This is a genomic window from Pseudoalteromonas sp. CuT4-3, from assembly GCF_035666335.1.
In the GTDB taxonomy this organism is placed as follows: Bacteria; Pseudomonadota; Gammaproteobacteria; order Enterobacterales; family Alteromonadaceae; genus Pseudoalteromonas; species Pseudoalteromonas atlantica.
Map to the genome: position 1 here is coordinate 957,843 of NZ_CP142030.1, position 57,671 is coordinate 1,015,513.

48 protein-coding genes and 3 pseudogenes (2 of these 51 cut by a window edge) are annotated in these 57,671 nt (G+C 41.7%); 36 read left to right on the top strand and 15 right to left on the bottom strand.

Annotated elements, in window-relative coordinates:
* The 14 genes from VOI46_RS04280 to cyoE form a co-directional block, all read left to right on the top strand.
* Positions 1-1,043 carry the 3' portion of a Na(+)-translocating NADH-quinone reductase subunit A gene (locus VOI46_RS04280; protein ID WP_004587143.1) on the top strand. The gene continues 301 nt to the left of window position 1, outside the view, so 1,043 of the gene's 1,344 nt are visible here — the last part of the coding sequence; the start codon falls outside the window, past its left edge; its stop codon occupies positions 1,041-1,043.
* Between the two features lie 3 nt (positions 1,044-1,046).
* Positions 1,047-2,249, top strand: coding sequence for an NADH:ubiquinone reductase (Na(+)-transporting) subunit B (locus tag VOI46_RS04285; RefSeq protein ID WP_004587142.1), 1,203 nt, complete (start codon positions 1,047-1,049; stop codon positions 2,247-2,249).
* A complete protein-coding gene (locus tag VOI46_RS04290) occupies positions 2,242-2,994 on the top strand; it encodes a Na(+)-translocating NADH-quinone reductase subunit C (protein WP_004587141.1) in 753 nt (250 codons plus the stop codon). The genes VOI46_RS04285 and VOI46_RS04290 overlap by 8 nt, the downstream gene beginning before the upstream one ends.
* Entirely contained in the window at positions 2,994-3,626 is a 633-nt protein-coding gene (locus VOI46_RS04295; protein WP_004587140.1) for an NADH:ubiquinone reductase (Na(+)-transporting) subunit D, read from the top strand. Before VOI46_RS04290 ends, VOI46_RS04295 begins: the two co-directional genes overlap by 1 nt.
* 10 nt (positions 3,627-3,636) lie before the next feature.
* Positions 3,637-4,245, top strand: coding sequence for an NADH:ubiquinone reductase (Na(+)-transporting) subunit E (nqrE, locus tag VOI46_RS04300; protein ID WP_004587139.1), 609 nt, complete (start codon positions 3,637-3,639; stop codon positions 4,243-4,245).
* A gap of 18 nt (positions 4,246-4,263) precedes the next feature.
* Complete coding sequence (gene nqrF / locus VOI46_RS04305; protein ID WP_004587138.1) at positions 4,264-5,493, top strand: NADH:ubiquinone reductase (Na(+)-transporting) subunit F; 1,230 nt, start codon at positions 4,264-4,266, stop codon at positions 5,491-5,493.
* Positions 5,494-5,591: 98 nt separating this feature from the next.
* Positions 5,592-6,623, top strand: coding sequence for an FAD:protein FMN transferase (locus VOI46_RS04310; protein ID WP_004587137.1), 1,032 nt, complete (start codon positions 5,592-5,594; stop codon positions 6,621-6,623).
* 162 nt (positions 6,624-6,785) lie between these two features.
* Complete coding sequence (gene nqrM, locus VOI46_RS04315) at positions 6,786-6,998, top strand: (Na+)-NQR maturation NqrM (protein WP_004587136.1); 213 nt, start codon at positions 6,786-6,788, stop codon at positions 6,996-6,998.
* A 1,273-nt stretch (positions 6,999-8,271) separates the two neighbouring features.
* A complete protein-coding gene (locus VOI46_RS04320) occupies positions 8,272-8,691 on the top strand; it encodes a hypothetical protein (RefSeq protein WP_004587448.1) in 420 nt (139 codons plus the stop codon).
* A 310-nt stretch (positions 8,692-9,001) separates the two neighbouring features.
* Positions 9,002-9,955, top strand: coding sequence for a ubiquinol oxidase subunit II (gene cyoA / locus VOI46_RS04325; protein ID WP_004587447.1), 954 nt, complete (start codon positions 9,002-9,004; stop codon positions 9,953-9,955).
* Between the two features lie 2 nt (positions 9,956-9,957).
* Positions 9,958-11,946 (top strand): cytochrome o ubiquinol oxidase subunit I, encoded by a 1,989-nt coding sequence (gene cyoB / locus VOI46_RS04330; protein ID WP_004587446.1) that lies wholly within the window; start codon positions 9,958-9,960, stop codon positions 11,944-11,946.
* Entirely contained in the window at positions 11,943-12,578 is a 636-nt protein-coding gene (gene cyoC, locus VOI46_RS04335; RefSeq protein ID WP_004587445.1) for a cytochrome o ubiquinol oxidase subunit III, read from the top strand. Before cyoB ends, cyoC begins: the two co-directional genes overlap by 4 nt.
* The gene (cyoD, locus tag VOI46_RS04340; RefSeq protein ID WP_004587444.1) at positions 12,578-12,934 is read left to right on the top strand and encodes a cytochrome o ubiquinol oxidase subunit IV; all 357 of its coding nucleotides are present in this window, start codon (positions 12,578-12,580) and stop codon (positions 12,932-12,934) included. Before cyoC ends, cyoD begins: the two co-directional genes overlap by 1 nt.
* A 9-nt stretch (positions 12,935-12,943) precedes the next feature.
* Entirely contained in the window at positions 12,944-13,828 is an 885-nt protein-coding gene (gene cyoE / locus VOI46_RS04345; RefSeq protein WP_004587443.1) for a heme o synthase, read from the top strand.
* A gap of 66 nt (positions 13,829-13,894) precedes the next feature.
* On the opposite strand, the gene VOI46_RS04350 is transcribed toward cyoE, so the two are convergent.
* The 4 genes from VOI46_RS04350 to VOI46_RS04365 form a co-directional block, all read right to left on the bottom strand.
* Positions 13,895-14,560, bottom strand: a complete 666-nt coding sequence (locus VOI46_RS04350) for a hypothetical protein (protein WP_004587442.1) — start codon at positions 14,558-14,560, stop codon at positions 13,895-13,897.
* 133 nt (positions 14,561-14,693) lie between these two features.
* The gene (locus VOI46_RS04355; RefSeq protein WP_004587441.1) at positions 14,694-16,661 is read right to left on the bottom strand and encodes a phytase; all 1,968 of its coding nucleotides are present in this window, start codon (positions 16,659-16,661) and stop codon (positions 14,694-14,696) included.
* Positions 16,662-16,672: 11 nt separating this feature from the next.
* Complete coding sequence (locus tag VOI46_RS04360; RefSeq protein WP_004587440.1) at positions 16,673-17,647, bottom strand: metallophosphoesterase; 975 nt, start codon at positions 17,645-17,647, stop codon at positions 16,673-16,675.
* A 64-nt stretch (positions 17,648-17,711) separates the two neighbouring features.
* Positions 17,712-20,006: a TonB-dependent receptor gene (locus VOI46_RS04365; protein ID WP_004587439.1), complete on the bottom strand. Its 2,295-nt coding sequence runs from the start codon at positions 20,004-20,006 to the stop codon at positions 17,712-17,714.
* Between the two features lie 339 nt (positions 20,007-20,345).
* Here VOI46_RS04365 and VOI46_RS04370 point away from each other — a divergent pair, with 339 nt between their 5' ends.
* Complete coding sequence (locus VOI46_RS04370) at positions 20,346-21,209, top strand: GGDEF domain-containing protein (RefSeq protein WP_236695068.1); 864 nt, start codon at positions 20,346-20,348, stop codon at positions 21,207-21,209.
* Complete coding sequence (locus VOI46_RS04375) at positions 21,193-22,191, top strand: AraC family transcriptional regulator (RefSeq protein ID WP_004587437.1); 999 nt, start codon at positions 21,193-21,195, stop codon at positions 22,189-22,191. Before VOI46_RS04370 ends, VOI46_RS04375 begins: the two co-directional genes overlap by 17 nt.
* A gap of 22 nt (positions 22,192-22,213) precedes the next feature.
* On the opposite strand, the gene VOI46_RS04380 is transcribed toward VOI46_RS04375, so the two are convergent.
* From VOI46_RS04380 to ettA, 3 genes are all read right to left on the bottom strand, one after another.
* Entirely contained in the window at positions 22,214-23,122 is a 909-nt protein-coding gene (locus VOI46_RS04380) for a histone deacetylase (RefSeq protein ID WP_004587436.1), read from the bottom strand.
* A gap of 62 nt (positions 23,123-23,184) precedes the next feature.
* Positions 23,185-23,541 carry a PilZ domain-containing protein gene (locus VOI46_RS04385; RefSeq protein ID WP_004587435.1) on the bottom strand — a complete coding sequence of 119 codons (357 nt, stop codon included), beginning with the start codon at positions 23,539-23,541 and terminating at the stop codon, positions 23,185-23,187.
* A 118-nt stretch (positions 23,542-23,659) separates the two neighbouring features.
* A complete protein-coding gene (gene ettA, locus VOI46_RS04390; RefSeq protein ID WP_029773845.1) occupies positions 23,660-25,333 on the bottom strand; it encodes an energy-dependent translational throttle protein EttA in 1,674 nt (557 codons plus the stop codon).
* A 234-nt stretch (positions 25,334-25,567) separates the two neighbouring features.
* On the opposite strand from ettA, the gene metA reads away from it, so the two are divergent.
* The 7 genes and pseudogenes from metA to VOI46_RS04425 all read left to right on the top strand — a co-directional run bounded on the left by metA (position 25,568) and on the right by VOI46_RS04425 (position 35,109).
* Positions 25,568-26,515, top strand: a complete 948-nt coding sequence (gene metA, locus VOI46_RS04395) for a homoserine O-succinyltransferase (RefSeq protein ID WP_004587433.1) — start codon at positions 25,568-25,570, stop codon at positions 26,513-26,515.
* Positions 26,505-27,578 (top strand): homocysteine S-methyltransferase family protein, encoded by a 1,074-nt coding sequence (locus VOI46_RS04400; RefSeq protein ID WP_004587432.1) that lies wholly within the window; start codon positions 26,505-26,507, stop codon positions 27,576-27,578. Before metA ends, VOI46_RS04400 begins: the two co-directional genes overlap by 11 nt.
* A gap of 8 nt (positions 27,579-27,586) precedes the next feature.
* Positions 27,587-30,220, top strand: a complete 2,634-nt coding sequence (gene metH / locus VOI46_RS04405; RefSeq protein ID WP_004587431.1) for a methionine synthase — start codon at positions 27,587-27,589, stop codon at positions 30,218-30,220.
* Between the two features lie 301 nt (positions 30,221-30,521).
* Positions 30,522-31,274: a hypothetical protein gene (locus tag VOI46_RS04410; protein WP_004587430.1), complete on the top strand. Its 753-nt coding sequence runs from the start codon at positions 30,522-30,524 to the stop codon at positions 31,272-31,274.
* Positions 31,275-31,413: 139 nt separating this feature from the next.
* The gene (locus VOI46_RS04415; RefSeq protein WP_004587429.1) at positions 31,414-32,169 is read left to right on the top strand and encodes a hypothetical protein; all 756 of its coding nucleotides are present in this window, start codon (positions 31,414-31,416) and stop codon (positions 32,167-32,169) included.
* 185 nt (positions 32,170-32,354) lie between these two features.
* The gene (locus VOI46_RS04420; protein ID WP_004587428.1) at positions 32,355-32,852 is read left to right on the top strand and encodes a (2Fe-2S)-binding protein; all 498 of its coding nucleotides are present in this window, start codon (positions 32,355-32,357) and stop codon (positions 32,850-32,852) included.
* Positions 32,849-35,109 (top strand): annotated as a pseudogene (locus VOI46_RS04425) (molybdopterin cofactor-binding domain-containing protein). The gene VOI46_RS04420 and the pseudogene VOI46_RS04425 overlap by 4 nt, the downstream one beginning before the upstream one ends.
* 70 nt (positions 35,110-35,179) lie before the next feature.
* Here the strand turns inward: VOI46_RS04425 and VOI46_RS04430 are convergent.
* The gene (locus VOI46_RS04430; protein ID WP_002958133.1) at positions 35,180-35,377 is read right to left on the bottom strand and encodes a CsbD family protein; all 198 of its coding nucleotides are present in this window, start codon (positions 35,375-35,377) and stop codon (positions 35,180-35,182) included.
* 273 nt (positions 35,378-35,650) lie between these two features.
* Between VOI46_RS04430 and hrpB the strand changes: the two genes are divergently transcribed.
* On the top strand, positions 35,651-38,077 hold the full coding sequence (gene hrpB, locus VOI46_RS04435; RefSeq protein WP_324738176.1) for an ATP-dependent helicase HrpB: 2,427 nt from the start codon (positions 35,651-35,653) through the stop codon (positions 38,075-38,077).
* 93 nt (positions 38,078-38,170) lie between these two features.
* Positions 38,171-38,635: a nuclear transport factor 2 family protein gene (locus tag VOI46_RS04440; RefSeq protein WP_004587425.1), complete on the top strand. Its 465-nt coding sequence runs from the start codon at positions 38,171-38,173 to the stop codon at positions 38,633-38,635.
* An 82-nt stretch (positions 38,636-38,717) separates the two neighbouring features.
* Here the strand turns inward: VOI46_RS04440 and VOI46_RS04445 are convergent, their stop codons facing one another.
* A complete protein-coding gene (locus tag VOI46_RS04445) occupies positions 38,718-38,933 on the bottom strand; it encodes a hypothetical protein (RefSeq protein WP_004587424.1) in 216 nt (71 codons plus the stop codon).
* Between the two features lie 491 nt (positions 38,934-39,424).
* Here VOI46_RS04445 and VOI46_RS04450 point away from each other — a divergent pair.
* From VOI46_RS04450 to VOI46_RS04470, 5 genes and pseudogenes are all read left to right on the top strand, one after another.
* Positions 39,425-40,054, top strand: a pseudogene (locus VOI46_RS04450) (sterol desaturase family protein); the annotation flags it as partial.
* Positions 40,055-40,164: 110 nt separating this feature from the next.
* Positions 40,165-42,072, top strand: coding sequence for a DUF1800 domain-containing protein (locus VOI46_RS04455; RefSeq protein WP_004587422.1), 1,908 nt, complete (start codon positions 40,165-40,167; stop codon positions 42,070-42,072).
* A 9-nt stretch (positions 42,073-42,081) separates the two neighbouring features.
* Positions 42,082-43,422 carry a DUF1501 domain-containing protein gene (locus VOI46_RS04460; RefSeq protein ID WP_004587421.1) on the top strand — a complete coding sequence of 447 codons (1,341 nt, stop codon included), beginning with the start codon at positions 42,082-42,084 and terminating at the stop codon, positions 43,420-43,422.
* Between the two features lie 256 nt (positions 43,423-43,678).
* Entirely contained in the window at positions 43,679-44,392 is a 714-nt protein-coding gene (locus VOI46_RS04465; RefSeq protein WP_004587420.1) for a DUF1499 domain-containing protein, read from the top strand.
* A gap of 203 nt (positions 44,393-44,595) precedes the next feature.
* Positions 44,596-45,645 (top strand): NAD(P)-dependent alcohol dehydrogenase, encoded by a 1,050-nt coding sequence (locus tag VOI46_RS04470; protein WP_004587419.1) that lies wholly within the window; start codon positions 44,596-44,598, stop codon positions 45,643-45,645.
* A gap of 69 nt (positions 45,646-45,714) precedes the next feature.
* Here the strand turns inward: VOI46_RS04470 and VOI46_RS04475 are convergent, their stop codons facing one another.
* Entirely contained in the window at positions 45,715-46,917 is a 1,203-nt protein-coding gene (locus VOI46_RS04475) for an MFS transporter (protein WP_004587418.1), read from the bottom strand.
* Between the two features lie 370 nt (positions 46,918-47,287).
* On the opposite strand from VOI46_RS04475, the gene VOI46_RS04480 reads away from it, so the two are divergent.
* Positions 47,288-48,589 carry a PAS domain-containing methyl-accepting chemotaxis protein gene (locus VOI46_RS04480; protein WP_004587417.1) on the top strand — a complete coding sequence of 434 codons (1,302 nt, stop codon included), beginning with the start codon at positions 47,288-47,290 and terminating at the stop codon, positions 48,587-48,589.
* A 98-nt stretch (positions 48,590-48,687) separates the two neighbouring features.
* Positions 48,688-50,817: a TonB-dependent receptor gene (locus tag VOI46_RS04485; RefSeq protein WP_004587416.1), complete on the top strand. Its 2,130-nt coding sequence runs from the start codon at positions 48,688-48,690 to the stop codon at positions 50,815-50,817.
* Between the two features lie 42 nt (positions 50,818-50,859).
* On the opposite strand, the gene VOI46_RS04490 is transcribed toward VOI46_RS04485, so the two are convergent.
* Positions 50,860-51,033: a DUF2986 domain-containing protein gene (locus tag VOI46_RS04490; RefSeq protein WP_004587415.1), complete on the bottom strand. Its 174-nt coding sequence runs from the start codon at positions 51,031-51,033 to the stop codon at positions 50,860-50,862.
* 215 nt (positions 51,034-51,248) lie between these two features.
* On the opposite strand from VOI46_RS04490, the gene VOI46_RS04495 reads away from it, so the two are divergent.
* Positions 51,249-52,736, top strand: a complete 1,488-nt coding sequence (locus tag VOI46_RS04495) for a dipeptidase (RefSeq protein WP_004587414.1) — start codon at positions 51,249-51,251, stop codon at positions 52,734-52,736.
* 109 nt (positions 52,737-52,845) lie between these two features.
* Here the strand turns inward: VOI46_RS04495 and VOI46_RS04500 are convergent, their stop codons facing one another.
* Positions 52,846-53,598 (bottom strand): putative porin, encoded by a 753-nt coding sequence (locus tag VOI46_RS04500; protein ID WP_004587413.1) that lies wholly within the window; start codon positions 53,596-53,598, stop codon positions 52,846-52,848.
* A gap of 238 nt (positions 53,599-53,836) precedes the next feature.
* Here VOI46_RS04500 and VOI46_RS04505 point away from each other — a divergent pair, with 238 nt between their 5' ends.
* Positions 53,837-54,025, top strand: coding sequence for a 2TM domain-containing protein (locus tag VOI46_RS04505; protein WP_004587412.1), 189 nt, complete (start codon positions 53,837-53,839; stop codon positions 54,023-54,025).
* Positions 54,026-54,083: 58 nt separating this feature from the next.
* On the opposite strand, the gene VOI46_RS04510 is transcribed toward VOI46_RS04505, so the two are convergent.
* The 3 genes and pseudogenes from VOI46_RS04510 to VOI46_RS04520 all read right to left on the bottom strand — a co-directional run bounded on the left by VOI46_RS04510 (position 54,084) and on the right by VOI46_RS04520 (position 56,316).
* The gene (locus tag VOI46_RS04510) at positions 54,084-54,521 is read right to left on the bottom strand and encodes an OsmC family protein (protein ID WP_004587411.1); all 438 of its coding nucleotides are present in this window, start codon (positions 54,519-54,521) and stop codon (positions 54,084-54,086) included.
* A 147-nt stretch (positions 54,522-54,668) separates the two neighbouring features.
* Positions 54,669-54,806 carry a DUF2256 domain-containing protein gene (locus VOI46_RS04515; protein ID WP_004587410.1) on the bottom strand — a complete coding sequence of 46 codons (138 nt, stop codon included), beginning with the start codon at positions 54,804-54,806 and terminating at the stop codon, positions 54,669-54,671.
* 1 nt (position 54,807) lies between these two features.
* A pseudogene (locus tag VOI46_RS04520) lies at positions 54,808-56,316 on the bottom strand (deoxyribodipyrimidine photo-lyase).
* Positions 56,317-56,400: 84 nt separating this feature from the next.
* Between VOI46_RS04520 and VOI46_RS04525 the strand changes: the two are divergent.
* Together VOI46_RS04525 and VOI46_RS04530 are read left to right on the top strand one after the other, a co-directional pair.
* Entirely contained in the window at positions 56,401-57,009 is a 609-nt protein-coding gene (locus tag VOI46_RS04525) for a flavin reductase family protein (RefSeq protein WP_004587408.1), read from the top strand.
* 71 nt (positions 57,010-57,080) lie between these two features.
* On the top strand, positions 57,081-57,671 hold the beginning of the coding sequence (locus tag VOI46_RS04530) for a S9 family peptidase (RefSeq protein WP_004587407.1). Its footprint extends 1,338 nt past the window's final position; 591 of the gene's 1,929 nt are visible here — the first part of the coding sequence; it begins with the start codon at positions 57,081-57,083; its stop codon lies off the right edge, out of view.

Below are 57,671 nucleotides of genomic sequence, written 5' to 3' on the forward strand. Positions count from 1 at the left end.
CCTTTGACTCTTTCAATGCAGATGAGCTTGCAAGCTTATCGCGTGAAAAAGCCAAAGAAGTACTTGTTCAGTCAGGTCAATGGACAGCACTTCGTGCTCGCCCATTTAGCAAAATAGCTGCGTTGGATGCAAATCCTAGCTCTATATTTGTAACCGCTATCGACACAAACCCTCTTGCTGCAGATCCTGCAGTAATTATTGCCGAAAATGCAGCTGCATTTGAAGCGGGTCTTGCTGTTGTTTCGCGTTTGACCGATGGCAAAGTATTTGTATGTAAGCAAGCTGGCAGTCAAGTTCCTAGCTCGTCTATCGCTCAAGTAGAAGTACATGAGTTCGGTGGCGTGCATCCAGCAGGCTTAGTTGGTACTCATATTCATCACCTTGATGCAGTATCTGTTAATAAACAAGTTTGGCATATTGGTTACCAAGACGTTATCGCGTATGGTCACTTATTCCTTACTGGTGAAATCAACACAGACCGTGTTATTTCGCTTGCAGGTCCTCGCGTTAAAAACCCTCGTTTAGTGAAAACACAACTAGGTGCTTCATTAGATGATTTAGTGGCAGGCGAATTAGAAGACGGTGATAACCGTGTTATTTCTGGTTCTGTTTTATCTGGCGCTATTTCTTCAGGTCCTCATGCATTCTTAGGCCGCTACCACGTTCAAGTATCTGTTTTACTTGAAGGTCGCGAAAAAGAGCTGTTTGGTTGGATTGCACCAGGTAGTGATAAATTCTCTGTAACGCGTACATTCCTTTCTCACCTTGCACCGAGTCGTTTATTTAAAATGACAACGTCTACAGGTGGTTCAAAACGTGCCATGGTACCAATTGGTAGCTACGAGCGCGTAATGCCGCTAGATATTTTGCCAACCCTATTATTACGTGACTTAATTTCACGTGACTTAGACAGTGCAATTTCATTAGGTGCGCTTGAACTTGATGAAGAAGATTTAGCGTTATGTACCTTCGTTTGTCCGGGCAAATACGAGTATGGTTCTATCCTACGCGATTGCTTAACAACGATCGAGAAGGAAGGCTAAGAGATGGGTTTAAAGAAATTTTTAGAAGACATTGAGCCGCATTTTGAACCAGGTGGTAAACACGAAAAATGGTACGCCCTGTATGAAGCAGCCGCGACTATTTTTTACACGCCAGGTTATGTAAATAAAGGCGCAACTCACGTTCGCGATAATATCGACCTAAAACGCATGATGATTTTAGTGTGGATGGCGACGTTCCCAGCTATGTTTTTTGGTATGTTCAACATCGGTCATCAGGCCGCAGGTGCTTTAGCACAAGGTTTTGAACTAGCAAACTCTTGGCAGGTTGGCTTGTTCCAGTTATTTGGTGGTGAATTAACCGCTGAGTCGGGCTGGGGCGCTAAAATGTTCTACGGGGCATGTTTCTTCTTACCAATATACGCCGTTACTTTTGCAGTAGGTGGTTTTTGGGAAGTACTATTTGCTTCTGTGCGTAAGCATGAAGTTAACGAAGGTTTCTTCGTAACCTCTGTATTATTTGCACTTATTTTGCCTGCGACTATTCCTTTATGGCAAGTGGCGCTAGGTATTACGTTTGGTGTAGTTATTGCTAAAGAAATCTTTGGTGGTACAGGCCGTAACTTCTTAAACCCTGCATTAGCGGGCCGTGCGTTTTTATTCTTCGCATACCCTGCACAAATTTCAGGTGACACAGTATGGACTGCAGTAGACTCGTTCTCTGGTGCAACTATGCTAGGTCAAGCGTTTGTAGGCACTCTTGATTACAGCAACATGGAGCTATGGTGGAATGCGTTTTACGGTTTCATTCAAGGTTCTGTAGGTGAGACATCTACGCTTGCTGTGCTTATTGGTGGCTTATTCTTAATTTACGTTCGCATCGCTTCTTGGCGCATTGTACTAGGTGTATTCCTAGGTATGGTGGCAACTGCATTCTTATTAAATGCGGTTGGCTCTGAGAGCAACCCTGTATTTGCAATGCCTTGGCATTGGCATTTAGTACTGGGTGGTTTTGCGTTTGGTATGTTCTTTATGGCTACTGACCCTGTATCAGCTGCATTTACCGATAAAGGTAAGTTCGCATACGGCGCGCTTATTGGCTTTATGGTAGTTATGATCCGTGTAGTAAACCCTGCTTTCCCAGAAGGCATGATGCTAGCAATCTTATTTGCTAACTTATTTGCTCCACTGTTCGATCACTTTGTAGTGCAAGCTAATATCAAGCGGAGGTTGGCACGTAATGTCTAGTAATAACGAATCAATCGGCAAAACGTTAACGGTTGTTGTGGCACTATGTTTAGTGTGTGCAATTATTGTATCGTTTGCTTCTGTACAGCTTCGTCCTTTACAGCAAGCTAATAAAACTCAAGATATTCAACGTAATATCTTAGCAGCAGCTGATATTGAAATCGCAAACTCTGTATCTGACACATTCGATGGCAAAATCGAAGCACGTGTTGTTGATATGGACACTGGCGAATTTGTTGAAGATGCTGATCCAAACTCATTTGATTTCGAAAAATCGAAATTCGACCAACAAAGAAGTTTTGCACTTAAAGCAGAAGGGATTAAGGACATCGCTGGTATTCAGCGTATGACTAAAAACTCACCTGTTTACATCTCTAAAAAAGAAGATGGTTCTACAGATGCAATCATTTTACCTATCCAAGGTTACGGCCTTTGGGGTGTAATGTATGGTTTCTTAGCGCTTGAAAGCGATGGCGAAACAGTTAAAAACATCAACTTTTACAAGCATAGCGAAACACCAGGCCTGGGTGGCGAAATTCAAAACCCACAATGGACAGCTAAATGGCAAGGTAAAGAGTTACCTATTAACATTATGAAAAGCGGTGCTAGCAACGAACATCAAATTGATGGTTTATCAGGTGCTACATTAACTTCTAATGGTGTTGATCACACAGTTGACTTTTGGACTGGTGAAAACGGCTTTGGTCCTTTCCTTGCGAAGGTACGTGAAGGAGCGTTGAAATAATGGCTGATACTAAAGAAATGAAGTCGGTCCTATTTGGTCCGGTTTTAGCTAACAACCCAATCGCATTACAAGTACTTGGTATTTGTTCTGCTCTGGCGGTAACGTCTAGCTTAAAAAATGCCTTAATCATGTCAATTGCTTTGACATTAGTAACGGCGTTTTCTAGCTTGTTCATTTCAAGCATTCGTAACCACATACCTTCATCAGTACGTATTATCGTACAGATGACGATCATTGCTTCACTAGTAATTGTTGTAGACCAAGTGTTACAAGCATTCTCTTACGCTACGGCGAAAGAGCTTTCTGTATTCGTTGGCCTAATCATTACTAACTGTATTGTAATGGGTCGTGCTGAAGCGTACGCAATGAAGTCGCCACCACTTATGTCATTTTTAGATGGTATCGGTAATGGCTTAGGCTACTCAGTGGTATTACTTACTGTTGGTTTCATTCGTGAGCTATTTGGTAAGGGAACACTATTCGGTGTTGATATTATCCCATTAGTACAAGATGGTGGTTGGTATCAACCTATGGGTCTATTGATTTTACCACCGAGTGCATTCTTCATCATTGGTTTATTCATATGGGTACTTCGTACTTATAAGAAAGACCAAGTAGAAGCTAAAGCGTAAGGGGCAAGCAGTGGAACATTATATTAGTTTATTTGTAAAAGCGGTTTTTATTGAAAACTTAGCTTTAGCTTTCTTCCTAGGTATGTGTACTTTCTTAGCAGTATCTAAAAAAGTAACTACATCAATTGGCCTAGGTGTAGCCGTTATTGTGGTACTGGGTATTTCTGTACCAGTAAATAACTTGGTTTACCATGCCGTACTTGCACCGGGTGCATTAGAGTGGCTTGGTTACCCTGAAGCAGACCTTAGCTTTTTACGTTTCTTAACGTTCATTGGTGTTATTGCAGCACTCGTGCAAATTTTGGAAATGGCATTAGATAAGTTTTTCCCTGCACTTTACAACGCATTAGGTATCTTCTTACCACTAATCACAGTTAACTGTGCGATTTTTGGTGCGGTATCATTCATGGTTGAGCGTAACTATAACTTCGGCGAGTCTGTTGTTTATGGTGTTGGCGCTGGTGTTGGTTGGGCGCTTGCAATTACATTACTTGCAGGTATCCGTGAGAAAATGAAATATTCAGACGTGCCAGATGGCCTACGTGGTTTAGGTATTACCTTCATCACTGTTGGTTTAATGGGTCTTGGCTTTATGTCATTCTCTGGTATTTCACTGTAAAGGTAGCGAGGATAAATCATGAGTTATGAGATTTTCTTAGGCGTTGGTGTTTTCATCGCTATCGTTGTACTACTAGTTTTAGTTATCATTGGTGCTAAATCTAAGTTAGTTGCAAGCGGTGACATCATCATCGGTATTAATGGCGATCCAGACAAAGCCATTAAAACATCAGCAGGTAGCAAGCTTTTAGGCGCGCTATCTGAATCAGGTATTTTCGTATCATCTGCATGTGGTGGCGGTGGCTCTTGTGGTCAGTGTCGTGTACACATTAAAGAAGGTGGTGGCGATATCTTACCAACAGAACTTGATCACATTTCTAAAGGTGAAGCCCGTGAAGGCTGTCGTTTAGCGTGTCAGGTAAATGTTAAAAACGACATGGAAATTGAACTTGAAGAGTCAATTTTCGGTGTTAAAAAATGGGATTGTGAAGTTATCTCTAACGATAACAAAGCAACGTTCATTAAAGAGCTTAAGTTACAAATTCCAGATGGCGAATCAGTGCCTTTCCGTGCGGGTGGTTACATCCAAATCGAAGCGCCTGCTCACCATGTTAAATACGCAGATTTCGATATTCCTGAAGAGTATCGTGGCGACTGGAATCACTTTGGTTTCTTCGACCTGGAGTCAAAAGTAGACGACGAAACAATTCGTGCATACTCAATGGCTAACTACCCAGAAGAAGAAGGCATTATCATGCTTAACGTGCGTATTGCTACGCCGCCGCCAAGAAACCTAAGCCTACCATGTGGTAAAATGTCATCGTACATTTGGTCACTTAAAGCAGGCGACAAGGTAACTATTTCAGGTCCATTTGGTGAGTTCTTCGCTAAAGACACCGACGCTGAAATGGTATTCGTAGGTGGTGGTGCAGGTATGGCACCAATGCGTTCACATATCTTTGACCAACTTAAGCGTTTAAACTCTAAGCGTAAGATTAGTTTCTGGTATGGTGCGCGTTCTGAGCGTGAAATGTTCTATGTTGAAGATTTCGACGGCTTAGCAGCTGAAAACGATAACTTTGTATGGCATACCGCATTGTCTGACCCACAACCAGAAGATAACTGGGAAGGTTACACAGGCTTTATCCATAACGTACTTTATGAAAACTACTTGAAAGATCATGAAGCGCCAGAAGATTGTGAGTTCTACATGTGTGGTCCTCCAATGATGAACGCGGCTGTTATCGGCATGCTTAAAGACCTAGGTGTAGAAGACGAAAACATCTTACTAGATGACTTCGGTGGCTAACACCCATATCAAAACAGCTTAGTTTTGGTTAAAATACGGGCCTCGTCGCACTTTGTGCTACGGGGCTTTTTTTATTTTATTTTACATGGGCTAATTTAATGAACAGAGTAAGCAGTTCTCAAGGCGCTATCAGTATTTTTTTATTAACTATAATGCTATTTATCTCTGGCTGTGGGGCTGGTAAAACACCTCAGGAGGTATTTTTAGAAGGCAAAACGATGGGCACCACCTATCATATTAAATACTTTGCCGACGATAAAAGCGTCGATGCCACTAAATTACAGCAGCAAATAGATACGCAATTGAAAGCGGTTAATCAGTCTATGTCTACGTATATCCGCGATTCTGAAATTAACACATTTAATAAATTACCCGCCAACCAGGTTATGCCAATTAGTGAAGACTTTAGGGCTGTGGTGAGCGAATCGATTCGTTTAGGTAAGTCGACCAAAACGCTCGATGTTACGATGGGCCCGTTAATAGATTTATGGGGCTTTGGACCTGATAAAAAACCAACTAAGCGCCCAAGTGATGAAGCACTTGCTGCAATGATTGAAAAAATTGGTGTAGATAAACTTAATCTTACTGAGCAGGGCCTTGCTAAAACAGTTGATGGTTTAGAGCTGTCGTTTTCGGCCACAGCGAAAGGGTATGGCATTGATAAAGTAGCGCAATTACTTGAAAGCCAAAACATTAGTAACTACATGGTAGAAATAGGCGGGGAGCTGCGCATTGGCGGTGAAAAGCCAAATAACCAAGATTGGAAAATCGCGATAGAGCAGCCAGATGCGCCACCAGGCGAGCGAAAAGTTCACCGTGTATTAGCGCCCGGTACGAATGGCATTGCAACATCAGGTGACTACCGTATTTTTTATAAAATGGATGGCGAAACTTACACTCATTTAATTGACCCAGTAACAGGCATGCCAATCAAACATGACTTAGTGTCGGTAACTGTATTACATCCTAGTGCAATGACCGCAGATGGCTTAGCAACCGCATTAACGGTTATGGGAATGGACGATGCTAAAGCATACGCTGAAAAGCACGATTTACCTGTGTACTTAATGGCTAAATCAGACAAAGGCATTGTGACTTACGCGAGCACTGCATTTAAACCTTATTTGTAATATAATGGCGTTTAGCTAAAGCTTTATTCGTGCTAAACGCATATTACAACCGATTTTTTGAAATAGACTTCTCTCGCATCTATGTGGGTTTTGGGTGTATAATTTAGCGGTCGCTCAACAATGTTTGAGCATAATTTATTGCTGATCAATAGGGGCTAAGCAATGTCACTTTTTCTTCTTACATTTGGTTTATTAATTTTAATCGTGATAGCTATGGCTGTTGGTATGATCGTGCAAAGAAAATCTATGGCAAGTAGTTGCGGTGGATTAGGCTCGGTAGGTATTGATAAAGCCTGTGATTGTGACGATCCATGTGATAAGCGTAAAAAGCGTATGGCTAAAGAGCAAGCCTGGAAAGAAAACCAAATTATTTAAGCAGTAGCTTAATGACAAAAAGCGCCATATGGCGCTTTTTTTGTACCTGTATATTTAGTGCTCATATCTTCTTTTAATTAAACACAACCTTAATGTATTAGACCAAGGTCTATAGTTTAGTTTTTTTCACCTATTAGGTTTATTTTTCTCGTTTGTCAAATTGGAGCTAACACTCTAAAGTTTAACCATAGACACAGAGCAAGGCTCCAGTCATAAGTTTGAGGCATAAAGTTAGCCTCGCTTAAAAGAATCTTTATATTGTGTGTGAAGATGTTGTCAGTGTGAAAGGCAACTCAAGGTCGGTGGTGACCGGTTTTGAGTTGTTTTTATTCTCTACAATTGCCACGCAGTGTAAACCAAGAATCTTTATATTGTGTGTGAAGATGTTGTCAGTGTGAAAGGCAACTCAAGTTCGGTGGTGACTTAGCTTGAGTTGTTTTTATTCCCTACAATTGCCACGCAGTGTAAACCAAGAATCTTTATATTGTGTGTGAAGATGTTGTCAGTGTGAAAGGCAACTCAAGGTCGGTGGTGACTGGTTTTGAGTTGTTTTTATTCTCTACAATTGCCGCGCAGTGTAAACCAAGAATCTTTATATTGTGTGTGAAGATGTTGTCAGTGTGAAAGGCAACTCAAGTTCGGTGGTGACTTAGCTTGAGTTGTTTTTATTCCCTACAATTGCCACGCAGTGTAAACCAAGAATCTTTATATTGTGTGTGAAGATGTTGTCAGTGTGAAAGGCAACTCAAGGTCGGTGGTGACCGGTTTTGAGTTGTTTTTATTCCCTATAATTGCCACGCAGTGTAAACCAAGAATCTTTATATGTGTGTGAAGATGTTGTCAGTGTGAAAGGCGGCTCAAGTTCGGTGGTGACTGAATTTGGGCTGTTTTTGTTTGTGCGGCTTTATTTTTAACTTCATTAATCCCCCTGATCTCTACTCCTCAAGCTTCCTAAATATAAAATATTTATAAACTAAGTCTTTATTTTTATTATGTTATTTTTTATTAACAAAATAGCTGCGAAAGCTTAACGCAAAACTTTATATTTTTTGTTGAACCGAAAACTGTCTTTGTTATACTCAGCATCGAACTTTCAGTAAGTTTTGAAAGTTTGTTTGATACGGATCAATTCTCACTAGGTAAATGTGTGCTAGCCGGTTTGATTGTATTTAGCACCTCGTTTTAGGGCTTACAGCAGCAATGTTTTTTAATTTTTCCATTTCGCGCTTTATTACTCTAATTTTGTTATTAGTCATTTAGTAGGTTAATGTCTTTGAACACACTTTCTTTGCATCATACAAATACGGCTTTTGCTTCTAGCAAACCGCACACGTGTGAGCGCTTGAATAAAGCGGGCAAGGGCGTGTGTGTCGCTATAACATTATTAGTGTTTAATACGGTAATGCTGCTAAGTGGTGCATTAGAGGATGCCTTTCAGCTTGAAGCGTTGTTTAGCAATGGCTCTATTGTTGAGCCTGTTTTGCTGCACATCACGCAATTTTTAGCTCATCCGATCATATCTAGTCAGTTACTCATTGGCCTTTGCTGGTTATTGTTCCATATTTTTCCGGCGCGTCGTGCTGGAATTATCCTTCGTAAAGCCGCTTTCGCTTTTCGCGAGGCAAAAGTACACCAACCTGTGTCCGCTGCACATGGTTGTCGTGCTCCACCTAGCTTTACAGGTTGTCTGTAAGGCTTCACTTGTTGCTGGTTTTAATTATTTTTTCTTGCTGTAAATAATTAAAGTTTGCATTAGCAATGTAGCCGCGTGTTTTAAACACGTCAGCCAACCAACACTCACCCAAGTTAACTTTTATTACGTTATATAAATGCGTTTAGAAGCTGGGTTTGTTGCTAGGTATTTTTTGCATCCACTTGCAGCGGGTTCAGTCCCCTTTATTTTTATAATTTAGTTCTAGTTAACTTGGGTTTTTATTGAAAAATCGTTGCTTAATTTTTATTTAAAGCAGCAAATTAAAACTCTAGGTTTGTAGGATACTCCCTTGTTAATTCGTAACCTTTGTAATATTGCTTTAGCTAGTACGGTGCTGGCGTTGTCAGGCTGTAAAGGCGGGATACTCGATCCAAAAGGCCAAATAGGTATTGATGAGAAGAACTTAATCATCATTGCTACTGTCCTTATGCTGCTCGTAGTAATCCCCGTTATTGTGATGACTTTGTATTTCGCATGGAAATACCGAGACACACAAGATCATGAAATTTATGCACCAAAATGGGCTCATTCAAATAAGATTGAAGCCGTTGTTTGGGCTGTTCCTATTGTTATCGTTATTATTTTAGGTGTTATTACCTGGCAGTCTACCCAAGACTTAGACCCCTATAAACCTATTGAAGGTAAAGGCGAACACCTTACTGTAGAGGTGATTTCATTAAACTGGAAGTGGCTATTTATTTACCCAGAGCAAGGTATTGCAACGGTAAATGAATTGGTATTTCCGGCAAATGTGCCGGTGGAATACAAAATCACTTCAGAAAGCACAATGAACTCGTTTTTTATTCCTCAGCTAGGTAGTCAAATTTATTCTATGGCAGGCATGGAAACCAAGCTTCATTTAATCGCAAACGAGCCGGGCACATTTAAAGGCTTTTCTGCTAATTACAGTGGCGCAGGTTTTACCGGTATGAAGTTCAATGCCATTGCCACCCCAACACAAGCTGATTTTGACAAGTGGGTAACAAGCGTTAAAGCCAATACTAATAACCTCACTCATGCTAATTATGTTGAACTTGCAAAAGCCAGTGAAAACAATCCTGTTGCCTATTATGGCAAGGTCGACGACGGCCTATTTCATACCATTGTTATGAAGTATATGCAGGCACATGGCGATATGAACAAAAAACATCAAGCAATGAGCGAGCATGGGCAAATGAGCAAAAAGCACCATGAAATGAATGAACACGCAATGCCTTCATCTCACAGCCAGGGCGAGGAATAATAATGTCGTTTTTAGGTAAACTTTCACTCGACGCAATTCCGTTTCATGAGCCAATTATAATGGTTACCATGACGGTGATAGCGATTGCCGGGCTTATTATTGCCGGGCTTATTACTAAATATAAAAAGTGGGGCGTGCTTTGGCACGACTGGATCACCTCTGTTGATCATAAACGCTTAGGCGTAATGTACATCTTTTTAGCATTAATAATGCTGTTTCGTGGTTTTTCTGATGCCATTATGATGCGTGCGCAGTTAGCACTTGCTACCAGCGGTGCACCTGGTTATTTGCCTCCTGAGCATTACGACCAAATATTTACCGCTCACGGCGTTATCATGATCATATTTATGGCTATGCCATTTATGATTGGCCTAATGAACATTGTATTGCCACTGCAAATTGGCGCACGCGATGTCGCTTTTCCATTTTTAAATAACCTAAGTTTTTGGTTTACTGCCAGCGGAGCCATTTTAATTAACTTGTCGCTTGTATTTGGTGAGTTTGCAAAAACAGGTTGGGTGGCGTATCCGCCGCTTTCGGAGCTGACCTTTAGCCCTGGGGTGGGGGTCGATTATTATATATGGGCCTTGCAAATTTCCGGGCTCGGTACACTTTTAACTGCAGTAAACTTTTTAGCGACCGTGTTTAAAATGCGTGCCCCAGGTATGACCCTAATGAAAATGCCAATTTTTACATGGGCATGTACATGGGCAAATATCTTAATTGCAGCATCTTTCCCTATTTTAACTGCTGTGCTGGGCATGCTAACGCTTGACCGTTACCTTGATTTTCACTTTTTTACCAATGCAGCGGGCGGCAACGCCATGATGTACATCAACCTGTTTTGGGCGTGGGGTCACCCTGAGGTTTATATTTTAGTACTGCCTGCTTTTGGTATTTTTTCTGAAATTATCTCAACCTTTGCCGGTAAACGTTTATTTGGTTACAAATCGATGGTGTATGCCAGCGGTGCAATCTCTATTTTAGGTTTTATTGTTTGGCTACACCACTTTTTCACCATGGGGTCGAGCGCCAACGTTAATGCGTTCTTTGGGGTAATGACCATGGTTATTGCCGTCCCAACTGGCGTTAAGCTATTCAACTGGTTGTTTACCATTTACCGCGGCCGTTTACGTATCAGCGTTCCTGTACTTTGGACATTAGGTTTTATGGTTACCTTTACAGTAGGCGGTATGACCGGTGTACTACTGGCTATTCCGGGTGCCGATTACGTATTGCATAACAGTTTATTCTTAATTGCGCATTTCCATAACACAATCATTGGTGGCGCTGTATTTGGCTACCTTGCAGGTTTTGTATTTTGGTTCCCTAAAGCAATGGGCTTTAAGCTTAGCGAAAAATGGGGTAAAGCGTCTTTCTGGTGTTGGATAGTTGGTTTCTTCGTGGCGTTTATGCCGTTGTATGTACTTGGTTTCTTAGGTATGACACGTCGCTTAAACCACACTAATAACCCAGATTGGAACATGTGGTTATACATTGCAGCAGGCGGTGCTGTCATTATTATGTTTGGTATTATTTTCCAAGTCGTGCAGCTATTTGTTAGCTTTAGAGACCGCGAAGCACTTGACGATACAACCGGCGATCCGTGGAACGGCCATACACTAGAGTGGGCAACTAGCTCACCTCCACAAGTGTATAACTTTGCCACTATTCCTCACGTTGATGACATTGATGCCTGGACCGAAGCGAAAGAAAAAGGCCAAGCGTATCAAACAAAAGCAAGCTACAGCCCAATTCATATGCCTAAAAACACAGCATCTGGGGTGTTAATTGCAGCAAGCTTAACTGTATTTAGCTTTGCCATGATCTGGCATATCTGGTGGTTAGCTGCCGTTGGTTTTGTTGGCGCAATTGCCTTATTTATCAAGCGTTGTTACACCAGCGATGTTGATTACTATATACAACCTGATGAAATCGCACGTATTGAAGCTGCGTATAATTCTAGTGGAAATAAGGAGCTAAGCGCGTGAGTACACTATCTGCGAATGTAGAAACTGCCCATTTAGACTCAGTTTCGCACGATGCTCATGCACATGAGCATCACGATACCTCTGGCGATACAATCTTTGGCTTTTGGTTATACCTAATGACCGATTGTCTATTGTTTGCCTCGTTTTTTGCCACTTACGCCGTGCTGTTTATGAACACAGCCGGTGGTGTATCAGGTAAAGACATTTTTGAACTCGACTTTGTTGCTGTAGAAACAGCGGCGCTACTCATTAGTAGTATTACTTTTGGCTTTGCCATGATTGCCGCACAAGGGCAAAAAAAGGCACTAACACTCACCTGGTTGTTTATTACCTTTTGTTTAGGTGCTGTGTTTATAGGTATGGAAATTTACGAATTTCACCACCTAATTGTACATGGCAATGGTCCACAACAAAGTGCCTTTTTAACCTCATTCTTCTCGTTAGTAGGCTTACATGGTTTACACGTAACTGCGGGTCTAATTTGGATGAGTATTATGATGATAGAAGTGGCTAAACGTGGCTTAGGTAAACAAACAGTGACACGCTTAAGCTGCCTAAGCCTATTTTGGCACTTCTTAGACATTGTTTGGATTTGTGTATTTACCGTTGTTTATTTAATGGGAGCAATGTAATGAGCCACAGCGAAGCGCACGCGTTAAAGCAAATGCAAAACGAGCACCATGATGAGTCTCATGGCAGTGTTAAAACGTACTTAATAGGCTTTGTGCTATCAATAATTTTAACCGCGATACCGTTTTACATGGTAATGGAAGGCGACTTTTCAAAAGTAACTACGCTTTGGAGCATTGTTACTTTAGCTATTGTACAAATTTGGGTGCACTTAAAATACTTTCTACACCTTAATTTTACGACAGAAGATGGCCGTGCAAGTACTTTCTCATTTTTATTCAGTGCCCTAATTATCGTCATGGTTGTTGGGTTATCGGTTTGGATAATTTACGAATCTAACGCAATGATGATGTACTAGGAGTTGAAGATGTTTCGTCGTTATTTATCAGTGACTAAGCCAGGCATTATTATGGGCAACCTTATCAGCGTTGCAGGCGGTTTTTTACTTGCCTCGCGCGGGGATATAGACCCATGGCTAATGGTTGTTACGCTTATTGGCTTGTCACTTGTGGTTGCATCGGGCTGTGCTATCAACAATGTAATTGATAGGGACATAGATGTAGCCATGGCACGTACTCGTACGCGGGTTACAGTAACAGGCGAAATGTCGGCCTTTGCTGCACTGAGTCACGGGGTTTTATTGGGGGTTGTAGGGTTTGGTTTACTCATTGCTTACACCACACAAGCCGCGGTATTTTTTGCAGCGTTTGGCTATGTCATTTATGTTGGGGTTTATAGCCTTTACATGAAGCGCAACTCAGTTTATGGCACGTTTGTAGGTAGCCTTTCTGGCGCAGTGCCTCCTGTTGTTGGTTACTGCGCTGTAACCGGGCAGTTCGATATAGGTGCACTAATATTATTAGTTATGTTTAGTCTGTGGCAAATGCCGCATTCATATGCCATTGCTATTTTTCGCTTTAAAGATTACCAAGCCGCAGGTATTCCCGTATTACCCGTAGCGCAAGGTATTGATAAAGCGAAGCGCCATATTGTACTTTATATTGCTGTGTACGCTTTAGTTGTAATGCTATTACCAATAAGTGGCTACACTGGCGCAGCCTTTATGGCTGTGGCGTGTATTACCAGTTTTTGGTGGTTACTTATGGCACTGCGTGGCTATCGCCGTAATGTTAATTTAACGAGCTGGGCACGCCAAGTGTTTGCTTTTTCTATTATAAATATTACAGCACTCAGTATTGCCATGGCCGTTGACTACCACAGCGCAGCGCCACAACTGCTTACACTGATATAATTTTTAAAACTTTATATTTCCAAAGTTAATCCAAAGGCTCGAAAGGGCCTTTTTTCATGTTTGAAACTATTTTTTTAAACTTTCTGCTTCGTAAAATAAAGGTTTTAGGGTGCCGCAGTTTATAAATTTATACGTTAACTCATTCTGGCTAGGAAGGAGGGTTGAGGTTCTAAACTTTTGCATACAGGCATTTACCAAATCTACAAAAATTAAGTGGCTGAAACTAGGTGCTTGGCTAATTTTATGTATGTAAATTCGCTCTGTGCTACCTAGGTCTATCATGTCGTATTCTTGCCACTGGCTAGCTTTAGCTAAATCTTTTAATTGGCGAGCATATAGCTGTTTACTCATTTCTATTGTTCTGTTTGTGTAAATTAGGCTACCTGCTTTTTTGTAATTGCCTTTGTACACATCTGCGGTAATGGTTATTTCTTCACCGCGCATTAAGCGTTGAATATTAAATGGTTTGGGCTTTAGCGTTATAAGCTCTGCGTTGCGCACAATATCTAAAAAAGCCACATCGGGGTTTTTAATCCTATACACCACTTGTACATCGTGCGGTAATTTATAGCCGGGTAAGTTAAACGCATAAATTCCTGAACCTTTATTCACCAGTGCTATTGCATGCTCAGCCTTGTATTTGGGGTTGAGTGGTGGCAATTCTGCTGCCTCTTCCTCAGCAAAAGCGTATCCGCTTATAGTAATGAGCAACAATGTAAGAAGTAAACGCATAATAATCTCAATTAATTTATGAGCTTAAAGTGTAGTATATAGCTTTAATAACTCTAAATTTACTAGGTTTATTTTAAATACACATAGTAAAAAGGCTCGTAAGAGCCTTATTACGTTTAAATATGGTAGGTTTTTACTTAATCGCTTTTTTTACTTCACGCCAGTCAATAATTTTAAAATTTTGTGGTTGTAGTGGCATACGGTTGTAGCCGTCTTGCACTATAAGCATGCCTTCAGGATAGCCTGGTAAAGCTTTAGCTGTAACGGTTAAGCCGTCTGTTTCACCTGCGCCGTCAATGCCTTTATCTAGGTTAGCAATCACATTAAATTTACCTGCAAAGCTTAGGCTAGGCTGTGTATTATCTGATATTTTATAAAGCACATAGCTATTATCGCCTTGGCTTGATACCACTAAATAACGAGCATCATCAGCGTGATAAATTTCCATGCCTTCAACATCTGCCACAAGTTGCTCATTTACACCTTGTAGCATGACCGCTTTGTTGCCAGAAGTTGGCTCTGCACCGATATACCAAATGCCTGCATCTTCTTCACCTGCAAATAATTGGCCGCGCTTATCATCAGCACTACAGCCTTCAGGCTGGCTTGGCAGGGTAAACTCTCTAACCAGTTCACCGCTTAAGTTACCTTGCTCACCGGTGAGTTTATATTGCTGGAATAAACCTGATTTATCATTAACAAATACGTATTGACCAGATTCAGACGAATACATACACATACCGTAAATCTCAGTCAGGTTAGTCGCTACTTCTGTTACATGGTTTACTTTGTTCTCGCTATCGACAGTAAACACGCTAATACTGTTAAGCGTGCGGTTGCTGGCTGTGATCCAAGTCTGGGTTTCGTTGTTTATAGCCTGATGCTGGCGTACATCAACATTATTTAAACGCCCTACATTAAGCGATTGTACTTTGTTGCCAGCAAGATCATAAACCATTAAGCCGCGGCGTTTGTCTGTGCCTAAAATTAAGCTGCTTTTAGCGTCGTGTTCATTTATCCAAATTGCCGGGTCATCTGCTGCATCACCAAATGCTGCAACTGGCGTTGTTTGTGCGCTGGCATGAAGGTGAGTCATCGCGACTTGGTTTTGTGAAGTAACTGTTTGCGCAGTGTAGTTAACATTTGCTTGAATGTAGGCACCTGTTTCATCATCAACTAAAACTAGCTGCGCTTGATTGTTATTGATCAAACTCGCTGCAACAGATTCAATGGTGTGATCGCCAGAAAGTGACCACTGACTTAGTTTTTCAGTATTTTCGTGGTAAGCATAGATCATATTGCCATCAGTGGCAGTAAGCCATAAAGTACCATCTTGTGATACTGATAATGCCCCGATTTCAGCTTTTAATTCACCGTAAGGCTCAACTAATGCCACTGGCTGTTTATTGGCATCGGATTCAGCATCAGCATTGATAGCCCAAACGCCGAGTTCAGCTTCGCCCACATACAAGGTTTTTGTTTCGTCATTAACTGCGCAACCGGAGGCTTCAGTAACGGCTGAAAATTCACGAACAGCGATGTTTTTTACTTGCTTGCTCGCTAAGTCATAAACAATGGTTTCACTGATCAAGCCGCGAACATCTGGCACAAATGCTGATACAGTTGCATTATTATCGTTTTTAAATAAACACACAGCATCTGGTTGTGCTTGTGGTGGACTGATACGTGTAAGCTCAGTTAGCTGCCAAGTTTGACCATTTTTTTCAAGCTCAAAGATGACTACATTGTCTTGGCTTTTATCAATGCTTGCGAGTAAAAATTGCTGCGCTGATAGTTGTCTTAGTGAAATTGACTCAAAGTTACCGGCGAGCAGTACACTGCTTTTCTCATTGTCGGCAATTAATAAACCTTGGCTTTCACTGGCAATAAGCCATTGATTAATACCAAGTGCAGCGGCTTGTGAGCCTTGCATGTTTTGTTGTGGGCCGAATAATTTAGTTTTAATACCTGTTTTTTTAATATATGGCTTTGCAATCGCTTTATTATTTTGCGTATCGTCATTACTTGTACAACCGCTTATTGCAGTTATTAGGATTGCACTGCCAAGCACCGCTGAAATTGTATTTAGTTTAAAGTTCATTATTTTATCCTTTACTTATCTATGTGCTTTTCAGTGTTAAAACGTACTTCACCAAGGTGATTAATCGCACTTACACTGAGTGTTTCGCCATTGATAGATACACTTAAAAAACCAGGTGTTGCTTCTGCGTAGCGGGTAAATTCACGTTGTTTTACAAACCGTGCTTCACTGCCTCCACCAGAGATAAAGTGAGCCACTTTGCTATTTTTTGGTTGGTTGTATTGCAAGTCGTGCTCGTGCCCTGCGATATAAGCTTGCACGTTATGACGCTCCAAAATAGGTTCTAAAATGTCGCGAAGCCCTTGGTTACGGCCAAAGCGTTTACCACTTGAATAAAGCGGGTGATGGCCTACCACAATTTTCCACTTTGCTTTACTGCCTGCAAGTTGGGTTTCAAGCCAAGTAAGCTGGGTTTTATAGCCTTGCCCTTGGGTAGAACGGTATTTATCACGGCCTTTGTATTGCGGCTGTATCGGGTTGGTATCTAAAAAAACCATTAACACTTGCTCGTTGTTTTCAAGCGCAAATGTTTTACTGTAGTACCTTGCAGGTAACTGCCAACGCTGGCTTTTTTCTGTGTAGTCAATTTGTGCTTGAGCATTACCCAAGTAATCGTGATTACCTAAAACAACATACCAATCTTCAAATGTGTGAGGGCCGTGGTATATGTTCTCAAAGGCTGATTGCCAAAGCGGATCGTTAACGCTTGCCACACCATTTGGGTAAAAGTTATCGCCAGTTGAGACGATAAAGTCAGCATCAGTTTGGTACATTGCTATTTCTAATTGGTGAGCCACTTCTTTTTGATAAAAGTGGCCGTTGTGTCCCCAATCACCAATTACAATAAAGTTAAGGCTATCAGGTAGCGTATTTAACTTAGCTATTTTTTGCTGTTGATAAAGCTCATCTTTATAAATAACAGGCTCGACTGCACTGAGCGCTGATGAGCTCAGTAGGGCGGCCATTATGAAAGACAATTTAAACATGTTCTAACTCCCAAAAGGCACGTAATAGCAATTTATCACGTGCCTAAAATGATGATACCTGCTATTAAAATGCGTAGCGCAACATTAGTTGAACCACAGGACCTGCTTCTTCAGACTCAAGCTCGTACTCATCAAAGTCACGGCTGTTTTGATCATCAAGTGAGTCAAATTTGTTAAAAACTTCATCTTTACTGGCATCAAGTAGGTTTGAACCCACTAGGCGAAGGGTTACGTCATCCCAGCGTTTTTCAACGAAAAGCTCTAAATCAGCACCGTAAGAGGTGGTAACTTCTTCACCTACAAAGCGTCCGTATGCATCACCTTGGTTACGGTATGTTGCACCAAATGATGCGCCTAGGTCAGGTAAATCTTGGATAAAGCCAATGTTATAAACATAATTTGATTGGTCATTAAACTTACGTTTACCAAAGCTGTCTTCAACTTCACTATCAAGCCAAGAGTAGTTTAAGAAAATACCAGTATTTGGCATGTTGATTGCGCTCAGTGGCGTTGATAAATCAAACTCAATACCTTGTACTGTGCCATCGCCAGTATTTTGTGGTTGCAGTACAAATGTACCTTCGCCTTCTGAGCCTTCAACACCTGTGCTGGCAATTTCAATTAAATCGCTAACGTCACGGTAAAATACGTTTACACCGACAACGCCACTTTTACCTAAACGGTATTCGTAACCTAAATCGATACCCCAAGAAGATTCTGGCTTAAGATTTGGGTTACCTAAAAAGTCATTATCAGCGAGCTCTTCTTCAAGTAGGGCGGGTGTTATGTAGTCAAAGTCAGGGCGACGTAAGCTACGTGCAATAGAGGCGCTTACTCGACCGTTATCACTTACACTGTAACGAAAGTGAGCCGACGGTAAGAAAAAGTCATAGTCATTTTTTGCAGTAACGCCTTCATTGGTATCGGTAATGCTTGAATCAGTTGACTCCCAGCGCACACCCATTTCCCATGAGAACACATCGGCTTCGTGTTTGATTAAAGCAAATAAGTCAAAACGGTCTTCTTCAAGCGTATTAACGCCTCCGTCTACTGCTTCAAATTCGTTATTAAATACAGCGAGTGACATAGGTGTTTGGTTAAATTGATCCCAGCCAGTAAGTGTTTGCTCACTTTCATCTTCAGCTTCAAAAATTGCTGTGTCGCGCTCTTTTCCTTGTACAAAAGCACCGAATTGAACTTCTTTTGAGTCGCTTACAAGCAAGCTATGCTGCCATTGCAATGACCACTCTTTATCATCGATATCAACAGTTTCTTCGGCTTCTTCAAAAACCATTGGTAGTTCAGACGTATCAAGCTCAACTTCTTGCTCGTATACAGATTCTTCAAAGCTGGCGTAACCTACTTTAAATTTACTGGTACCGCCTAAAAGCGGTAATTCATAACCTGAGTTAATGTTGTAGTTGGTTTGGTCAATGTAGGAAACATTTGCGTTGTCTGAAAGTAAGTTACCGCCTTCAACCACTGAGTTAGACGTGGCCGTCGCGTCGTCATATTCAAAAGAGCGCTCATCTTCGGTACGGTCTGTATCAACCCACATGGCGCTAATATCAAACTTGCCACCGTTATCAAATACCTTTTCAAAGCTGGCATTTAATGATGTGTCATCGCCATCACGAGTATCTGATTGATCTTCACGGTTATCAAAATCATCAGTTGCATAATTAGGGTTATTTTCAGGGCTATCACCATAACGTATGCTTGATTTTTGTTTTGGGTTATAACGACCTTGAAAATTAGCCCCTAGTAGTAAACGTCCACCTGCAAACTCAGTACCGTAAACGCCCGCAAAGCTTTCTTTTAGTTCACCATCATCATAGCGTAATCCTCCTGCGCGAATGTAACCGCCGTCTAAGCTGTAGCCATCTCGAAGTACAATGTTAAGGGTGCCCGCAATTGCATCGGCAGAGCGGTTGGCACTTGATGAACGAATTATTTCTACACGCTCGATTAATTCGGCAGGAATACGGTCAACAAAAAATGAGCGATCAGCACCAGCGCCTGGAACTTCTTCGCCATTGATCAGTACTTTTGTGTAAGCAGGGCTCAAACCGCGCATACGTGCGCCGTCAGACTCAAGCACATCTGATAAAAACGTCACACTCGGTACACGCTTTAGTGCATCACCTGCTGTTAGTGGTTCAAAACGCTGAAAGTATTCTTGAGAGTATTCAAGCGTTGGGGCTAGTTCTTGTGAGCGGTTGCGATAACCTATTTCGCCATAGACTACTAACTCTTCAGATACTTTTACATCAGTTCTGTGTTCTTCTTGTGCTGCATGTACTGCTAAATTGCAAAGTGATAGCGCTGTTACCAGTGCTTTAAGTTTAAAGTGTGCCATGTAATTTGCTCCTGTTGCTGCTTGGTTTGAAAGCAAACTAAATAAATTAAATGACGCAAATGTGACAACACCCTATTTAGATCAGCAGGTTATTAAGGTTTTAAAAGCTTTACCTTGGCGTGTGAGCTAATCGCACTCCCAAGCAATATAGCGTTAATGGGCTATGTGCAGGTTATAATTAAGTGCTTATCATTTAGCTGTCACATCATTGAGCTAATATGACCCTGCTACAAAAAATGCACTTCGGGTAGCATAAATACATACGCAATTTAAATAAGACAAACTATGCGATTTAATCCCTTTATTAGCCATCGGCTTTTAACAAACAGTATTATAGCTATGGCGTTATTAGCCATATTTTTATGTGCCTATTTAGGGGAGCTCAAAGAGCTGCAACACATACAATGGCTCGATATTATTGGTGAGGGCGGCATAGTGATTATGACCCTAACTTGGATTGTCGCCTTACTTATTTCGCGCCCGCCGGGCAAAGTTACTCGTTATTTGGTGCTTGGGCTTGGTTTATTTATGTTCTCGGCCACGCTCGATTTGCTCGATGAGTGGTTAATGCAACCTGCGCAGCAGTGGCTAAGCTGGATAGAGTCACTGCCAGCTCCCGTTGGGATGCTGCTAACCAGTTTAGGTTTATACCATTGGCACCAAGAACAATATGTTTTAAATAAACAGCTAAGGCGCCGTGAAGCACATTTACGTGAGCACGACAAAGTATGCCCCGTTACCGGCGTTTATACAGCCGAATACTTACAAAGCGTTTTAAACACGCAGCTTAAGGCGCCGCAGCCAGTTTTATTAGCCGCTATTGATATACGCGACTTCGCGAGTTTTAATAATGAGTTTGGTTTTAGCGAAGGGGATCGACTGCTACGCGAAATAAGCGAGCTTATACTAATGAACTGTCGGTTAAGCGATGTGGTATGTCGTTATGCGGGAGACTGTTTTATGGTGCTAATGCCAGCCACATCAAAGCAGCAAGGCCAAGAGCTTCTTAGGCAAATAACAGCCGCATTAAAACATTGTGCTTTTAAAGTAGAAGGCTCTGGGCTTGCTAAGTTTCAGTGTGTAACTACCCATATCATACAAGCGCAAAAAAGTGATACAGCTCACATGCTAATGCAACAATTGCACAGCGGCCTACAACTACAAAAACAACAAAGAGCCACCAGCAGTGAACAGTTATGTTAGCTTAAGTGACAAGTATTTAACTGCACAGGGGCTTATAACTGCCGTTGTAGAGCTTGCGCAAAGTAGGGGGGTTGCCCTACATAAGTTGTTACGCGGCACCGGGATTTTTGAGCAAGATTTACTCAGCGTTGAGCATTGCTTTAGTTTAGAGCAGCAAGTTAAATTACTAAGTCAATTTAAACGCCTAATGAACACCCCCGACAGCGGTTTTTTACTAGGTAGTCAATTAGTTAACGATTCAAGTAGCGCAGCACAAAGTGTATTGTTCAGCGCTAAACTAGGGGCGGCACTGTTACAAATACAGCGAGCGCGTTTACAGCTTTGCCCTTTGTTTTTTAGTCAGCACTATGTAAGTAATCAGCAATTTTATATTTTTTTAAATGCTGCTACAGGGCTTGATGACGACCTGCATAACTACATTTTAGAAATTTACAGTGCTGCGTTTTATAGTTTATTAAAGCGTTTAAGCCCGCACTATCCGCAGTGTGAGTTCGACTTTAGCTTTAAGCGACCGCGTCATATTCATCAGTACGAGCAACATTTAGGTTTAAAGCTGCGTTTTGAGCAGCCAACGACTCGTTGGGTTATTAGCAAAACATTACTTCGCCAAGCTAACCCGTACGCCAGCGAATTACGCTTTATGCAAGCACGCGCTCAATTGGCTGTAAAATCACATGAAAAATACACCTTTATAGAGGCTGTTTGGCGCTATTTACATACTTATAACGAGGCAAGTTTAGAGCAAACCGCCCAGTATTTTGCCATGAGCCCAGCCACGTTTAAACGAAAACTAAAATCCCATAATATGCGCTTTTCGAGCTTAGTTGATGAGCAAAATAAACATAAAGCCATTTATTTACTTACCTTGCGCGCTAAGTGCAATGAGCATGTTGCTGAGCGTTTGGCATTTTACGATATTCCTAACTTTAGGCGGGCATTTAAACGTTGGACAGGGCTAACCCCAAGCCAGTTAAAAGTATAAAGCGCACAGGTTAATACTTCTTTTAAAAACCCGCAGCCTGCTCAATTACTATTGCATGGCGCTGCGCTAAACGCGTATGGTCTCTGTCGTAGCCGCCACCAATAACACTGGCAATAGCGGTGTTATGTTCAAGGCAGCGCTTAAACACTAAATGGTCACGCTGTTTAATGCCGTCCCAGCTTATATCTAGTTTGCCTAAGCCATCGTCTTGCCAAATATCTACACCGGCATCGTATAGGACTAAATCGGGGTTGAGCTCATTTAGTAAAAACTGCAGCGTATCATCCACAACGCCTAAGTATTCTGCGTCTTGCATATTGTTAGCAAGGCCTATGTCTAAATCGCTGGGGGATTTTCTAAACGGGAAGTTTTTTTCGCAGTGTATAGAGCATGTATACGCATACGGCTGATGTGCAAGCATTGCAGCTGTGCCATCGCCTTGGTGTACGTCTAAATCAAAAATGAGCACGTTGGTCACTTCACCGCTTTGTATTAATGTTTGCGCGGTAAAGGCTAAGTCGTTCACCATACAAAAACCTGAGCCAAAATCAGTGTGTGCATGGTGCGTACCGCCTGCTAAATGACAGGCTAAGCCATGCTTTAATGCTAAGCGTGCAGTTTGTAACGTGCCTTGTGGGGCGGTGAATGTACGGTTCATTAGCGGTTGCGACCAAGGTAAGCCAATGCGGCGCATGGCTTTTTCGTCCAGACGGTTATGCCATAAATCGTGAATGTAGTTTTCGCAGTGTACCAGTTCAAGTGGCTCGGGGGAGCCCAAAATAGGCTCTACTAAATTATTACCAGCAATGCCTAAACCTTTAACCTGCTCATATAAATGAGCAAATTTACTCATTACAAATCGGTGCTTAGGGTCAAAGCTAAACGAATAATTACTGTGATAGACCAAAGGTAAGTGAGGGTTTAGGCGCATAACCGTATCAATAATAAAGTTTGCGCTATGGTAATAAACTTAACTAAGGGAGTCTATTGCCGCTATTCAATCAATGAGGCAAGCTCGCGATGAAGTAATTTTTCATCGGCTAAATTAAGTTCAACTAACCGTTTTAAATAGGTAATGCTGTTTATATCTATATGGTGGCAATTAAGGCCGATGTGTTTATCTTCTATGTGGCAAATAAACACCTCCATTTTTATTTCTATATCGCTTTGTGGCAAGGTAAAGCGCAAGGTGGCTTCGCTATTTTTTGTACCACTAAACGCCGCGCATTTAGTAATGAGTGCGCCATGTAAAGATACATCGAGTAATTTGCATGGGTAGCTCTCTCCTGCAAATTCTAATTGAGCCGCGGTTGAAAAAAGAATACGCGAGAACTGACGTCGATTTTCCATAAAACGAGTGCCTTTATTGTAATATTTAAATCAAGCATAGCGGGAAATAGCCCATAGCGATAAAAAATGGCATAAAAAAACCCCGCATAAATGCAGGGTTTGTTATATCAGTTAACAATTAACCAATTTTTTTATACTTAATACGCTTAGGTTGTGCAGCTTCTGCGCCTAAGGTCTTTTTAAGCCACTCTTCGTATTCAGTGTAGTTACCATCAAAGAAGTTAATTTGGCCTTCGTCGCGGTAATCTAAAATGTGTGTTGCAATACGGTCAAGGAACCAACGGTCATGCGATATACACATTACACAGCCTGGGAACTCTAAAATAGCGTTCTCAAGGGCGCGTAGTGTTTCAACATCAAGGTCATTGGTTGGCTCATCCAGTAGTACTACGTTACCACCCGCTTTTAAAAGCTTAGCAAGGTGTAAACGGTTGCGCTCACCACCTGATAAGTCTTTTACAAACTTTTGCTGATCGTTACCTTTAAAGTTAAAGCGGCTAACGTATGCACGGCTTGGGAACTCAAAGTTACCAATTTTTAGCACGTCTTGTCCGTCAGATATTTCTTGGAATACAGTTTTGCTTTCGTCCATGTTGCCACGGAACTGATCAACCGTTGCAAGCTCTACAGTTTCACCTACGCTAATGCTGCCGCTATCTGGTTGCTCTTCGCCGCTTAGCATTTTAAATAGGGTTGATTTACCCGCGCCATTGGCACCGATAATGCCCACTATCGCGCCTTTTGGCATACTAAAGCTTAAATCGTCGATTAATACGCGATCGCCAAAACTCTTACGTAAGTTATTAACTTCAAGCACTTGGTCACCTAAACGCGGACCAGGTGGAATAAATAGCTCGTTAGTTTCGTTACGCTTTTGGTAATCAGACTGCTGTAGCTCACTAAACTGCGCCATACGCGCTTTAGACTTAGCTTGACGACCTTTAGGGTTTGAACGTACCCACTCAAGTTCTTGAGCTATTGATTTTTGACGTGCTTTTTCAGATTTTTGCTCTTGTTGTAAGCGCGCATCTTTTTGCTCAAGCCAAGAAGAGTAGTTACCTTCCCACGGAATACCTTCACCACGGTCAAGCTCTAGTATCCAGCCAGCTACATTATCAAGGAAGTAACGGTCATGCGTTACCGCCACAACAGTGCCTTCGTAATCATGTAAGAAGCGCTCAAGCCAAGCAACCGACTCAGCATCTAAGTGGTTAGTAGGCTCATCGAGAATAAGCATATCTGGCTTTTCGAGTAATAAACGACAAATAGCAACACGGCGGCGCTCACCACCTGAAAGATGCTCAATTTTAGCATCCCATTCAGGTAAACGAAGTGCATCAGCAGCGCGTTCTAAAACGTTATCGATGTTGTGGCCATCGTGCGCTTGAATAATAGCTTCAAGCTCGCCTTGCTCTTTTGCTAGGGCGTCAAAGTCAGCGTCTTCCATTGCGTACTCGTTGTACACTTCGTCAAGGCGGTTAAGGGCATGTTTTACTTCGCCAACAGCTTCTTCAACTATTTCGCGTACTGTTTTGCTTTCATCCAGTACTGGCTCTTGCGGTAAGTAACCAATTTTAGTACCAGGTTGAGGGCGGGCTTCACCTTCAAAGTCTTGGTCAACACCGGCCATAATGCGAAGTAATGTAGATTTACCAGCACCATTTAAACCTAGCACACCAATTTTAGCGCCAGGGAAAAAGTGCAACGAAATATCTTTTAAAATTGTGCGCTTAGGTGGCACAACTTTAGATACTCGACTCATCGAGAATATAAACTTATCAGGTAAAACCATGGAGGAAAGCCTTCAAATAATAATAAAAATTTCAATGTTGTATTGTAGTGGCTCACAGGTGAAACAGTCAACGAATGGCGGGTTTTAAAGCGCTAATGGCTGCAGGTTGATAAAGTATAAAATCATGAATAAATTTCATTTAGACATCTATACATCTAGAGGTTGATATTTTTAGCATACTGTTCATAATGAGAGCGTATAAATTCTCGGTTTTTATGAGTAGGAGTAAAAAATATGCCAATTACAGTGAAAGACGAGCTACCGGCTATTGCCCGTTTACGTGAAGAAAACGTGTTTGTAATGCCAAAAAGTCGCGCAAAAACGCAAGAAATTCGTCCTATGCGTTTGGCTATTTTAAATTTAATGCCTAATAAAGTAGAAACCGAAGTGCAGTTTATTCGTTTGCTTGCCAATTCTCCTTTGCAAGTAAATGTAGAGCTATTACGCCTAGATACGCACCGCAGCAGTAGCAACTCAGAAGAGCACCTAGATACCTTTTACCGTTATTTTTCAGAAGTGAAAGACAATAACTACGATGCGTTAATTGTTACCGGCGCGCCACTAGCACACCTTGAATACGACGATGTTGCGTACTGGGATGAGCTAAAAGTGATTATTGATTGGGCAGAGCAGCACGTTACCTCTACGCTGTTTTCGTGCTGGGCGGCGCATGCGGCACTGTATCACCGTTACAATTTAAAACGCGATTTAAAAGAAGATAAACTTTGTGGTGTGTTTACTCACCAGTGTTACTTTGATCACGGAGCACTTACTCGTGGCTTTGACGATACCTTTTTAGTGCCGCACTCACGTTATGGCCACATTGATATAAATAAAATAAATGCCTGCGACGATATAGTGGTATTGGCAGGCTCTGAAAAAGTAGGCGCTTACTTAATGAAAAATAAGTCGGGCAGCCAAGTGTTTATAACCGGCCACCCAGAATACGATGCCGACACATTAAAAGCAGAGTACGAGCGCGATTTACAAAAAAGTCCTGATGCGCCAAAACCCGAAAACTATTTTCCAGATAACGACGCAAGCAAAAAGCCGTCAAAAACGTGGCAAAGCCATGCTTTTTTGCTGTTTTCGAACTGGTTAAATTACTACGTGTACCAAACGACCCCTTATGATATTAATTTAGTTAGCCAAGATGTGAGGACTAACAACTATGCAGAATAACGTGCAAAACAATAATAAACACAGCGAATTAAGCGCTGCATTAAAAGAGCGTATTTTAATTTTAGATGGCGCCATGGGCACCATGATCCAAACTCACAAGCTTGAAGAAGAAGACTACCGAGGCGAGCGCTTTAAAGACTGGCACGTACTAATTAAAGGCAATAACGATTTATTAAGCCTTACAAAACCTGAGTTAATAACCAATATACACCGCAGCTTTTTAGCCGCCGGTGCAGACATTATTGAAACCAATACCTTTAACTCAACCACTATTTCGATGGAAGATTACGACATGGCAAGCATAAGCCGTGAAGTAAACCTAGAGTCGGCAAAACTCGCGCGCGCAATATGTGACGAGTTCACCGCCAAAAACCCAGAAAAACCCCGCTATGTAGCGGGTGTTTTAGGGCCAACCTCTAAAACCTGCTCAATTTCGCCAGATGTAAACGACCCAGGCTATCGTAATATTACCTTTGATAAGCTGGTTACTGCGTATGTTGAGTCTACCCTTGCACTAATGGAAGGCGGCGCCGATTTAATACTTATCGAAACCATTTTCGACACGCTAAATGCAAAAGCGGCCTCATTCGCAGTAGAAGAAGCGTTTGAGCAAGCAGGGCGCACATTACCTGTAATGATCTCAGGCACAATTACCGATGCCTCTGGGCGTACGCTTTCGGGGCAAACCACCGAAGCATTTTATAACTCTATTCGCCATATTAAGCCGCTTTCTATAGGCCTTAACTGCGCTCTAGGGCCAGATTTACTTCGCCAATACGTAGAGGAACTTTCGCGCGTATGCGAAACATTTACCTCAGTACACCCAAATGCCGGTTTACCTAACGAATTTGGTGAGTACGACCTAGAAGCAGAGGACATGGCGAAAGAGATTATAGACTGGGGAAAATCGGGCTTTATAAATATTGTTGGTGGTTGCTGCGGCACCACGCCTGCGCATATTCGTGCGTTTGCCAAAGGGCTTGAAGGCGTTAAACCTCGCGCGTTGCCAGAGCTTGATGTTCGTATGCGTTTATCAGGCCTTGAAGCCTGTAACTTAAACTAGGAGCCAACATGACCCAGCAAATTGCAGTATTTACCAATGTTGGCGAGCGTACCAACGTAACCGGCTCTGCCATGTTTAAACGCTTAATCATGGAAGAAGACTATGAAGCAGCGCTTACCGTTGCTCGCGAGCAAGTAGAAAACGGCGCCCAAGTTATTGATATAAACATGGACGAAGCCATGTTGGACTCAAAAGCGGCAATGGTTAAGTTTTTAAACTTAATTGCCTCAGAGCCTGATATTTCTAAAGTGCCTATTATGGTCGACTCCTCTAAATGGGAAGTAATAGAAGCAGGCCTTAAATGCATTCAAGGCAAGGCTATTGTTAATTCAATATCGCTTAAAGAAGGGGAGGAGCCGTTTAAACGCCAAGCTAAAATTATTAAACGTTTCGGCGCTGCCGCTGTTGTAATGGCGTTTGATACCGACGGCCAAGCCGACACCGCAGACCGCAAATACGAAATCTGTGAGCGCAGCTACAAAATATTAGTCGAAGAGATTGGTTTTCCGCCGGAAGATATAATATTCGACCCCAATATATTTGCCGTAGCCACCGGTATAGAAGAGCACGACAACTACGCCGTAGAATTTATTGAAGGCACACGCCGCATTAAACAAAACTTACCACACTGTAAAGTGTCGGGCGGGGTGTCTAATGTATCGTTTTCGTTTAGGGGTAATAACCCCGTACGCGAAGCCATTCACTCAGTGTTTTTATACCATGCGATAAAAGCGGGTATGGATATGGGTATTGTAAACGCAGGGCAACTTGCGGTTTACGACGACATCCCCGAGGAACTTCGTAAAGCCGTAGAAGATGTAATCCTTAACACCGACCCCGGTGCAGGTGAGCGCCTTGTAGAAATAGCCCCTAAGTTTTCGGGTATGGCACAAGCCGAACGCGTAGAAGATTTAGAGTGGCGCACATGGCCTGTTGAAAAACGCCTAGAGCACGCCCTTGTTAAAGGCATTACCACCTTTATAGATGAAGACACGGAAGAGTGCCGCGCTGCCGCCGATAAACCTATTCACGTAATTGAAGGGCCATTAATGGATGGCATGAACGTGGTAGGGGATTTATTTGGTGCAGGTAAAATGTTTTTACCGCAAGTTGTTAAATCGGCCCGCGTAATGAAACGCGCAGTGGCCTACCTAGACCCATACATAGAAGCCGAAAAAGAAGAAGGCGCCACTAACGGTAAAGTGGTTATGGCCACCGTAAAAGGCGACGTGCACGACATAGGTAAAAACATTGTAGGCGTAGTACTGCAATGTAATAACTACGAAGTAATCGACTTAGGTGTAATGGTACCTGCTGAAAAAATACTGCAAACCGCGATTGACGAAAAAGCCGACATAATCGGCCTTTCGGGTTTAATTACCCCATCGCTTGATGAAATGGTACACGTAGCCAAAGAAATGACCCGCCGAGGTTTTGAATTACCACTTATGATTGGCGGCGCAACGACCTCTAAAGCGCATACTGCCGTTAAAATTGAACCGCAGTACGACAAAGGCGTAGTTTACGTAAATAACGCCAGCCGTGCAGTGGGCGTGGTATCGAGCTTATTATCTAAAGAGCTAAAACCGGCCTTTTTAGAAAAAACTAAAGCCGAGTACGAAAAAGTACGCGAGCAGCAAGCGCGCAAAAAGCCACGTTCAAAACCCGTTACCATACAGCGCGCCCGCGATAACGCAGCCAAGCTTGATTGGGATAACTACACGCCACCAGTGCCTAAAAAGCTGGGCGTGACCGAATTTAAAAATGTATCAATTGCGACTTTACGTAAATACATAGATTGGACCCCGTACTTTATGACGTGGTCAATCGCTGGTAAATACCCGCGCATAATAGACGATGAAGTCGTTGGCGAGCAAGCACGTAGCTTATTTAAAGACGCTAACGACATGCTCGACGACCTTGAAAAGTCAGGTGCTTTGCAACCTTTAGGCGTAATTGGTTTATTCCCAGCAAACCGAGTGGGTGATGACATAGAAATTTACACCGACGAAACCCGCAAAGAGCTGTTAACTACCTCATGCCATTTACGCCAGCAAACCGAAAAAACCGACTTTGCTAACTATTGTTTAGCCGACTACATAGCGCTAAAAGGCACACCTGATTACTTTGGCGCGTTTGCAGTAACGGGCGGTTTAGAAGAAGACGACCTAGCCGACGCGTTCGATGCCAAGCAAGACGACTACAATAAAATAATGGTAAAAGCGGTTGCCGACAGGCTCGCCGAGGCGTTTGCAGAATACTTGCACGAACAAGTGCGCAAAGAGTATTGGGGTTACGCAGCCGATGAAAACTTAAGTAACGATGAGCTAATTCGCGAAAACTACCAAGGTATTCGCCCAGCGCCAGGTTACCCAGCGTGCCCAGAGCACACCGAGAAAAAGAAAATTTGGCAGTTACTCGATACCGAAAAACGCATTGGCATGCAGCTCACCAGCTCATACGCCATGTGGCCAGGGGCTGCGGTTTCGGGCTGGTATTTCTCACATCCCGAGGCAAAATACTACGCCGTCGCGGCTGTGCAAAAGGATCAGGTGGAAGATTACGCCAAGCGAACTAATATGACGCTCGAAGAGGCTGAAAGGTGGCTATCGCCTAACTTGGGGTATGAGCCGGAGTCATAGCGAAGCGGTCAGTTTTTAGCTGTCAGCTATCAGTAAAAGAAAAACGAGCCAAATTAGGCTCGTTTTTTACTTTTATTACCTTGTTTAAGAACAATCAGTTGAAATCATATAATATGGTTATGGAGGCACTATTGGTGATTTCTCTTTAACTGAATTAATATTAGGTAAACGTTGAAAAACTTATATGAAGCAATTGCTTAGTAGTAATAATTTGAAACTATTAGTCGTCAAAACTAAATGAAATTTTAGTTACTAAAGCCGCTGGTGTATTTGTAAGTTATTTAAATAAGGATTAGTTATTTTGAGGGATAAAATTACAGGGCTTTGGAATAGAAAGAAATTTGTATTAATGACATTTATTGCTCTTCTTATTACTTCTATAGGTGCTTATGAAATCCTCTACCACTCTAATGGACATTCTAATTTTTGGCCTGATTTGGGTAGCTGGATTGGGGGAGTGGGAACTATTTATGCCGTGATTATCGCAATTGTTGAGTATAAGAGTCGAAAACGGATTGATGGGGCATATGAAAGATTCGAAATACTTAGCTGCATAAAAGGAGAATATTTCCACAGTTGGATGTATTGTACTTTATATCAACTAGAAACGAAAAGTTGCTTGGAGTCATTAAGAAGTTCTTCAGAAGACAAGCAAGTTATTGCCATAGGAAAGTGGGAGCGTTCTTTAAAGTCGACACTAGAGTTTCATCAAAAATTTATAATCGCTCATAATAAATTGTCTAACTCTGTTATACGCCTAAGATTTTTGTCTCCAGATAAATATAAAATATTAGAAGGTGATTTTAAAAAACTATATAAATTAGAAAATGACGTGGAAAAGCTTATGAATATTATTGATCAGCGGCGATTTGATAAAATTGATCCTAGCTGGTCGTCAGAATTGAAGGTTTTATCAGATAATATAAGTAAAAAAAATAATTATGATCACATTTTTAATATTCAGTATGATAATGAATGGTTGGAATATTTAGAAGGCATTCAAGAAAATGTATTTAACCTTTTATTAAAAAAGTTAGAAAATCCAAAGTTGTAATTTAGAAATATAAGGCTACCTAGAGCCTTAAGATACATTATATTTTTATAAAGTTGCTTCTGATCTTATATTTTCACTTAGTGTCAGGTATTACCTACCTTTATACAATGCACTCAATAACTTTAAATAAAGGGCTACAATGAAGTATCTAAATTACATATTGCTTTGCCTATTCCTACTTTTCACATCAAACACATTTGCGCTTGAGCAGAAGTATCACGAGAGTGTTTTACCTGTTATTGCTGCTTTTAAAACGCAGGATAAAACTGCGATTGCTGCGCATATTCGCTACCCTCTAAAAAGGCAATATCCATTGCCTGACATTAAAAATGAAGCTGAGTTTATTAACCGCTTTGATGAAGTGTTTGACGATGAGCTAGTTGCCGTTATTGGCAGCTCTAATATTAATACCGATTGGGATAGCGTAGGTTGGCGCGGCATTATGCTAAATAACGGCGTGATGTGGCTAGATACTGACGGTAAAATTATCGGTATAAATAGCCACACAGCTAAAGAGCAGGCATTTGCTATACGCTTAATTGAACAAGACAAGCAATCACTTCATTCAAGTATCAATACATTTGAAGAGCCAGTGCTTGATTGGAAAACGGCTAGCTACCATATTCGCGTTGATGATTTAGGTGATAGAAATTACCGTTATGCAGTGTGGAGTAGTGATAAAAGGCCAAAGGACAAGCCTGAACTGGTTTTATTAAACGGTGATATTACCTTTGAGGGTAGCGGCGGGAATCATCATTATACGTTTAAAAACGGACGTTATAGTTACATATTACACGTTACTATTATTGGCTGCGATACATCGCCACCTGGTTGGCTTGAAGTATATAAAAATGATGAGCAGTTATTAAAAGAATCAGTTATAAGTGCTAAGTAGAATCAGTAAACCCTTCTTATCTCTATCCAATAAATCTGCCACTTAATAACAGCTATAAGTTGGCGGTTCGTCGATAAAAATTTCAATAAACCAATCCTAAGTGGTAGGCTAAAAAAGTAGCAATTATTCAAACCGTTCTCGCGCAACAAGGCATTCCTTTAAAGCGCTTTGCCAAGGAGTTAAATATGATCACGCTTACCGTCAATGGTAATAAACATGAGTTTACAGGCGATCCGTCAACGCCGGTGCTTTGGTATCTTCGAGATGAATTAAATTTAACCGGGCCTAAATTTGGCTGTGGTATGGCGCAGTGTGGTGCGTGCACCATACACATTGATGGCGTAGCGCAGCGCTCGTGCATATTACCGGTATCGGCTGTGGCAGGGCGTGCTATTACCTCTATTGAAGGGTTAAGCGAGCAAGGCGACCATCCTGTGCAAAAAGCGTGGGTTGAGCATAAAGTGCCGCAGTGTGGGTTTTGTCAGTGCGGGCAAATAATGCAAGCGGCAAGCTTATTAGCAGGTAACCCTAACCCCACTGATGATGAAATAGTGAGTAATATGTCGGGCAATATTTGCCGTTGTGGTACGTATCCGCGTATTCATAAAGCAATTAAGTCGGCGGCTAAAACCATTGCGGGCGTTGAGTATTTTGACCCAAATGAACAAGGGGAAGAGGTATGAAAAACGGCAATACATACTTTGACCTAAACCGTCGCCAATTTTTAAAATTAGCGCAATAGGCGCATTGGTATTAGGCACTTATTTTGTAGGCAGTGCACCACGAGCATTTGCTGGCGTGTTAGAACAATCCTCTGAGCAAGCAAAACGTGCCAACTTATTTATAGCGCTGCGCCCCGATGGCATGGTTGAAATAACCTGTCACCGCTCTGAAATGGGCCAACAAATTCGTACCGCCATTGCCCAAATTGTGGCAGACGAAATGGAAGCTGCATGGGATAAAGTGGTTGTTATTCAAGGTAAGGGCGACCCTAAATATGGGGATCAAAATACCGATGGTTCGCGCAGTATTCGCTACAACATGCAACGCCTGCGTGAAATGGGCGCAAGTGTTCGCTACATGATGCAGCACGCAGCTGCTAAATATTGGAACGTTGAGCCGCAAACCTGTACAGCTAATCAGCACGTGGTTACTCACAGCTCGGGTAAAACGGTTGCCTATAAAGACTTAATTGATCTCGCGCTTGGTATTACCCCGCCAGAGCCAGACAAGTTAACACTTAAAACACGTAAAGAATGGCGCTATATAAATACCGGTATGGCGCACATAGATTTAACCGATTTAGTAACCGGTAAAGCCACATTTGCTGCTGATGTTCGCGAGCCAAAAGCGCTGGTGGCTATGATTGAGCGCCCGCGGGTAGTAGGTGGCGTGGTTAAATCGTTTGATGCCAGCGCCGCTAAAGCAATTAATGGCGTAGTTGATATTATTGAAATGCCTGTACCAAAAGGCGCGCCGCAATTTCAGCCAAAAGGCGGCATTGCTATTGTTGCTAAAAATACCTGGGCTGCATGGCAGGCGCGTAAAGCACTAAAGGTGGTGTGGGATGATGGTAAAAACGGCGATTATAATTCAAAAGAATTTAAAAAGTCGCTATTACAAACCGTTAATGAGCCGCAAGCTCATGTGCGCGACATAGGCGATGCAGCCAGCGTATTGGCTAAATCGAGCAATAAGTTAGTAGCCGATTATTACGCGCCGCATTTGGCCCAAGCACCAATGGAGCCACCTTGCGCCACGGCGATGTATCATAAAGACCGCGTTGATATATGGGCTGCAACGCAAAACCCGCAAGCCGATATGAAAACCGTAGCCGCACTACTTGATATGGACGAGAGTAAAATTAACGTGCATGTCACCATGTTAGGTGGCGGGTTTGGGCGTAAATCAAAACCTGACTTTTCGGCAGAAGCTGCTTACATTTCAATGAAAGTAGGACAACCCATACGCGTACAATGGACGCGAGAGGATGATATTCAGCACAGTTTTTATCATGCGGTATCGGCTCAACATATTGAAGCTTCACTAGATGAAAAAGGTAATATTGAGGCTTACTTACACCGTACGGCGTTTTCGCCAATTATGTCGACCTTTCAAGAAGGGGCAACGTCGCCTGCAGGTTTTGAGCTGCGCTTGGGCTTTACCGATAACCCCATAAACTCACCTAACTTAAAGTTAGAAAACGGCGAAGCACCCGCTAAAACAAGAGTAGGTTGGATGCGTTCGGTATCAAATATTTTTCATGCTTTTGCTATTCAGTCATTTATTGCTGAAGCGGCGCACAAAGCAGGGCGCGACCAAAAAGACTATTTACTTGAAACCATAGGCCCTGATCGCATTTTAGATGTAACCGAGCAAAATGCCTCGTACGATAACTATGGCGCCGATAAAGACGTTTACCCATTAGATATTGGTAAATTACGCCATGTTATTGAAAAAGTAGCCGATATAAGCAAATGGGGCCGAAAGCTGCCAAAAGGTCGCGGGTTAGGTATTGCAGCGCACCGCAGCTTTTTAACCTATGTGGCTACTGTGGTTGAGGTAGAGGTATCCGACGCTGGTGATTTAAACGTGATTAAATCGTGGGTGGCTATTGATGCAGGTACGGTAGTAAACACCGATACCGTTAAAAATCAAACGCAAGGTGGCTCTATTTACGGTATTACCACTGCAATTAGCGACGGTATTACCTTTGATAAAGGCCGCGTGCAGCAAAGTAATTTTCACGATTACCGCGTACCGCGTATGAGCGACTCACCACTAGAGGTAGAAGTAGAAATAATACAAAGCGATGCACCACCAGCAGGTGTGGGCGAGCCCGCAACACCGGTTTATGCACCCGCATTGTGTAACGCTATTTTTGCTGCCTGTGGGAAACGCATTAGACAACTGCCTATAGGTAACCAATTAAAAGCGTAAATAACGTACTTTTATTTAAGCCGTAAAACAAAAAAACCGCCAAATGGCGGTTTTTTTTAGAAGTTAGCGATTAGTGAGTTTTTTCAAACTCGTCTACTTCGCGCTCTGCTTCTTCTTTAGATTTACCATACTGCTGCTGGATTTTACCCACTAGCTCTGTACGGCTACCTTCAATTTTGTCTAAATCGTCGTCAGTAAGATCGCCCCATTTTTGTTGCGCCTTACCTTTAAGTTCGTTCCAATTACCTTTCATACGATCGCTGTTCATAAGTTTCTCCTTACTTAGCTTTAATTAACGTTCAGCATAAAAGGAGCAAAGCGTGTACCAATCAGTTAAACTTTTTATTTTGTTTTTATAATCATTGATTTATATATTTAAGCGAGGCGTTACTTTTATTGCAACGCGTATGTTCTTAAAAAATGTACAGAGCGGTCTGTAATTATTTCTGATTATGGATACGCGTAAACTCATCTGCTTTTGCGGCGCGTTTATTTTTGGTTTTTGTTACAATGCGCACAAAGCAATTTTGGGTAAATAGCAGTGCTGCCGGTTCAAAACATATATCAACAACTTCTAACTACATTACAAAGTAACCCCATAACGTTATTACAAGCACCGCCTGGTGCAGGTAAGTCAACCTGGTTGCCGCTACAGCTTGTGCGCGACGGCCATTTTAAACGTATTGTAATGCTTGAGCCGCGCCGCTTAGCAGCACGTAATATTGCCAATTACTTAGCACAGTGCCAAAACGAAAAAGTGGGGCAGAGCGTTGGTTTGCGAGTACGTGGTGAAAGCAAAGTAGGTAGTAATACGCGCCTTGAAATAGTCACCGAGGGCATGCTTACCCGCATGCTACAAAACGACCCCGAATTAAGCGATATAGACTTACTGATATTTGATGAATTTCATGAACGCTCAATTGCGGCCGACACTTCACTGGCCTTTGCTTTAGAGACCCAAAGTGCGCTGCGCGACGATTTAACCATACTACTTATGTCGGCCACCCTTGATACCGAGCGCTATACGCAGTTTTTTGATTGTCCGGTTATACAATCAAGCGGGCGTAGTTACCCCATTGACGAAGTATATATACCAATAAAAGATGAGAGCCGCTGGTTAGATGCCATTCCTAATATCGTTAAGCAAGCACTCAATGAGCAAAGCGGTAGTGCGTTGGTGTTTTTGCCTGGGCAGTTTGAAATAGTACGTGTGCAGCAGGCCCTTAATGATTTGCCAAGTAATTGCTTAGTTGCCACATTGTTTGGCGAGCAAGATAAAGCCAATCAGCAAGCGGCGATTGCCCCTGCGCCTAAAGGTATGCGCAAAGTTGTGCTTACCACCAATGTAGCAGAAACCAGTTTAACCATTGAAGGCATTCGCATTGTTATTGATAGCGGCAAACGCCGCGCGGCGAGCTATAACTTGAAAACAGGCGTAACTGAGCTTACAACTCAAAGTATATCGCGCTCCTCTGCTGTGCAGCGAGCGGGGCGTGCAGGGCGAATAGAGCCAGGGGTTGTTTACAGGCTTGGCTCTAAACAAACATTTGAGCGACGTAATAGCCACGATAGCCCAGAAATACTCACCTCAGACATAAGCCAACTTATGCTGGAGGCAAAACAGTGGGGCGCAAATATCAGCGAACTCACCTTACTTGATACGCCAACAGCGCAGCAATGCACGCAAGCGGCAAACTTACTAACCATGCTTGAAGCCATTGACTCCAAAGGTAAGCTCACTAAATTGGGCTGCAACATGCTGGGTTTTGGGGCGGATATTCGCTTAGCGCATATGCTTTTAAAAGCGCAATCGCTTGAGGCAGAACTCCCTGGTATTTACCGTTTAGCACTTTATTTAGTGGCGCTGCTTGAGAGCCGAATAAACAGCGCCAACGAGCTAAGCTTGGCGCTACATAGCCAACAACAAAGGCCACACCCAGTATTTAAGCAGCAGTTAAAATACTGGCAAAGCCGTTTAAAAGTAACCGACAGTAACAGCGAGCTAAACACCGAGTATTTAGGTTTGCTGGTGGCATTAGCTTACCCCGATCGCATTGCAAAAAAACGCGGCAATGGCTACTTACTTGCCAATGGTGCGGGCGCTGATTTAAACACCGATTACTGGCATAACGATGACTACCTTGCTATTGCAAGCATGGGCGGCCATAAAGGCACGCGTATTTTTGCAGCCACTGCACTTAGCCCATTTGAGCTACAAGATTACTTACCGCATTTGTTTACTACGCTTACCCGCTGTGAGTTTGATGAAAAAACCGCGCGCTTTATCCATCAAGACGAAGTAAAGCTCGGCGCCATTACCCTTACAAGCCAACCAAGTAAGCAAAAGCTTGATAAAACCGAGCGCGCCAAAGCGTGGCTTAATTTATTTACTAAACACGGCTTTGCATTATTTAATGAACAACCCGATGCGCAGCAATTATTAATACGCATGAGTTTAGCCAGTCAGTTTATGCCAGATACGTTCCCGGCAATAAGCGAGCAGCAACTTATCGAAACAGCTGATGATTGGTTAGGCGTATATTTACAGGATATAAAAACGCTGGAGCAGCTTAAAAAGTTTAACTACTTTGAAGCACTGCAAAATTGTTTTGACTGGACACAGCAAACAGCCCTAAAAACACTGTTACCGCTTAGGTTAACGGTACCGAGTGGCTCAAATATAAAAATTAATTACCAACTAGATGGCCCCGCAAAACTTAGCGTGCGCATGCAAGAAGTGTATGGTTTAACAAGTACACCAATGCTTGCAAATGGCAAGCTGCCACTGCTTATGGAATTACTCTCGCCAGGTAAGCGTTCTTTACAACTTACGCAAGATCTTGCGCACTTTTGGGCTAGTAGTTATCGCGATGTACAAAAAGAAATGAAAGGACGTTATCCCAAGCATTTTTGGCCCGACGATCCAGCCAACAGCGTGGCAACCAATAGAGTAAAAAGCAAAATGTAGGTTTATTAACTTAAAATGTTTGTTTTATTTTTGAACATATGAATATAGTGTACCTATAAATAAATCAATACTTTTAACTACAAGGAAGAAGTGATGAAACGACTATTTATATTAGGTTTGCTATTAGTGAGTACCTTTTCGGTTAATGCTGAAGAGGCACTGGACTTAAACAAATTTGCACAACATTACTACAACACAATGACCGCCACTCAAGCGCCTAACGCAAGTGAAAAAGAGCTTGAAGCCTACCTTAATTTATTAACAGACGATGTAGGCAGCCAGCACATACCGTATCAAGTAGATGACTCTCGCACTGCAGAGGGTAAAAAACTAATGCGTAAGGGCATGCGTTTTTATTTAGGCGCGCATACCTTATACGAAAGCGAGCTGCTAAATACCTTTGTATTTAACGATAGCGGCTTTGCGATTCGTTATAAAAACCACGCTAAGGGCATTCATCCGCAAAGTAAGCAGCCAATCGAGTACACATCAGTAATGATGGAAGTAATAGAAGTTGAAAACGGTAAAGTGGCGATGATCCGTAAATATCACGAATAAAACGTAAAGTGATAAAACGCGCTAGCCATTAAAGCAAAGTTAATGGCTAATCGGGCTGTAATAGCTTTTTGTTGTTAAGTGCTTAAACTTCTTTACCACCGTGTTGCTCTGCTAAATCATCTAGCTCGGCAGAGGTGTAATCAAATCCGCTTTCATCATACTCGTAAGTGACTTTTACACTGTCGCCGCCATTAAATAGGCGAGTTTTAACTTGGTTTACGGGCCAATCTTTTAGTACATGCACAAAGCGGTTAGCAACTTGCGAGGTTTCAAAGCGGTAGCGAATTTCTGTTTTCATAAAAAGGCTCTGTTATTGTATGGCTTAGCTAAAAGTGAGTAGTAAAATGACACTATTTAATGCATTACCACCTCTCATAATCTCTTGGGCTTGTTGATTTTGGTCGTTGAATTTGCAGCCGTATGTTCGGTTTTTAGGCAAGGCAGAGCCTATGAAACTTGATTATTCCCCATAAATAGGCGATAACGCAGCATAAAAGCCAAACATGGGCTGCCCATTGGGTTCTTTCTAGGGCGGTAAGCTCTGTTTATTGGTTTTTACTTATTCTTACATGGATATAAGTCATTAAAATAACGCAGAAGCCGTTATCGAGCCTACTAAGTTACAAACCACGCGTCGCGATTTAATCGCCCCTAGATTGAACAAATTTCTATCCGCCAAGGTCAACACGCCCTAGTATACCTTTAATCAATACGCTGATATAAGCCTCTAAAACAGTAAGTGAAGCAAAAAACCACACTTAAACGCTATAAGTGATACGTTTTTAAAATAAATATTAATTATTACAAATAGCTTTTATATCTAAAAAGTTAATGTGATTTTATTTTTACGTAATTAGTGCGTTAGTGCTCACCCCAATGACCATTTATCGCAGCCACCCGTTTGAAAGCTATTTATATGCCTGTCGAATGGCGTTAGCCCAAGGTTTTGTAGTGGGCGTTTGTGTGTATTGCTTTGGCCGAAATTTATCAATGTTAGATATTTTGGGGGCTAATGTATTTGTATTTGCCTTTAATGCTTTAGGCGCTAATTTACGTCACTCACATGTGTGGTGGAGCTTTGGTAAAAAAATAGAAAATTGGTTAATTAGCCCAGCTCAGCACCAAATTCATCACAGCGATAACCCAAAACATTTTGACCGTAACCTAGGCTCAGCGTTAGCCATTTGGGATAGAGCTTGTGGCACGCTGATAAAAGCGCATCACGTAGGTAAAATTACCGTGGGGGTTGGCAATAACGACCGCGGGCACAACAGTGTAATGGATGCGTATTGGCGGCCAATTTACGAGAACCTACATACGCCTTGGCAGCGTGTGGCTAAAGCCGCTAATAAGGTGAATGTTTTTAATAAAAAAAAGCCCATTATTGAGGTTAATATTAACGACAAAACAATTAAATAGCGCTCGGTTACAAAAAATAAAAGGTTAAATTGTAAATTTTGTGTTTCAATAATCGTATCAAACTCGGTACATACACGCGTACCTTCTTTAATTTACGATGACGATTTAACATGCATTACAAATCAGTTTTATTAGCAAGTTGTGCTTTATTGCTAAGCGCCTGTGGTGGCTCAGGCGGCGATGACACTCCCACCGTCAATTCAAATAAAATTCCTACCTTGTCGGTTGCCGACATACCCAGCGAATTAACTAAAGGCCAAACCATTGAGCTAATTGCAACAGCAAGCGATGAAGACGGCACAATAAGCAGTGTGGTTTGGCAACAAACTGCGGGCACCACGTTATTGAATGAACCATTAGGTGCGTTAAGTACCCGCCTTACTATACCCGCTGCGCAAAGTTATGAGCCTATAACGTACTCATTTAGCGTAACAGCCACCGATAATGAAGGGGCAACAAACACGCAAACCGTTACATTTGTAGCCAAAAACAGCATGGACATACACAGCGTCGCTAGGTTATTACACCAAGCTAGCATGGGCCCAACGCTTGCTGAAATAAACAGTGCTCAAGGTTTAAGTGAGCAACAATGGCTCGATAACCAAATAGCACTGCCAGTTAGGTACCATCGAAACTACTTGGTAAAACTTGAAGATGACGAAGACTTTAAATATATAAGCCGAATAGATGCATGGTGGAAAGCGGTGCTACAAAGTGACGACCAACTACGCCAACGCGTTGCATTTGCACTGAGTGAAATATTGGTCGTATCGGATGAAAATAGCGATTTACGTGCACAACCAGAGGGCATGATCACTTACTACGATTTATTGCTCAAACATGCGTTTGGCAATTTTAGAGAGTTACTCGAAGAGGTAACGCTTTCGCCAATTATGGGCACGTACCTAAGCCATTTAGGGAACGAAAAAGCTGATGAAGCACTTAATATTCGCCCAGATGAAAATTACGCCCGTGAGGTTATGCAATTATTTACCATTGGCCTAGATGAGTTAAACCTTGATGGCTCCGCTAAGCTAGATGCAAACGGTAATAGCATAGCAACTTACGGGCAGGCTCAAATACAGGGGTTTGCGCGTGTATTTACAGGCTGGACATTTGCCGGCAGCGAAACCTTTAAACGCAAAAGCCGTGATTATATAAACCCTATGCAAGCTTACAGCGAATACCATTCGAGTAAAGAAAAGGTCCTATTAAATAATGAGGTTATACCGCCTGGTTATGGGCCAGAGGAGTCGCTAAAAATAGCCCTCGATAATTTATTTAATCACGACAACGTTGCACCGTTTATTTCTAAGCAGCTTATTCAGCGGTTAATTACCTCAAACCCTACTGCGCAATATGTAGAGCGCGTTGCCCGTGTATTTAACGATAATGGAAGCGGTGTACGAGGCGATTTAGCCGCAGTTGTTAAAGCTATTTATTTAGATGACGAAGCACGCCATTTTGGTAGTGTACTTAGCTATCAAGGTAAAATTAAAGAACCACTTTTAAAAACTGTGCAGTTTTGGCGAAACCTTAATGCGAAGTCGCAGCAAGGTTATTATAAAACGTGGAACTTAGTCGATAGCTATGGGCAAGGCCCCATGCAGTCGGGCTCTGTATTTAACTTTTTTAGACCCGATTACCAAAGTGCGGCGTTACGCACCCAAGGTTTGGTAGCGCCTGAATTACAAATAGCCAACGATGCGACTTTAATAGGCACAATGAATGCCTTATTTGCAAGTTTGGTTTGGAGTACAGCCGAAGCGCATACCGAGTTAAACCCTGCAGGAATTTATGTTTATGTTCAAAGCGATATGGATTACTTGGCGCAAAATGGCATTAGCGCACTGATAGAGCAATATAATACCCTGTATTTTGCCGGCAATATGAGCGCTGACACTACACAAGCTTTACTCGATTTAGATGCCTACTTTGACGAGGATCAGTACCGTGTGAGGGTTTCGTACTTGTTATACATGATTGCTATTTCACCTGAATTTAACGTGCAGTATTAGGAGCGCATAATGAGCCTAAATAGAAGAGACTTTTTGTCATTATGTTTAAAAGGCGGGGTATCGGCAGCCGCTTTAACCAGTTTGCAGCTACAAGCGTTAACGGGGGCAACTAATGCAATAGAACTCGGTGATTATAAAGCCCTAGTGTGTGTATTTTTATACGGCGGAAACGACTCACTTAATATGTTGCTACCCCTTGAGGGAGAGCAGCGTAGTTTATACGAGCAAAGCCGGCAAAACCTCGCAGTAGACAATCCGCTAGCGTTAAGTGTTTCTCAGCAGTTTGCAGGTGGCGTGGGAATTCATCCCTCACTTGCGCCTTTACAGAGCGTGTTTGAGTCGGATGATTTAGCCTTTGTTGGTGGCGTAGGCACTTTACTTACTCCCACCACATTAACAGATTACAAAAATAACGCGGTGCCTTTACCTAAGCATTTATTTTCGCATAACGATCAGCAAGCGTCATGGATGTACGGCCGAGAAAAAGCCTCTTTAAACAGTGGGTGGGGCGCACGTATGCTAGAGCGATTAGCTGTAGAGGATCAGTTTGCGGCAAATATCTCTCTCGATGGCACTAATTTATGGCAAACAGGCACAAATACCAGTGCCTTTGCGCTTAACAAAAGTGGCATAAGCACAATTAACGCCTTTGGTGGTTATCAGCCCCGCACTGAGCACGTTACTAACATAATGAACCGCTTGCTAGGCAATGCAAGCCATGTACTAGGGCGTGAATATGCGAATGGCTTATATAGCGCAATTACCAACACACAAACGATGAACAGTGCGCTTGAACAAGCCCCAGCGCTTACTACCACCTTTAGCGATACTAGCTTGAGTGAGCAATTAGCCGCGGTGGCCAAAGCTATTAGTGTGCAGTCGTCGTTAAGTACACAGCGCCAAGTATTTTTTGTCTCTATGGGGGGATTTGACACCCACGATGATCAGCTTACTGCGCACCCTGCATTATTAAATACGCTAGCTCAAGGGCTCAGCGAGTTTAACAGTGCCATGAAAGAGCTAAACATGAATGATAAAGTCACCACGTTTACTATGTCGGACTTTGGCCGCACGCTAACCTCAAACGGCGATGGCACCGACCATGGCTGGGCGGGTAATCAAATAGTAATGGGCGGCGCGGTAAAAGGACGTTCTATTTATGGCCAGTTAGTTACTCAGCAATTAGAGGGCGAATACGATACCGGTGGCGGGCGGTTAATTCCGCAAGTGGCTAACGAGCAATACTTTGCAACGTTAGCGCAGTGGTTTGGCGTGCCTGTTTCGGAGCTGGTTGATATTTTTCCAAATTTAAGTAACTTTAACAGCGCGACCTTAGACTTTTTTGTGTAATGATACTGACACGCCAGCCTAGGTTCGTTAGTTTAAGGTTAAAGCGCCGCTGCTTGATAATAAAAATGCGTTATTTAGTTGTTTTAATTAGCTTATTTTAAGGTTTTTGAACAAAATTTATTATTTAAAGCACTTAAGTATCACTATACAGTGGCGTTGGCTGTTAATTGTGATCTAAACCCAGTGCTTGGCAGTATAATGTACTGGTTTCAAATACTTAAAATTAAAGATCACACATGATAAAGGAATCATAATAATGAAAATTTTAGTGAGCTTAGTAAGTTTAATTGCTTTTTTACTCGTTTTACTGCCAGGGCCTTTATATAAGTATGGGGTTGTTGAACTAAGTACTGCGTTTGCAGGGTTTAGATTTGGTGTGTATGTGGGTGGCGCTGCATTAGTGCTGCTTGTTATACAGGTTATTTTTATGCGTAAAACGCTTAGCATGGGCAGCACTTTAATGGCGTTGGTGTTTGCAGCCATCGCGATTGCAATGCCACTGAGCATGATGAGCAAGGCTAAAAGCGTACCCGCGATCCATGATATTTCGACCGATTTAATTAACCCGCCAAAATTTGTGGCAATTGTACCGCTGCGAGCGGATGCTAAAAACCCAGCTGAATACGCAGGAGAAGAAACAGCCGCGCAGCAACGCAAAGCTTACCCTGAGCTAAAAACACTAAATTATGCACAATCAAAAACAGACTTATTGGCTGCTACCGAGCAAGCGGTTAAAAATTTAGGGTTTGAGCTTGTTAATGTTAATGCGGCTACGGGCATTGTAGAAGCAACGGATACCACCACATGGTTTGGTTTTAAAGACGATGTAGTTGTGCGTATCAATGATGAAGGCAGCCAGCGCTTTGTCGATATACGCAGTAAGTCACGCGTGGGGCGCAGCGATTTAGGAAAAAATGCTGAACGTATACATTCACTCATTGATGAGATAAATACGTTACTGGATAAGTAACCAACATTTAAGTTAAAAAAGCCCAACCTTGTTGGGCTTTTTTGGTCAGGGTGCATTCACTGCGCCGGCGTTAGGGTGAACCACATCAAAGTGCATACCGGTATTATTTTTAGAGGCAGCCCTTATGGGATTGGTTTTAAAATAAAGCACTTAAATAAGCGAAAAGGTAGACGACTTAAATTTTTACAGACTATGGAGTTGTTATGAAAACAGTAGGATATGCAGCAAAAAGCGAAGGTGCGCAACTAGGTGAATATACTTTTGAGCGCCGCGATTTACGCGATAACGATGTCGAAATTGAAATTTTATATTGTGGCGTATGCCACTCTGATTTACATGCAGTGCGCAATGACTGGGGCGGAAGCCGTTACCCGTTAGTCCCTGGGCACGAAATTGTAGGTAAAGTAAAAGCCATTGGTAGCGCTGTTAAAAACTATGAAAAAGGTGACACGGTAGCGGTAGGCTGCATGGTTGATTCATGCCAAAGCTGCAAACAGTGTGATAACGGCGAAGAGCAATTTTGCCAAGAAGGCATGGTAGGCACATACGCAGGTAAAGATAGAGAAACCGGCGAGATGACCCAAGGTGGCTATTCTAAACATATTGTTGTTCGTGAAGAATTTGTACTATCAGTCCCTGAAAATCTAGAGCTTTCGCGCGTTGCCCCTTTATTATGTGCAGGTATCACTACTTACTCTCCTTTACATAAGTGGGGCGTTACAAAAGGCAGCCGTGTTGCCGTTGTAGGGCTTGGTGGCTTAGGTCACATGGCTGTTAAAAATGCCGTAGCCATGGGCGCGAGTGTAACAGTGGTTGGGCGAAGTGAGTCTAAAAAAGATGACGCAGTAAAACTTGGCGCGCAGCATTATTTAGTGTCGACTGACGAAGATGCAATGAAAGCGTCGCAGTCGGCTTTTGATATTATTATTGACACCGTACCTGTTAAGCACGATTTGTCTATTTACACACCCTTATTAGACATAGATGGGACGCTAGTTATTGTTGGGCAAGTTGGCCCCGTAGAAGAGCTAAACACTGTGCCTCTTTTAATGGGTCGCCGCCGCATCGCAGGATCACTAATTGGTGGGATAGAAGAAACCCAGCAGATGCTAGATTTCTGCGGCAAAAATAACGTATTGCCAGAGTGCGAAATGATTAATATTGACCAAATAAACACCGCGTATGAGCGAATGGAAAAATCAGACGTACGCTATCGTTTTGTTATTGATATGGCGTCGTTAGAGGCCCAGTAAGGTGGGTGATTAAATACCCTTATTAAAGTAAAAGAGCGGCTAATTGTATTAGCCGCTCTTTTTATATGCTTAACAGGTTTGTGCTGCGGGTTGTTGTTTATTAAGTTGCAAGTAGCTTAAAAACCACATTACTAAGCCACCTAAAAACAACGCCGCTGCGACATAACCTGTTTGGTTAGGCGCTGCACCTTGTGCAATAACAGCCCCGCCAACCCAAGGGCCGATAGCATTTGCGGTGTTAAACGCGCATTGTACTAATGCACCAATCATTGCATGGCCCTCTGGGGCTACATCCATTAATAAAGATTGAATAAGCGTTGCCAAACCTACACTGCAACCAATAAAAAATATAACCGCATAAAGCATCCAAATATTGTAACTTGCGCTAACGTAGGCAATTGCAAATACGATGGTACACACAAGTGCAAGCCCTGTGGTTTTAATGGCAGATTTATCGGCCGCTTTACCTAATATGTAATTACCTAACGTACAACCAATACCAAACATCACCATAGCGATAGAAATAGTGTAAGGGGCTGTTTTAGTTACATCTAAAATTGTATCGGCAATGTATGTATAAATACAAAACACGCCGCCAAAGCCAATAATAACAATACCTAAAATAGACCACACCAGTTTATTTTTAAGTACGCCAAACTCGTTAAGTAAGTTAGATGGCTTAGCGTTATCGATATTTGGCACTACTTTGTATACAAATATAAACGCAATAAACGCTAAAACCGCAGCGCCACCTAAGCAATAACGCCAGCTTAGGTTTTGCCCCACCAAGGTAACAATAGGCACGCCTACGATGGTTGCAATGGTTAAGCCCATAAATACTTTTGACATAAAGCTTGCGCGTTTACCCGAAGGGGCAATATCGGAGGCAAGCAAAATAGCGGCACCAAAGTAAGCGCCGTGAGGTAAGCCACTTAAAAAGCGAAAAATAACGAGCTGCTCTAATGAGGTTGCTAATGCACTCAAACCATTAGAAATACACATTAGGCTTAAAAAAATCAGCAAAGCTTTGCGTTTTCGCATATTGGCCGTTGTAAGCATTAATACCGGCGCGCCTACCACAACACCAATAGCATAGGCGCTAATTGCATAGCCGCTTTGCGAAGGAGTTGAGCCAAACGTTTCACTGATCAGCGGCAGCATAGGCATCATTGAAAATTCTGATAATCCTAAAATAAACGTACCTAGTGCTAACACTAATAAAATAGCAGCTTTATTTAACTGATTAGATGCCGACGCAACATCTGCACTCATAGAAGATCCTTTAACTTTGATTTTAAAAATAGTGAATAGCCACACATTAATTGCGTGGAGAGTAAACATATATTAGGTGTGGAGTGTGTCAGTGAGATGGCTATTTTAAGTTAAAAAGTGTACTGCGTCATGTATAAAAAATAGTATTTTTGGCTTGTTTTACTTTTGTTAATTGCTATAAAGTGTGACTTATTGGGTTAATTTATAAAAAGTTTTTAAAAAGCAGCTCACTAGCTAGTGTTTAATTGCTCGCAGAAAAACTAAAAAACACCTATATTTACAAAGTTATTACATTTATTGCTAGCTTACATATTATTTTTATATTTGTTTGTTATTGTCATCCTATTATTATTCCCTAAAGGTTTAACACATGTTTGGTCTACGAAAAGATAACGCCAAAGTTGATGAATTGGAACGTCAACTCAATGAAAGTAAATCAGTACTATCCGCTATTTATAACCATGTAGCGTATATTGAATTTACCCCCGAGGGAAAAATTTTAGACGCTAATGAGCTTTTTTTAGATACCGTAGGCTACAAAAGAGAAGAGGTAATAGGCAAGCACCACCGGATTTTTTGCGATTCAGACTACGCTAAGTCGAGTGAGTACAGCCAATTTTGGCAAGCACTGCAAGGGGCAAACTCAACAAGCGGTACCTTTATGCGCTTTAACGCTAATGGCGAAAAGCTATGGCTAGAGGCTACTTATTTTCCTGTTGAAGTAAACGGGGTGGTTACTAAGGTTATTAAAATAGCGTCGGATATTACAAAAAATTATGTACAGCGAAAATCTCAAGAAGCGCTCACCGAAGCGCTTGATAAGGCGCTGGCTACAATAGAATTTAACCCCGATGGCACCATAATTAAAGCAAATCAAAACTTTTTATCTACGGTGGGTTATTCACTTACAGAAATTGTTGGCAAGCATCACAAAATGTTTTGTACTGATTCTTTTTATCAAAATAACCCTCGGTTTTGGGAAGAGCTAAGCGATGGACAGTTTAAGTCGGGTAAGTTTAAACGCATAACTTCTGATGGCTCGCAAATATGGCTGGAGGCAACTTATAACCCCATTTTAGATAATAAAGGCAAAGTGATAAAAATAGTGAAGTTTGCCTCTAATATTACCGATCGCATAAAAGACAACGAAGCCGTTAGTGAGGCCGCACAAATTGCGTATGAATCGGCGGTGTCGAGTGCGCAAACGGCAAAAACGGGCTCAGATATATTACATGATGCAATTGCAAACTCAGATGCAATTGTAAGCCAAGTACTTAAATCGGTTGATTTAATTAAAAACCTGAACGAGCAGTCAGCAGTTATCGGCTCTATTGTGTCGACCATAAGCAGTATTGCCGATCAAACTAATTTATTGGCGTTAAATGCAGCCATTGAAGCCGCCCGAGCGGGCGAGTACGGGCGAGGCTTTGCCGTGGTAGCCGATGAAGTTAGGCAGCTTGCAGCAAGCACCAGCAGTTCAACCAACGAAATTGCAACCGTAGTTAAAAACAACCAAGAGCTGACTAACGATATTTCAAAGCAAATCACCTCCGTCTCTGATTCGTCAGAGCAAGGCCGAGAGCTAATAGCGAAAGTCTCAGAAGTAATTCAAGAAATAGAACGCGGCGCAGATGCTGTTTCTGCAACAGTGTCTAAGCTTAACGCGAGTTAAGTGGCAGTAAGTTCTCAAAGTGCGACATTTTGTCGCGCTCTAAACTTGTAACTACATTATATAATTTATGCCATATATAACAGTGGCATAAATTATAAATGGCTCATATTCAACATATCCAACATTCTTATTTATTCTCTCCTTTAGCACTTTTATTAACTGGCCTTTTATCTCCTGCAGTATTTGCAGATGATAACCCTTTAGAAATTATTGAAGTGCATGGGCAGGTACACAATAAGCACTTATCGCTTGGTTCGTCAGAGGCAATGCTTAGTCATTTAGGTGTTGATTTTTCGGCTGCGGGCGGGGTGTCTAACTTACCTATTTTAAATGGTTTAATGGGTGATAGAGTAAAAGTACTGGTTGATGGCGCAGAGGTTACTGCAGCGTGCGCTAATCAGATGAACTCGCCTCTTTCTTACGTATCAGCTAATCAAGTAATGGCTTACAAAGTAGTTGCTGGTGTCTCGCCAGTGAGTGCTGGTGGCGATAACATTGCAGGTGTAATAAGCGTTAACTCAATTTCACCACAATATAGCGAAAGTAGTGAGTTAGCATGGCACTCAGGCTATGTCTCGGCTAAGTACAGCAGTGTTGATAACGGCCAAAAACTAGGTTTGGGAGCACGTTTAGCAAGCGATACTGTGAGCCTTAATTACCAAGGGTCGTTTAGTGATGCCAACAGCTACAAAGATGGAAAGGGTAATGTGGTACTTGATACATTATATCGGGCTCAAAACCACAGCCTAACTGGCGCGATACGTGACGATAAACAGCAAGTTGTGATAAAGCTTACGCATCAAAAAATACCGTATCAGGGTTTTGCTAACCAGTACATGGATATGACTGATAACACCAGTTATGGCGCTATTGCCCAATATAAGCGCAGTTTTGAAAACAGCGAGCTAGAAGGGCAAGTTAATTGGCACAGCGTTAAACACGAAATGGGTTTTTTTAGTAAAGAAAAAACCGGCATGATGCCCATGAAAACAGATGCAAAAGACATAAGCACACAGCTTAAATGGCGCCTTACACTTGATCAAAATAGCTCATTACTACTTGGACAAGAATATTATAATTACCGCATTGATGATTGGTGGCCGGCGATTGAAGGCTCAACTATGATGGGGCCAAATGATTATATAAATATTAATAGCGGTAAGCGTGAGCGTATTGCCTTATTTGTAGAATATGAAAGCCAAATCAATAACAAGCTCTGGTTAAATACGGGTTTAAGGGTTGAGCGTGTTAATACACAGGTTGATGAAGTACAAGCCTATAACGATGGCATGATGAATATGGGCAGTATGAGCGCAATGACAACTGCCAATAATGCGCTAGCTGCCAATAACTTTAACAATGCCGATAGAGACATAACCGACACCTTAGTTGATGTAAATGTGTTAGCTAATTACCAAGTTACACTATATGACGAGCTACAATTAGGCCTTGCCCGTAAAAGCCGAGCCCCTAATTTATATGAGCGTTACAGTTGGGGTGTAAGTAATATGGCAAGCACTATGATTGGCTGGTACGGCGACGCTAATGGTTATATTGGTAACCCAAACCTCAAAGCCGAAACCGCCCATACCATCAGTGCAACGTATTCAAAAACAGCAAAAAATGATGCGTGGCGGGTAAGTGCTAATGTGTGGTACACCGATGTAACGGACTACATTGATGCAGATATTGTACGTAGTTTTAATAGTTATGGTTTAGCAAATACAACACGTAACATTTTAAGCTTTACTAATGTTGACGCCACACTTTATGGCGCAAAGCTTGATATAAGTAAGTCACTTTATCAATCAACACAGTTTGGCGAATGGCAATTAAAAGCAAACATAACGAGCACTCGTGGGAAGCGCCGCGACACTAACCAACCGCTTTATCAAATTAAGCCGTTACATACAGCGCTCTCATTAAGCCAGCAAATAGGGGTATTTGAAAATGCACTGTTGTGGCACTGGGTGGATACAAAATCACGCGTTGATGTTAACCGCTTAGAAAACCAAACCGTTAGTTACAGCTTAGTTAATATAAGCTCTAAAGCTACTTTTGATGCGCTTACGCTGGGTATTGAGGTGGTAAACTTATTTGATACGTTTTATCAATTACCCCTAGGCGGGGTAAGTATTGCAGCGCTTAAGCAAGGTAGCAGCACGGGGTTTACTCAATTAGCTGGGCAAGGGCGCTCATTTAATATAAGTGCCAGTTACGCATTTTAAACCCATATAAAGCGTTGAGAATAGGTTGCTTGGCGCTTTAGTTTAATCAGATGTTGGCGTAACTTGCTCGGCGTTGGTTGTTTGCTGCGCCTCTAAAGCTAGTTTTTCACGCTCTGCTTTTGATACATACGCCGGTTTATTACTTTTATGCAATTTAGCATTAGCACGTTTATCTTTTTTCTGAAATTTGGTGACAATTTTTTTGCGGCGGTTCATTAGTACTAATACTCTGATTAATTAAGGTCGCGCATTATACAACCAATGCAATGTAAGCCGCTATCTAAATTTAAAGCGCGATTGTTGTAACCCTGCCGCAAAGGTCTATTTAATACTATTGCTTGGCGGTATAATTTAGCTTTAATACCAATTTAATTATTTAAGCGATTTATTATTGCGCATTGGTAGTAATGATTCATACAAAAGGATACGTTTTGAAAAAGTTAGCTTTGCTTTGCAGTGCTTTATTTGCTTTTAGCGCACATGCACAATTACATACAAATATTGATAGTGTTGCCGATTACGCTGTTAATACTTATCAACAATCACAAATTCACACGTTAACTAATTTAGTGGCTTTTCCTACGGTAAATAAAGAGTCGATACCCGCGCCACAAAATCCTGACTTTATTAATTTCAAATCTGTATTAAAAATGAAAGCTGCAGAGCTTGGGTTTGATTACCAAGACCTAGGCTACACCGTGCTTATAGGCATGGGAGATCAAAACGAAAAGGTTACCGTTGTAACCCACGGAGACGTACAACCTGCCAATGCCAGTAAGTGGAAACAAAGCCCATTTATTATTGATACCTCAGAGCCTGGCAAATTAGTTGGGCGAGGCACAGAAGACGACAAAGGCGCAATAGCCACCGCACTATACGCCATGAAAGCGATTAAAGATAAAGGCATAGAGCTTAATAACCGCATAGAGCTGATGATTTACCTAGCTGAGGAATCTGACTGGGGCCCGCTTACTGAATTTATGAAAACCTACGAGCAGCCAAAATACGCCGTAACCATTGATGCATCATACCCAGTTGTAGTAGCCGAAAAAGGCTGGAGCTTAATTGCTCCTACTTTTAATGCTACCTCAAAACAAACCGGTATGTATGTGAGTGATTTAGCGGGCGGCGCGTTTAAAAGCCAAATACCAGAAGATGCAAGCTTAGTGCTGCATAACGCAAGCGCTGTTGTTATTAACTTATTAAAAGCTAAAGCTAAAACACTTAGTGAAGTTGAGTTTAATTTTGAAGAGCAAGCAGAAGGCTTAAAAATAACTGTAAAAGGGGTGTCTGCGCACTCATCAGAGCCAGAGTCGGGCGTTAATGCTATTGCACACCTGAGCGAGCTATTTAAAGGCGTCGCACTTGAAAATAATAGCGATGGCCAGCTTATAAAATTTGTAAATCAATTAATTGGTTTAGATATTCATGGTAAGCAATTTGGTAATATTGCCTACGAGCATGAATTCATGGGCCCAATGAGCGTAGCCCCTACCGTAATTGAACGCGATGGTAACGCACTAACGTTAGCCATTAACGCACGCCGCCCAGTTGGTAAAGATGAAAACCTACTTAAAGCGCAAATAAACAGTGCGATTAAGGAATGGGAAACTGCAAATAACGTAACGCTTAGTAAAGTCGAGACCATTATTGGTACACCCATGCTGTTAGATAACGCGCCGCACGCACAAAAGCTGCTTGATATTTTTAAACATTTTACAGGTGACGAACAAGCTGACTTTGTATCAATAGGTGGCGGCACTAACGCAAAGCTATTTGATAATGCAGTCTCGTTTGGCCCTTCAATGCCAGGCAAACGTTATACCGGCCACTCAGAGCATGAATTTATTACGCTTGAGCAATTAGCGCTTAATTTACGTATGTATACCGCAATGATGATAGAGCTAGGTAATATGTAAGCTATAGCTGTTTTAATATAAAAGCCGCCTTGTTTAACTGAAGTGACTCCAGCAAGGCGGTTTTTTGTATTTACTAAAACTGAGCTACAAAACTGAGATTGTATATATCTTAGTCATCGTTATCGGTGTAATTAGCTGTAAAATAGTAGTTATCGTTAATAAAGTATTTACCTTCAACAACTAAATCTGAGTCGTATAAACCAACGCCAACTGCAACATGCTTATTAAAGTAATAATTTGCCAACACATTAAAAATTGAATCATCGCCAGCATCGAGATAGTCAGCATTTATAGTAAAGTAGCGTTCATCGTAAAGGTGAGCAAAGTAACGTGATGATAAGTCCCACGACTCTATTTCATCATCCGTCTCAACAGTAAAACCAATGTAGTCGGTGTCATTAATTTGGTGATTATATTGCGCTTTAAATAAATAAACTGTGTCACCATATTCGTAATCTACCATGCGTGCAGATACTTTTAGCGAATCAGCAAATAAGTAACCTATGCCAAGTGAATAGGTATCAGTATCGCCAATATTAGGCAGCTCTATGGTTGCAAAAGCATTACCGTAAAAGCCTTCTCCAAAAATCCCTTTTCCACTATAACCATCTGAATTAAAGTAATTTAAGCCTATATTACTATCTGTATCTAGGTAGCCATAATCATCCCACACTCCCGAGCTTTGTTGCTCTTCAAAGTAATAATGCGTAGATAATCCGTACACATTATCGCTGTAATAGCGTGAATCAATTTTTGCGTAGTTAATTGTATTAAACCATTGCTTTGTTGATGCTGATTGTTCAGCATTTACTGATGCTGTACAGCTAAGTGCAAGCAAAGAGAGTGGTATTAAGTAGCGCATAAGTATCCTTTCTTATAATTAAATAGGTGTATCTAGAAAAGGTATTATATTAAATACTCTTTAAAATACATTTAAATAATTGTAAGTAACTGTATGTTTGTATAAGTATTTGTAGAGATGCGTTTGAAGGGGCTGCTATAAATTTATGACTAATGTCATATTAACTGATGACAAATAGCACCTTTCAGGCTTAAAAATTAAGGCAATAATAACCTTACATTTTAAGAGGAGAGCAAACATGAATACACCAGCATTTTTTGATAATTTAAAACGTTACTTTGTGGCTTTGGTATTTTTGACCGCGATAAACTTAATTACATCGCCAAATTATTTATGGGTAGTGTGGCCTGCCTTAGGGATGGGCATTGCATTGCTAAATGAGTTATTAAACTCAAATAACTCAAAAAGGGTTAGGGATGAGTGTTAAGCCAAGTAACAGGTTACCTGGCTTAACGCGTAAAACCGTAAGGTTTAAAAATTACGTTTTATGCGGTTGAGTCGAGCGTTGCGTTTAGGGAGATTTCGGTATTAAGTAGCTTTGAAATAGGGCAGTTTTTTTTAGTTTGCTCACACAATGCCTGAAATTGCTCGTTAGCAATATCTTTAATACGTGCGTTTACTTCAAGCGCTATATGGGTGACTGCAAAGCCGTCATCAACCTCATCAAGGCTTACGGTGGCTTTAGTATCAATTTTATCGGCTTTAAAACCGGCATCGCCAAGAGCAAGCGAAAGCGCCATACTAAAGCAGGCACTGTGCGCAGCTCCCACTAATTCTTCTGGGTTAGAACCAGGCTCGTCTTCAAAGCGAGTATTAAAACCAAATGGTTGTTTATCAAGTGCGCCGCTTTGTGTAGAAATACTGCCTTTACCTGTTTTAATATCGCCTGACCAGGTTGAGTTTGCCGTTTTTTTAATCGTCATCATCTTCTCCTTGCGTTGCATGTAAGCTTTTCAGGCTGAGTAAGTGCTATTTACATAAAACACCTAAATACAGCCTTAAAAGCCGAGTTATTCATACCATTGCAAAATAGACGCCAGCTCACGTATAGCATAAAGGATTAATACCTTTTAATTTTTATTACGTTTACAGCGCTCTGAGCAGTAAATAACGTTATCCCAATCGCGCTGCCACTTTTTACGCCATGCAAAAGGCTTGTTGCAAACAGGGCACATTTTTTGTGGTAAATGGCTTTTTTTATTTGCCATATTAATTACTTTTTGCGGTGTTTTTGTGTGTGCGAGTAAGCCCTACATGCTTTTTTAATATGTTAGGAATTGCACGTTTAACATCGGCGCGCTCGCGGTATTGCCATAAACGTTCGCGCGCTTATTTGGATTTGGAGGCTTGAGTTAAATCAAGCATGGGCTCGGGGTAGTCTTCACCAAGTTTAAAGTCGTTAAACAGCGCTTCCATTGGTGTTTGTTGCCAAGGCTCGTGTAAATATTCTATCGGCAGCTTTTCAAGTTCGGGGCACCATTTTTTAATAAAGGCGCCGGTTGGGTCTTGATCTTCAGATTGCTTTATTGGGTTGTAATGCCTAATGGTGTTAATACCCGTAACTGAGGCCTGCATTTGTATTTGTGGGTAATGAATGCCAGGTTCAAAGTCTAAAAAGTAATTTGCCAAAGGTAAGCTTGCCTGCTGCCAGCTTATATTTAAATGATGCGTTACAAAGCTAACCAACATAGCGCGCATTCTAAAATTAATATAGCCCGTGGTTTTTAAACAGCGCATACAGGCATCAATAATGGGTATACCCGTTTGGCCTTGTGCCCAGCGCTCAATATCGTGTTGTACGTTGTCATCGTTTCTATATGGGAACTGATGATACCCCGCATTGAGCGCTTTAAACTCCATCGTACTCTCACTTTCAAATTTTTGCATAAAATGGCAGTGCCAATGCAAACGCGATACAAATGCAGCAAGCGGGCGCTTCCAGCCTTTTTTGCTTGGGTGTTTTGCATGGTATGCATCAATAGCGGTTTGATAAACCTGTTTAAGGCTAATATTACCCCATGCTAAATAAGGCGAAAGCCTAGAGCAATGAATACGGCTTAAGCTGGGGCTAGATATGCCTTTTTGATATCCCTTACCGCGCTCAGCAAAAAAGCTTTGCAATATTGTATGCGCAGTTAAAGGCCCACCTACTTGAAAGTTGTCGTCATTTTGCGTGTAGCTGTCGGGCAATTTAGGTGTTTGGTAGTTATTAAGTGTAATGGTTTTTATGTTTTTCCAATTAGGAATAGCAATAGGAGCCTGCATTGTTTGTTGCCAGCGTGCGTTCCAATTTTTACGGTTTTTTTTGCCACGAATAACGCCGCCCGTTTGTGACTCAAGCCAGTTAACTTTGTTAGCTTTACACCATATAGCAACGGCTTTATCGCGTTCAAAGGTATTGTTTAAGCCAATTTCTTGATGGCTAAATATGTTTGCTATTTGGTATGTTTGATTAAGCGTGTTTAACAGTGTCAGCATGTTTTGGTTAAAAATATACAGCGCTGCTTTATAGCGAGTTAGCTGCTGATTTATTTCGCCTATTGATTGATAAACAAAACGCCAATGGCGCGCATTATAATGTGCATCCTCAAGCATTAGTGGCTCAAAGTTGTATAGCAGTAATGTGGGTAAATCATCATTAAATGCATTTTTAAGTGGTTGATGGTCGCTAAGGCGTAAATCGCGTTTAAACCACACTATGTTTATTTTTTCGCGCATATTTAAAAAAGTGGCTGCAGTTATGAAATACTGTACGCATTACAGCGCTTTTACGATTTGCAGTACGACGTATAAAGGAAAATTATGTTTTTAGATTTAACGCAAAGCACGCAGCACAATGTTTACTCGTATTTAGTTGGGGGTATTAGCCCACGGCCTATTGCTTGGGTAAGCACATTTAGTAAGGAGGGGATTGCTAATATTGCCCCGTACTCTTTTTTTACAGTGGCCAGCTGTAACCCGCCAGTGCTGAGCGTGACCCAAGTAAACCCACGCGACAAAGCCAATAAAGACACGCTTTTAAACCTTCAAGCCACTAACAACTGCGTGGTTAATATTGTAAGTGAAGAGCTAGTAAAAAAAATGAATCAAAGCTGCGCTAATTATCCACATAATGTGAGTGAATTTGAGGCAGCAAATATTGAAACAATCGCCAGTACACACGTAACATCCCCAGGCGCCGCAGCGGCTAAAGTAAGATACGAGTGCACCTTAAGAGACGTTATTCAGATAAGCGACGAACCCGGTGGCGGCAAAGTTATGCTACTCAACGTGGTGGGAATTTATATTGACGATAACGTGTTAGTAAATGGCTATATAGATCCCACGCGTTTAAACAGCATAGGTAAAATGGGTGGAGACTACTTTAGCTCTACTAAAGATAAATTTGTACTAAAGCGGCCACAATTGTAAAATAACAGATTAACTTTATACACTTACTGTTAACTCATTAAGCGTTACTTATAAAAACAAATGGATATTGAATGTCTAAACTTTACCTCACTTTAGTATTTGCCCTACTTAGTTTTAGCTGCCTATCAGCCTCTGATAAAAAGCTACCCATAGAAGCGTTTGCAGGCTTAAAAAGCATAAGCCAAGTTAAGCTCTCACCAGATGGAAATAACATTGCGTATGTTAGAAACCTTGATGGCGATTTAGTTTTAATGGTGCAAAGCCTTACAACAGGCAAGGGCAAGCCGATTATTAAATCGGATAACCACACTGTATTTTTTGACTGGTTTAGTTGGGCAAATAATGATGTTTTGTTATTGGGCGCACGATACATTAAATATCAATTTGGTGGGGTTAAGTATGCGTCTACATTAATGTATTCGTATAATCTAAGTGATGATAAAGGAATAAAACTGGCGTTTAGAGCAAACAACACGCGTGATGAAAAGCAGCCTCAGTTTTCTGACCGAATTATTAGCTTTTTACCGGAGCAAGAAAATAAAATACTCGTGCAGGGCGACTTTAAAATAGCCAATACCCCTGCTGTGTATGAACTTGACCTAACTACCTTACGCAAAAAACAAATACAACGTGCTCGTGCAGATGTAACCAGTTGGTTTGCT

Coding starts and splice junctions, on each gene's coding strand:
- VOI46_RS04310 (WP_004587137.1), top strand. CDS start 5,592: ATGAACAGAGTAAGCAGTTCTCAAGGCGCTATCAGTATTTTTTTATTA.
- VOI46_RS04440 (WP_004587425.1), top strand. CDS start 38,171: ATGAAACGACTATTTATATTAGGTTTGCTATTAGTGAGTACCTTTTCG.
- VOI46_RS04455 (WP_004587422.1), top strand. CDS start 40,165: ATGCATTACAAATCAGTTTTATTAGCAAGTTGTGCTTTATTGCTAAGC.
- VOI46_RS04370 (WP_236695068.1), top strand. CDS start 20,346: ATGGCGTTATTAGCCATATTTTTATGTGCCTATTTAGGGGAGCTCAAA.
- nqrF (WP_004587138.1), top strand. CDS start 4,264: ATGAGTTATGAGATTTTCTTAGGCGTTGGTGTTTTCATCGCTATCGTT.
- metA (WP_004587433.1), top strand. CDS start 25,568: ATGCCAATTACAGTGAAAGACGAGCTACCGGCTATTGCCCGTTTACGT.
- VOI46_RS04295 (WP_004587140.1), top strand. CDS start 2,994: ATGGCTGATACTAAAGAAATGAAGTCGGTCCTATTTGGTCCGGTTTTA.
- VOI46_RS04365 (WP_004587439.1), bottom strand. CDS start 20,006: ATGGCACACTTTAAACTTAAAGCACTGGTAACAGCGCTATCACTTTGC.
- VOI46_RS04460 (WP_004587421.1), top strand. CDS start 42,082: ATGAGCCTAAATAGAAGAGACTTTTTGTCATTATGTTTAAAAGGCGGG.
- VOI46_RS04285 (WP_004587142.1), top strand. CDS start 1,047: ATGGGTTTAAAGAAATTTTTAGAAGACATTGAGCCGCATTTTGAACCA.
- VOI46_RS04470 (WP_004587419.1), top strand. CDS start 44,596: ATGAAAACAGTAGGATATGCAGCAAAAAGCGAAGGTGCGCAACTAGGT.
- VOI46_RS04500 (WP_004587413.1), bottom strand. CDS start 53,598: ATGCGCTACTTAATACCACTCTCTTTGCTTGCACTTAGCTGTACAGCA.
- VOI46_RS04485 (WP_004587416.1), top strand. CDS start 48,688: ATGGCTCATATTCAACATATCCAACATTCTTATTTATTCTCTCCTTTA.
- VOI46_RS04420 (WP_004587428.1), top strand. CDS start 32,355: ATGATCACGCTTACCGTCAATGGTAATAAACATGAGTTTACAGGCGAT.
- VOI46_RS04360 (WP_004587440.1), bottom strand. CDS start 17,647: ATGTTTAAATTGTCTTTCATAATGGCCGCCCTACTGAGCTCATCAGCG.
- VOI46_RS04380 (WP_004587436.1), bottom strand. CDS start 23,122: ATGCGCCTAAACCCTCACTTACCTTTGGTCTATCACAGTAATTATTCG.
- VOI46_RS04355 (WP_004587441.1), bottom strand. CDS start 16,661: ATGAACTTTAAACTAAATACAATTTCAGCGGTGCTTGGCAGTGCAATC.
- VOI46_RS04465 (WP_004587420.1), top strand. CDS start 43,679: ATGAAAATTTTAGTGAGCTTAGTAAGTTTAATTGCTTTTTTACTCGTT.
- VOI46_RS04385 (WP_004587435.1), bottom strand. CDS start 23,541: ATGGAAAATCGACGTCAGTTCTCGCGTATTCTTTTTTCAACCGCGGCT.
- cyoD (WP_004587444.1), top strand. CDS start 12,578: ATGAGCCACAGCGAAGCGCACGCGTTAAAGCAAATGCAAAACGAGCAC.
- VOI46_RS04525 (WP_004587408.1), top strand. CDS start 56,401: ATGTTTTTAGATTTAACGCAAAGCACGCAGCACAATGTTTACTCGTAT.
- cyoB (WP_004587446.1), top strand. CDS start 9,958: ATGTCGTTTTTAGGTAAACTTTCACTCGACGCAATTCCGTTTCATGAG.
- VOI46_RS04400 (WP_004587432.1), top strand. CDS start 26,505: ATGCAGAATAACGTGCAAAACAATAATAAACACAGCGAATTAAGCGCT.
- VOI46_RS04480 (WP_004587417.1), top strand. CDS start 47,288: ATGTTTGGTCTACGAAAAGATAACGCCAAAGTTGATGAATTGGAACGT.
- metH (WP_004587431.1), top strand. CDS start 27,587: ATGACCCAGCAAATTGCAGTATTTACCAATGTTGGCGAGCGTACCAAC.
- VOI46_RS04350 (WP_004587442.1), bottom strand. CDS start 14,560: ATGCGTTTACTTCTTACATTGTTGCTCATTACTATAAGCGGATACGCT.
- VOI46_RS04510 (WP_004587411.1), bottom strand. CDS start 54,521: ATGACGATTAAAAAAACGGCAAACTCAACCTGGTCAGGCGATATTAAA.
- VOI46_RS04445 (WP_004587424.1), bottom strand. CDS start 38,933: ATGAAAACAGAAATTCGCTACCGCTTTGAAACCTCGCAAGTTGCTAAC.
- VOI46_RS04475 (WP_004587418.1), bottom strand. CDS start 46,917: ATGAGTGCAGATGTTGCGTCGGCATCTAATCAGTTAAATAAAGCTGCT.
- VOI46_RS04415 (WP_004587429.1), top strand. CDS start 31,414: ATGAAGTATCTAAATTACATATTGCTTTGCCTATTCCTACTTTTCACA.
- VOI46_RS04430 (WP_002958133.1), bottom strand. CDS start 35,377: ATGAACAGCGATCGTATGAAAGGTAATTGGAACGAACTTAAAGGTAAG.
- cyoE (WP_004587443.1), top strand. CDS start 12,944: ATGTTTCGTCGTTATTTATCAGTGACTAAGCCAGGCATTATTATGGGC.
- VOI46_RS04505 (WP_004587412.1), top strand. CDS start 53,837: ATGAATACACCAGCATTTTTTGATAATTTAAAACGTTACTTTGTGGCT.
- nqrM (WP_004587136.1), top strand. CDS start 6,786: ATGTCACTTTTTCTTCTTACATTTGGTTTATTAATTTTAATCGTGATA.
- VOI46_RS04490 (WP_004587415.1), bottom strand. CDS start 51,033: ATGAACCGCCGCAAAAAAATTGTCACCAAATTTCAGAAAAAAGATAAA.
- VOI46_RS04290 (WP_004587141.1), top strand. CDS start 2,242: ATGTCTAGTAATAACGAATCAATCGGCAAAACGTTAACGGTTGTTGTG.
- VOI46_RS04515 (WP_004587410.1), bottom strand. CDS start 54,806: ATGGCAAATAAAAAAAGCCATTTACCACAAAAAATGTGCCCTGTTTGC.
- ettA (WP_029773845.1), bottom strand. CDS start 25,333: ATGGTTTTACCTGATAAGTTTATATTCTCGATGAGTCGAGTATCTAAA.